The 56,138-nt window shown below is 67.9% G+C and carries 47 protein-coding genes and 1 pseudogene (1 of these 48 running past the window's edge); 29 read left to right on the plus strand and 19 right to left on the minus strand.

Features of this window, described 5'->3' with window-relative positions; genetic code table 11:
• The first annotated feature begins 614 nt into the window (after window positions 1-614).
• On the plus strand, window positions 615-1,487 hold the full coding sequence (locus BN2503_RS09065; protein ID WP_054256335.1) for a ChaN family lipoprotein: 873 nt from the start codon (window positions 615-617) through the stop codon (window positions 1,485-1,487).
• Here the strand turns inward: BN2503_RS09065 and BN2503_RS09070 are convergent.
• Window positions 1,447-4,125 carry a sensor domain-containing protein gene (locus BN2503_RS09070; RefSeq protein ID WP_054256336.1) on the minus strand — a complete coding sequence of 893 codons (2,679 nt, stop codon included), beginning with the start codon at window positions 4,123-4,125 and terminating at the stop codon, window positions 1,447-1,449. The genes BN2503_RS09065 and BN2503_RS09070 overlap by 41 nt on opposite strands.
• A 152-nt stretch (window positions 4,126-4,277) precedes the next feature.
• Between BN2503_RS09070 and purU the strand changes: the two genes are divergently transcribed.
• From purU to BN2503_RS09085, 3 genes are all read left to right on the plus strand, one after another.
• Entirely contained in the window at window positions 4,278-5,126 is an 849-nt protein-coding gene (gene purU, locus BN2503_RS09075) for a formyltetrahydrofolate deformylase (RefSeq protein ID WP_054256337.1), read from the plus strand.
• Between the two features lie 210 nt (window positions 5,127-5,336).
• Complete coding sequence (locus BN2503_RS09080; RefSeq protein WP_054256338.1) at window positions 5,337-6,230, plus strand: LysR substrate-binding domain-containing protein; 894 nt, start codon at window positions 5,337-5,339, stop codon at window positions 6,228-6,230.
• 62 nt (window positions 6,231-6,292) lie between these two features.
• On the plus strand, window positions 6,293-7,780 hold the full coding sequence (locus BN2503_RS09085) for an FAD-linked oxidase C-terminal domain-containing protein (protein ID WP_054256339.1): 1,488 nt from the start codon (window positions 6,293-6,295) through the stop codon (window positions 7,778-7,780).
• 112 nt (window positions 7,781-7,892) lie between these two features.
• Here the strand turns inward: BN2503_RS09085 and BN2503_RS09090 are convergent, their stop codons facing one another.
• Window positions 7,893-9,032: an aminotransferase class V-fold PLP-dependent enzyme gene (locus BN2503_RS09090; protein ID WP_054256340.1), complete on the minus strand. Its 1,140-nt coding sequence runs from the start codon at window positions 9,030-9,032 to the stop codon at window positions 7,893-7,895.
• Window positions 9,033-9,139: 107 nt separating this feature from the next.
• Here BN2503_RS09090 and BN2503_RS09095 point away from each other — a divergent pair, with 107 nt between their 5' ends.
• From BN2503_RS09095 to BN2503_RS09165, 15 genes are all read left to right on the plus strand, one after another.
• Window positions 9,140-11,014, plus strand: a complete 1,875-nt coding sequence (locus tag BN2503_RS09095; protein WP_054256341.1) for a type IV pili methyl-accepting chemotaxis transducer N-terminal domain-containing protein — start codon at window positions 9,140-9,142, stop codon at window positions 11,012-11,014.
• On the plus strand, window positions 11,011-11,670 hold the full coding sequence (locus BN2503_RS09100) for a response regulator (protein WP_054256342.1): 660 nt from the start codon (window positions 11,011-11,013) through the stop codon (window positions 11,668-11,670). Before BN2503_RS09095 ends, BN2503_RS09100 begins: the two co-directional genes overlap by 4 nt.
• A 200-nt stretch (window positions 11,671-11,870) precedes the next feature.
• Entirely contained in the window at window positions 11,871-13,133 is a 1,263-nt protein-coding gene (locus tag BN2503_RS09105) for an MFS transporter (protein WP_054256343.1), read from the plus strand.
• 22 nt (window positions 13,134-13,155) lie between these two features.
• On the plus strand, window positions 13,156-14,601 hold the full coding sequence (locus BN2503_RS09110) for a NarK family nitrate/nitrite MFS transporter (RefSeq protein ID WP_054256344.1): 1,446 nt from the start codon (window positions 13,156-13,158) through the stop codon (window positions 14,599-14,601).
• A gap of 40 nt (window positions 14,602-14,641) precedes the next feature.
• Window positions 14,642-18,433: a nitrate reductase subunit alpha gene (locus BN2503_RS09115; protein ID WP_054256345.1), complete on the plus strand. Its 3,792-nt coding sequence runs from the start codon at window positions 14,642-14,644 to the stop codon at window positions 18,431-18,433.
• Window positions 18,434-18,451: 18 nt separating this feature from the next.
• Window positions 18,452-19,975 (plus strand): nitrate reductase subunit beta, encoded by a 1,524-nt coding sequence (narH, locus tag BN2503_RS09120; protein ID WP_054256346.1) that lies wholly within the window; start codon window positions 18,452-18,454, stop codon window positions 19,973-19,975.
• Window positions 19,976-19,996: 21 nt separating this feature from the next.
• Window positions 19,997-20,698 carry a nitrate reductase molybdenum cofactor assembly chaperone gene (gene narJ / locus BN2503_RS09125; protein ID WP_054256347.1) on the plus strand — a complete coding sequence of 234 codons (702 nt, stop codon included), beginning with the start codon at window positions 19,997-19,999 and terminating at the stop codon, window positions 20,696-20,698.
• Window positions 20,695-21,432 (plus strand): respiratory nitrate reductase subunit gamma, encoded by a 738-nt coding sequence (narI, locus tag BN2503_RS09130; protein ID WP_054256348.1) that lies wholly within the window; start codon window positions 20,695-20,697, stop codon window positions 21,430-21,432. The genes narJ and narI overlap by 4 nt, the downstream gene beginning before the upstream one ends.
• Before the next feature lie 98 nt (window positions 21,433-21,530).
• A complete protein-coding gene (locus tag BN2503_RS09135) occupies window positions 21,531-22,310 on the plus strand; it encodes a peptidylprolyl isomerase (RefSeq protein ID WP_054256349.1) in 780 nt (259 codons plus the stop codon).
• Window positions 22,311-22,346: 36 nt separating this feature from the next.
• A complete protein-coding gene (locus BN2503_RS09140) occupies window positions 22,347-23,024 on the plus strand; it encodes a carbonic anhydrase (RefSeq protein ID WP_054256350.1) in 678 nt (225 codons plus the stop codon).
• Window positions 23,025-23,074: 50 nt separating this feature from the next.
• Entirely contained in the window at window positions 23,075-25,534 is a 2,460-nt protein-coding gene (locus BN2503_RS09145) for an adenosylcobalamin-dependent ribonucleoside-diphosphate reductase (RefSeq protein ID WP_054256385.1), read from the plus strand.
• Between the two features lie 150 nt (window positions 25,535-25,684).
• Complete coding sequence (locus BN2503_RS09150; protein WP_054256351.1) at window positions 25,685-27,001, plus strand: NnrS family protein; 1,317 nt, start codon at window positions 25,685-25,687, stop codon at window positions 26,999-27,001.
• Window positions 27,002-27,066: 65 nt separating this feature from the next.
• Complete coding sequence (locus BN2503_RS09155; RefSeq protein WP_054256352.1) at window positions 27,067-27,690, plus strand: nitroreductase family protein; 624 nt, start codon at window positions 27,067-27,069, stop codon at window positions 27,688-27,690.
• A gap of 2 nt (window positions 27,691-27,692) precedes the next feature.
• Entirely contained in the window at window positions 27,693-28,106 is a 414-nt protein-coding gene (locus BN2503_RS09160) for a hypothetical protein (RefSeq protein WP_054256353.1), read from the plus strand.
• Window positions 28,103-28,648: a hemerythrin domain-containing protein gene (locus BN2503_RS09165; protein WP_054256354.1), complete on the plus strand. Its 546-nt coding sequence runs from the start codon at window positions 28,103-28,105 to the stop codon at window positions 28,646-28,648. Before BN2503_RS09160 ends, BN2503_RS09165 begins: the two co-directional genes overlap by 4 nt.
• 3 nt (window positions 28,649-28,651) lie before the next feature.
• On the opposite strand, the gene BN2503_RS09170 is transcribed toward BN2503_RS09165, so the two are convergent.
• From BN2503_RS09170 to BN2503_RS09180, 3 genes are all read right to left on the minus strand, one after another.
• Window positions 28,652-28,942 (minus strand): BTH_I0359 family protein, encoded by a 291-nt coding sequence (locus BN2503_RS09170; RefSeq protein WP_054256355.1) that lies wholly within the window; start codon window positions 28,940-28,942, stop codon window positions 28,652-28,654.
• 97 nt (window positions 28,943-29,039) lie between these two features.
• Window positions 29,040-30,221: a DUF3108 domain-containing protein gene (locus BN2503_RS09175; RefSeq protein ID WP_054256356.1), complete on the minus strand. Its 1,182-nt coding sequence runs from the start codon at window positions 30,219-30,221 to the stop codon at window positions 29,040-29,042.
• Window positions 30,221-31,003, minus strand: a complete 783-nt coding sequence (locus BN2503_RS09180) for an IclR family transcriptional regulator (protein WP_054256386.1) — start codon at window positions 31,001-31,003, stop codon at window positions 30,221-30,223. The genes BN2503_RS09175 and BN2503_RS09180 overlap by 1 nt, the downstream gene beginning before the upstream one ends.
• 104 nt (window positions 31,004-31,107) lie before the next feature.
• Here BN2503_RS09180 and BN2503_RS09185 point away from each other — a divergent pair, with 104 nt between their 5' ends.
• Window positions 31,108-32,100 (plus strand): fumarylacetoacetate hydrolase family protein, encoded by a 993-nt coding sequence (locus BN2503_RS09185; protein WP_054256357.1) that lies wholly within the window; start codon window positions 31,108-31,110, stop codon window positions 32,098-32,100.
• Between the two features lie 111 nt (window positions 32,101-32,211).
• Window positions 32,212-33,372 (plus strand): iron-containing alcohol dehydrogenase, encoded by a 1,161-nt coding sequence (locus tag BN2503_RS09190; RefSeq protein ID WP_054256358.1) that lies wholly within the window; start codon window positions 32,212-32,214, stop codon window positions 33,370-33,372.
• A 20-nt stretch (window positions 33,373-33,392) separates the two neighbouring features.
• On the opposite strand, the gene BN2503_RS09195 is transcribed toward BN2503_RS09190, so the two are convergent.
• Together BN2503_RS09195 and BN2503_RS09200 are read right to left on the minus strand one after the other, a co-directional pair.
• Complete coding sequence (locus tag BN2503_RS09195; RefSeq protein WP_054256359.1) at window positions 33,393-34,628, minus strand: glycoside hydrolase family 3 N-terminal domain-containing protein; 1,236 nt, start codon at window positions 34,626-34,628, stop codon at window positions 33,393-33,395.
• A 40-nt stretch (window positions 34,629-34,668) separates the two neighbouring features.
• A complete protein-coding gene (locus tag BN2503_RS09200; RefSeq protein ID WP_054256360.1) occupies window positions 34,669-36,714 on the minus strand; it encodes a molybdopterin-containing oxidoreductase family protein in 2,046 nt (681 codons plus the stop codon).
• Window positions 36,715-36,802: 88 nt separating this feature from the next.
• Between BN2503_RS09200 and BN2503_RS09205 the strand changes: the two genes are divergently transcribed.
• Window positions 36,803-38,008 carry a M20 aminoacylase family protein gene (locus BN2503_RS09205; protein WP_054256361.1) on the plus strand — a complete coding sequence of 402 codons (1,206 nt, stop codon included), beginning with the start codon at window positions 36,803-36,805 and terminating at the stop codon, window positions 38,006-38,008.
• Window positions 38,009-38,085: 77 nt separating this feature from the next.
• On the opposite strand, the gene BN2503_RS09210 is transcribed toward BN2503_RS09205, so the two are convergent.
• Window positions 38,086-39,651 carry a wax ester/triacylglycerol synthase family O-acyltransferase gene (locus BN2503_RS09210; RefSeq protein WP_082366541.1) on the minus strand — a complete coding sequence of 522 codons (1,566 nt, stop codon included), beginning with the start codon at window positions 39,649-39,651 and terminating at the stop codon, window positions 38,086-38,088.
• Window positions 39,652-39,807: 156 nt separating this feature from the next.
• Here BN2503_RS09210 and BN2503_RS09215 point away from each other — a divergent pair, with 156 nt between their 5' ends.
• Complete coding sequence (locus tag BN2503_RS09215; protein ID WP_054256362.1) at window positions 39,808-40,062, plus strand: acyl-CoA-binding protein; 255 nt, start codon at window positions 39,808-39,810, stop codon at window positions 40,060-40,062.
• Window positions 40,063-40,106: 44 nt separating this feature from the next.
• Here the strand turns inward: BN2503_RS09215 and BN2503_RS09220 are convergent, their stop codons facing one another.
• Both BN2503_RS09220 and BN2503_RS09225 read right to left on the minus strand, forming a co-directional pair.
• Complete coding sequence (locus tag BN2503_RS09220) at window positions 40,107-40,430, minus strand: polyhydroxyalkanoic acid system family protein (RefSeq protein WP_054256363.1); 324 nt, start codon at window positions 40,428-40,430, stop codon at window positions 40,107-40,109.
• On the minus strand, window positions 40,387-41,568 hold the full coding sequence (locus BN2503_RS09225; protein WP_054256364.1) for an aminopeptidase: 1,182 nt from the start codon (window positions 41,566-41,568) through the stop codon (window positions 40,387-40,389). Before BN2503_RS09225 ends, BN2503_RS09220 begins: the two co-directional genes overlap by 44 nt.
• A gap of 59 nt (window positions 41,569-41,627) precedes the next feature.
• Between BN2503_RS09225 and BN2503_RS09230 the strand changes: the two genes are divergently transcribed.
• Window positions 41,628-42,251 carry a hypothetical protein gene (locus BN2503_RS09230; RefSeq protein WP_054256365.1) on the plus strand — a complete coding sequence of 208 codons (624 nt, stop codon included), beginning with the start codon at window positions 41,628-41,630 and terminating at the stop codon, window positions 42,249-42,251.
• A gap of 192 nt (window positions 42,252-42,443) precedes the next feature.
• Window positions 42,444-42,758 carry a DUF1840 domain-containing protein gene (locus BN2503_RS09235; protein ID WP_054256366.1) on the plus strand — a complete coding sequence of 105 codons (315 nt, stop codon included), beginning with the start codon at window positions 42,444-42,446 and terminating at the stop codon, window positions 42,756-42,758.
• 135 nt (window positions 42,759-42,893) lie between these two features.
• Here BN2503_RS09235 and BN2503_RS09240 read toward each other — a convergent pair whose 3' ends face one another.
• From BN2503_RS09240 to BN2503_RS09275, 8 genes are all read right to left on the minus strand, one after another.
• Entirely contained in the window at window positions 42,894-44,141 is a 1,248-nt protein-coding gene (locus tag BN2503_RS09240; RefSeq protein WP_054256367.1) for a phenylacetate--CoA ligase family protein, read from the minus strand.
• 110 nt (window positions 44,142-44,251) lie between these two features.
• Window positions 44,252-45,061, minus strand: coding sequence for an ABC transporter ATP-binding protein (locus BN2503_RS09245; RefSeq protein ID WP_054256368.1), 810 nt, complete (start codon window positions 45,059-45,061; stop codon window positions 44,252-44,254).
• A 224-nt stretch (window positions 45,062-45,285) separates the two neighbouring features.
• Window positions 45,286-46,614, minus strand: coding sequence for an ABC transporter substrate-binding protein (locus BN2503_RS09250; RefSeq protein WP_054256369.1), 1,329 nt, complete (start codon window positions 46,612-46,614; stop codon window positions 45,286-45,288).
• Window positions 46,615-46,657: 43 nt separating this feature from the next.
• Entirely contained in the window at window positions 46,658-47,734 is a 1,077-nt protein-coding gene (locus BN2503_RS09255; protein ID WP_054256370.1) for a branched-chain amino acid ABC transporter permease, read from the minus strand.
• A 35-nt stretch (window positions 47,735-47,769) separates the two neighbouring features.
• On the minus strand, window positions 47,770-48,699 hold the full coding sequence (locus BN2503_RS09260; RefSeq protein ID WP_054256371.1) for a branched-chain amino acid ABC transporter permease: 930 nt from the start codon (window positions 48,697-48,699) through the stop codon (window positions 47,770-47,772).
• Window positions 48,700-48,720: 21 nt separating this feature from the next.
• Entirely contained in the window at window positions 48,721-49,506 is a 786-nt protein-coding gene (locus BN2503_RS09265) for an ABC transporter ATP-binding protein (protein WP_054256372.1), read from the minus strand.
• A gap of 15 nt (window positions 49,507-49,521) precedes the next feature.
• Window positions 49,522-51,447 (minus strand): AMP-dependent synthetase/ligase, encoded by a 1,926-nt coding sequence (locus tag BN2503_RS09270; protein WP_054256373.1) that lies wholly within the window; start codon window positions 51,445-51,447, stop codon window positions 49,522-49,524.
• A 328-nt stretch (window positions 51,448-51,775) separates the two neighbouring features.
• A complete protein-coding gene (locus BN2503_RS09275) occupies window positions 51,776-52,930 on the minus strand; it encodes an ABC transporter substrate-binding protein (protein WP_054256374.1) in 1,155 nt (384 codons plus the stop codon).
• A 197-nt stretch (window positions 52,931-53,127) separates the two neighbouring features.
• Here BN2503_RS09275 and BN2503_RS09280 point away from each other — a divergent pair, with 197 nt between their 5' ends.
• A complete protein-coding gene (locus BN2503_RS09280; protein WP_054256375.1) occupies window positions 53,128-53,841 on the plus strand; it encodes a Crp/Fnr family transcriptional regulator in 714 nt (237 codons plus the stop codon).
• Between the two features lie 16 nt (window positions 53,842-53,857).
• On the opposite strand, the pseudogene BN2503_RS19995 reads toward BN2503_RS09280, so the two are convergent.
• Window positions 53,858-53,989: pseudogene (locus BN2503_RS19995) on the minus strand (IS110 family transposase); the annotation flags it as partial.
• A 260-nt stretch (window positions 53,990-54,249) separates the two neighbouring features.
• Here BN2503_RS19995 and BN2503_RS09285 point away from each other — a divergent pair.
• The 3 genes in view from BN2503_RS09285 to BN2503_RS09295 are tightly spaced (each overlapping or abutting the next) and all read left to right on the plus strand, a layout consistent with a single transcriptional unit that may run on beyond the window.
• Entirely contained in the window at window positions 54,250-55,143 is an 894-nt protein-coding gene (locus BN2503_RS09285) for a DUF4394 domain-containing protein (RefSeq protein WP_054256376.1), read from the plus strand.
• Entirely contained in the window at window positions 55,140-55,784 is a 645-nt protein-coding gene (locus tag BN2503_RS09290) for a methylamine utilization protein (RefSeq protein WP_054256377.1), read from the plus strand. The genes BN2503_RS09285 and BN2503_RS09290 overlap by 4 nt, the downstream gene beginning before the upstream one ends.
• On the plus strand, window positions 55,781-56,138 hold the start of the coding sequence (locus tag BN2503_RS09295; RefSeq protein WP_082366543.1) for a putative bifunctional diguanylate cyclase/phosphodiesterase. 1,979 nt of this gene lie beyond the right edge of the window; 358 of the gene's 2,337 nt are visible here — the first part of the coding sequence; its start codon is at window positions 55,781-55,783; its stop codon lies off the right edge, out of view. The genes BN2503_RS09290 and BN2503_RS09295 overlap by 4 nt, the downstream gene beginning before the upstream one ends.

The following is a 56,138-nucleotide window of genomic DNA, read 5'->3' on the forward strand; positions in this document are numbered from 1 at the left end:
TGCCGCGTAACTCACTGCGCGCTACGCGCTCCGTTCAAACAGACGCGGCAAGTCAGATCACGAAGCGCGTGTGTCCTGCGGCACACGCGCCCGCCCCACGCCCTGCGCTCCTCGGTACGGCCAGAAGGGGTTTGAAGACGACACGGGCCATCGCTGCGCTCGGCCTGGGGCGCGCGGCGCGCAGCGCCTGCGCGTTGGGGGCCGAGCGTAGCGATGGCCCGTGTCGTCCCTACCCCCTTTCAGGCTGCGCCTGGGGCGAGGCGGTGGTGGGGTGGCATGCGCGAAGTCGCGCATGCTTCGTGAACTGACTCGCTGCGGTTGTTTGAGCGAAGCGCGCAGCGCGCAGCGAGTTCCGCAGCGCACCCCGCCAGCGTCTCGCCCCAGGTGTGCCCCCACGCGCAGCGTGGGGGTCGCAGACTGCGGGGCGCGTTTCTTTGCCTCCTTTCTTGTCGCGCGACAAGAAAGGAGGTCGCCCGCCGGGGCGAGTCCCGGCCCCGGGAAGGAAACCCACCACATGCATCAAAACGGCCAAAAACCCTTACCAGTAAAGCGCATCCAGCTACACAAACAGTAGCTATTGCCAGCGAGTAAGTGATAACGGTTAGCATCGCCCCATGTCCCAGCCCTCCATCCGGCGCCTCGCCGCCTCCGTCCTCCCCCTGGCCCTGCTGTGTGCCTGCGCCGCCACCAGGCCGCTGGATCCGGCCTGGCGGGACGCGCTGAGCGCGCAGCCCCCCACGGCCTTGCTGCTGCTGGGCGAGCAGCACGACGCGCCCGAACACCAGCAGTGGGAGCAGGCCACCGTGCAGTGGCTCGCGCAGCGCGGCCAGTTGGCGGCGCTGGTGATCGAAATGGCCGAGGCGGGCGCCAGCACCGAGGGCCTGCCGCCCACGGCGAGCGAAGCCGAGGTGCGCGGCGCGCTGCGCTGGCCTGACGAAGCCTGGCCCTGGGCCGACTACGGCCCGGTGGTCATGGCCGCGGTGCGCGCGGGCGCGCCGGTGCTGGGTGGCAACCTGCCGCGCGCGCGTCTGGCCAGCGCCCGGCGCGACGCGGCGCTTGAAGCCCGTCTGCCGCCCGAGGCGCTGGCGCGCCAGCAGGCGGACGTGCGCGAGGGCCACTGCGGGCTGCTGCCCGAGGGCCAGGTCCCGGCGATGGCGCGCATCCAGCTGGCGCGCGACCAGAGCCTGGCCGAGACGGCGTTGCAGGCGCTGCGCCCGGGCCGCACCGTGGTGCTGGCGGCGGGCCACCAGCATGTGCAGCGCAGCCTGGGCGTGCCCGCCTGGTTGCCCCATGGTTTGGACTACAAAGTGGCCATAGCCCAGGCAGGGCAAGCGCGAACAGCTATCGAAAAAGAAGCGGACTACATCCAGAAAACACCCGCCTTGCCGGCCCGCGACTACTGCGCCGAACTGCGCGCGCAGTGGTCGTCCGTGCCGGCTCCGGCGGCTACGCCGGCATCTGCGCCTGCTGCTGCAGCAGCGCCGTGAATTCAGGCGCTGGCAGCGGGCGGCTGTACAGGTAGCCCTGGTAGGCGTCACAGCCGCGCTCGCGCAGAAAGGCGAGCTGCTCGGCGGTCTCCACACCCTCGGCCAGCACCTGCAGGCCCAGGCTGTGGCCCATGGCGATGATGGCGGCACTGATGGCCATGTCGTCGGCGTTGTGCGGGATGTCGCGGATGAAGCCCTGGTCGATCTTCAGCACGTCGATGGGGTAGCGCTTGAGGTACGACAGCGACGAGTAGCCCGTGCCGAAGTCGTCCACCGCCGTGCGCAGGCCGAGCTGCTGCAGGCGCAGCAGCACCTGGCGCGCTTCTTCGGGGCGCTCGGCCAGCGCGGTCTCGGTCAGCTCGAACTCCAGGCAGCGCGGCGGAAAGCCCGAGTCCGCCAGCGCCTGGGCCGCGCAGCCGGCCACGTCGGTCAGGTGGAACTGGCGCGGCGAGATGTTCACCGCCAGCGTGATTTCGGGCAGGTCGGCATCGCGCCAGCGCTGGCCCTGCTGGCAGGCCTCGCGGATCACCCATTGCCCCAACTGGCCGATGACGCCCGAGCTCTCGGCCACGGGAATGAAGCGCCCGGGCGAGATGACGCCTTCCTCGGGGTCGATCCAGCGCACCAGCGCCTCGGCACCCACCAGGCGGCCCGTGGCGATATCCACCTGCGGCTGGTAGTACAGCTGCAGGTGCCCCTGCGCCAGCGCCACGCGCAGGCGCGCCTCCAGCTCCAGGCGCTCGCGCGCGGCCTGGGTCATGTCCTCGTTGAAGAAGCACCAGGCGCCACGTCCGCGCGCCTTGGCGCCGTACACGGCGGCGTGCGCGCCCTGCAGCAGGCCCTGGGCCGAGTCGGCGTGCTCGGGGAACATGCAAATACCCACGCTCACCCCGGCCACCACCTCGATGCCGTCGGGCGATGTCCAGGGCTGGCCCACGGCGGCGATGAGGCTGCGTGCCACGGCCGCGGCGCCGTCGGAGTGGCGCAGATTGCGCGCCACCACCGCGATCTCGTCGCCCGCCATGCGCCCCACCAGGTCGCCCGGGCGCAGGGCCGAGCGCACCTGGCGCGTGATGTGCTTGAGCACCTCGTCGCCCACGGCGTGGCCGTAGCTGTCGTTCACGTCCTTGAATCGGTCCAGGTTGAGCAGCAGCACTGCCATGGTCTCGCCGCCGGCCTGCGCCTGCTCGACGCTGGCGCTCAGTTGCTGGCCAAACCACAGGCGGTTGGACAGGCCGGTGAGCGGGTCATAGTGCGCCAGGTATTCCAGGCGTTGGCGCTGCGCTTTTTCCTCGGAGATATCGGTGAACATGCACACGTAGTGCGTGATGTCGCCCTTGGGGTCGCGCACCGCCGACAGCGACATGTGCTCTGGGAACACCTCGCCGTTCTTGCGCCGGTTCCAGATTTCGCCCTGCCAGTGGCCGGTGCGTTGGATGCACTCCCACATGGCCTGGTAGAACGCCTTGTCGTGGCGGCCCGACTTGAAGACGCGCGGCGTGAGGCCGCGCAGCTCTTCCTCGGTGTAGCCCAGCAGGCGCGTGAAGGCGGCATTCACCGACAGGATGCGGCTCTGCGCATCGGTCACGACCACGCCCTCGGTGGTGTTGTCCACCACCGTGGCGGCCAGGCGCTGGCGCTCCTCGGCGGCGCGGCGGTCGGTCAGGTCGGTGAGGATGCCGGAAAAGCGTTCGGGCTCTCCCTGCGTGTTCAGGTGGCGCTGGCCGCGTGCCTGGAACCAGCAGTATTCGCCGTCAAAGCACTGCAGGCGCGCTGTCTCGTCGAAGGGCTGGCCCGTGGCCAGCGAGCGCTCGACGGCGCGGCGTACGCGCTGGCGGTCGTCGGGGTGCAGGCGGCGCAGCAGGTGCAGGCCATGCGGCAGTTCGCCGCCCTTGAAGCGCAGCAGGCGCACCAGGCCCTGCGAGTAGGCAGAGCGGCGCTGCACCAGATCCCAGTCCCACATGCCACTGCCACTGCCGTCCAGTGCCAGGCGCAGGCTGTTTTCGCTGCGCACCAGCGCCGCGCGCGTGGCGCCGATCTCGCCCATGTCGAGCAGCAGGCATACCAGGTGCGCCGGCGTGCTGCCGGAGGCGGGGACATGGCTGACGTTGCACAGCACGGGCAGCGGTGGCCGGCCGTCGGCGCGCAGGCACAGGCGCTCGCCCTGGTAGTAGTTGATGCGCCCATCGAGCAGTTGTTCAAGCTGCTGCTGCGCCCGCCCCTGGTCGTCGGGCACCACCCATTCGCGGAAGTTGGCTTGCAGCACGGCCTCGGGTGACATGGCCAGCCATTGGCACAGGCGGTCGTTGGCCCAGAGGATGCGCAGCGTGCCCAGCTCGACGCGTGCGACCCCCGCGGGCGCATGGCTGGCGATTTGGGCCAGCTCTTGCGACAGGGCCCAGCGCGCGGCCTCGGCCGTGCGCATGCGCCGCAGCAGCCACCATGCCAGCACGCCAGTGAAGAGCACGTAGAGCCAGCCCTTGATGGTCTGGCCGCGTGCCAGCCACAGCGGGTCGGTGATGAGCGCGGGCAGCAGCGCGTCGCCCAGTGCCACCCAGACCGCGCCCACCGCCAGGTAAAGCACCATGCCCCACCACGGCGCCATCCGCAGCCTGTGCTCCGGTGTGTTGATTTCCATTAATTCGCTCCGCTGGGAGCCCGAAGACGGCGCAGCCCCACTCCACCACACAATACGCCCTGGCCGCCTTCCCGCCCACGCGCGCCCCATCGCCGCCGCAGGCCCGGCGGATGCCCGGCAGCCACCGGAGGCTGCTGCGACAATCCGCAACCATGACACAAACCTACATTCTCACCCTGTCCTGCCCCGACAGGCTTGGCTTGGTGCACGCCGTTTCCGGTTTTTTGCTGGAGCACGGCTGCAATATCGAGGAAGCCGCGCAGTACAACGACCAGGCCACCGGCCTGTTCTTCATGCGCGTGCAGTTTGCCAGTGCCCAGCACGACGGCGCAGCCCTCAAGGGCCAGCTGGCACCTTTCGCCGAGGGGTTCCAGATGCGCTGGAGCCTGCACCCCTGTGCCGAGGCCATGCGCACCGTGCTCATGGTCAGCCGCGAAGGCCATTGCCTCAACGATCTGCTTTTCCGCGTCAAGAGCGGGCTGCTGCCGATCGACATCCGCGCCATCATCAGCAACCACCGCGACTTCTACCAACTGGCCGCCAGCTACAACATTCCGTTCCACCACATCCCGGTGACCAAGGACAACAAGGCACAGGCCGAAGCCCGGCAATACGAGATCATCGAGGCCGAGGGGGCCGAGCTGGTGGTGCTGGCGCGCTACATGCAAGTGCTGTCCAACGACCTGTGCACCAAGCTGGCGGGACGGGCGATCAACATCCACCACAGCTTCCTGCCCAGCTTCAAGGGCGCCAAGCCCTACTACCAGGCGCATGACCGGGGCGTGAAGCTGATTGGCGCCACCGCCCATTACGTCACCGCCGACCTCGACGAGGGGCCGATTATCGAACAAGATGTTACACGCGCCGACCATACCGACACGGTGGAGGACCTGACGTCACGCGGCCGCGACACCGAAAGCCTGGTGCTGGCCCGCGCCGTGAAGTGGCACAGCGAGCACCGCGTGCTGCTCAACGGGCACAAGACGGTGGTGTTCCGCTGAAGGCGGCGCACCGGGCAGTGCTATGAAGAACGTAGCTGCTGGCGCTTGATGGGCAAGTCTTCAAGAAGTGAACAACCTTGAAACCATCGACTGCCAGGCGCCAGAAGCTTCGCTTTTGATAGCACTCCGTCAGCCGCCGTGCCCCAGTGCGCCGCCGTGCGCTTGGCCTATGCTCGCTCGGATTCCGCCCGCCCTGTTACCCGCTTCGCCATGTCCGCGCTTCCCCACCTGACCACGGCACGCCGCATTCCGCCCATCCAGTGCCTCATCACGTTCGAGGCGCTGGCGCGGCTGCGCAGCGTGACGCAGACGGCCGATGAGCTGTGCGTGACGCCCAGCGCCGTGAGCCACCGCGTCAAGCAGCTCGAACACATCCTGGGCACGCGCCTGTTCGGCCGCAGCGACTTCTCCCTCACGGCCGACGGCAGCAGCTACCTGGCCCAGGTGCGCGAGGGCCTGGCCGCGCTGCAGCGCCTTCCTGGCGCCGCCGTGGCGCCCGGGCGCAAGCGCCTGACGCTGGCCGTGACGCCCACCTTTGCGCGCGCCATCCTGATTCCGCGCCTGCGCCAGTTCACCGAGGCCTACCCCGAGATCGACCTGGCGCTGCAGGTCTCGATCCCGCTGCTCGACGGCGTGGCCGAAGACGCCGACCTGGTGGTGCGCTTCGGCCCCGGCCACTACGCCGACATGGAGCACGTGGAGCTGGCGCGCGACGTGCTCACGCCCCTGGCCTCGCCCGGCTTCGTGCGCGAGTACGGCCCGTTCGAGCGCCCCGAGGACCTGGAGGGCCTGCCCCTGCTGCGCAGCCCCCTGGAGCCCTGGCGCACCTGGTTCGCCGCCGCCGGGCTGGACTGGGGCGAGCCGCGCGAGGGCTCGCAGTTCAACGACGTGGGCCTGATGTGCGACGCCGCGGCCGCCGGCATGGGCGTGGCGCCGGTGCGCCTCAAGCTGGGGGCGCCCTGGCTGGAACGCGGTACGCTGGTGCGTCTGTTCGACACCGTGGTCGCCAGCCCCTACGCGCACTACCTGTGCTGGAAAACCGGCACCATGGAGCGCTGGGAATGCGCCGCCTTCGCCGAGTGGCTGCGCCGCGCCATGGTGTGACACGAATTTCAATGAAAGCAGGCTCTGGCCTTTATCCAGAAAGCGTAGGAAGCTATCAAAACATGAGTAATCCGCCCAGCCCCACTGAACGCGCCGCGCGCCAGCGCGAGGTCGTCCAGGCCCTGTCGGCCTGCGTGCCATCGCACGCCCTACTGTGGCAGGCCGAGGACACCGTGCCCTACGAGTGCGATGGCCTCACCGCCTACCGCCAGCGCCCGCTGGTGGTCTGCCTGCCCGAGACCGAGGAGCAGGTGCAGGCCGTGCTGCGCACCTGCCACCGCCTGAACGTGCCCGTGGTGGCGCGCGGCGCGGGCACCGGCCTGTCGGGCGGCGCCATGCCGCACGCGCTGGGCGTCACGCTGTCGCTGGCCAAGTTCAACCGCATCCTGCGCGTGGACCCGGCCAGCCGCACGGCCACCGTGCAGTGCGGCGTGCGCAACCTCGCCATCAGCGAGGCCGCGGCCGCGCACGGCCTGTACTACGCCCCCGACCCGAGCAGCCAGATCGCCTGCACCATCGGCGGCAACGTCGCCGAGAACTCGGGCGGCGTGCACTGCCTGAAGTACGGCCTGACGGTGCACAACGTGCTGCGTGTGCGCGGCTACACCATGGCGGGCGAGCCGGTGGTGTTCGGCAGCCACGCGCTCGATACGCCGGGCCTGGACCTGCTGGCCGCCGTGATCGGCAGCGAGGGCATGCTGGCCGTGGCCACCGAGATCACGGTGCGCCTCATCCCCAAGCCGCAGCTGGCGCGCTGCATCATGGCCAGCTTCGACGACGTGCGCAAGGCGGGCGACGCGGTGGCGGCGGTGATTGCCGCAGGCATCATTCCGGCCGGCCTGGAGATGATGGACAAGCCCATGACCGCCGCCGTGGAGGACTTCGTCAAGGCCGGCTACGACCTCACGGCCGAGGCCATCCTGCTGTGCGAGAGCGACGGCACGCCCGAGGAGGTGGAAGAAGAAATCCAGCGCATGAGCGAAGTGCTGCGCGGCGCGGGCGCCACGGCCATTTCGGTCAGCCAGAGCGAGGAGGAGCGCCTGCGCTTTTGGAGCGGGCGCAAGAACGCCTTTCCAGCCAGCGGCCGCATCAGCCCCGACTACATGTGCATGGATTCGACCATCCCGCGCAAGCGCCTGGCCGACATCCTGCTGGCCATTGCCGAGATGGAGAAGAAGTACGGCCTGCGCTGCGTTAACGTGTTCCACGCCGGCGACGGCAACCTGCACCCGCTGATCCTGTTCGATGCCAACGATCCCGACCAGCTGCACCGCTGCGAGCTGTTCGGCGCCGACATCCTGGAAACCAGCGTGGCCATGGGCGGTACCGTGACCGGCGAACACGGCGTGGGCGTGGAAAAGCTCAACAGCATGTGCACCCAGTTCACCGCCGAGGAGAACGCGCAGATGGCCGCGCTCAAGCAGGCGTTCGACCCCGCCGGACTGCTCAACCCCGGCAAGGTGGTGCCGACCCTGCACCGCTGCGCCGAGTACGGCAAGATGCTCGTGCGCGGCGGCCGGATCGCGCACCCGGACTTGCCGCGGTTTTGAATAAAAAAGGGCTCTAGCGCGCGTCTGGCGTGCGCTGGCAGCTATCTCATCCATAGCATTCAAAAGCCAAAGGCCACCCGCAGGTGGCCTTGGCAGTGGGGGCAGGGGGCTGTTAGCTGTGCGGTGCCACCTGGTCCAGCGCGTTGCGCAGGTGCCCCACGGTGCGCTCCACGTTGTGCCACTTCTCCAGGCCGAACAGGCCGATGCGGAAGCTCTTGAAGTCCGGCCCTTCGTCGCACTGCAGCGGCACGCCCGAGGCCGTCTGCAGGCCCACGGCGGCGAACTTGCTGGCGTTCTGGATGCCGGGGTCCGTGGTGTAGCTCACCACCACGCCGGGCGCCTTCCAGCCCTCGGCCGCCACGCTGGGGAAGCCGCGCGATTCGAGCAGCGCGCGCACCTGGGCGCCCAGCGCAATCTGCTCCTGGCGCACTTTCTCGAAGCCGTAGGCGCGCGTTTCCTGCATCACGTCGCGCAGGCGCACCAGCGCGTCGGTGGGCATGGTGGTGTGGTATGCGTGCTGGCCTTTTTCGTAGCCTTCGGCGATCTGCATCCACTTCTTCAGGTCGCAGGCGAAGCTGCTGCTCGTCGTGCCGTCGATAGCCTGGCGCGCGCGCTCGCTCAGCATCACCATGGCGCAGCAGGGCGAGCCGCTCCAGCCCTTTTGCGGCGCGGAGATCAGCACGTCCACGCCGGTGGCCTGCATGTCCACCCACATGGCGCCGGAGGCGATGCAGTCGAGCACGAACAGCGCGCCCACCTCGTGCGCGGCGGCGCTCACGGTGCGGATGTAGTCGTCGGAGAGGATGATGCCGCTGGCCGTTTCCACATGCGGCGCGAACACCACCTTGGGCCGTTCGGCGCGGATGGTGGCCGCCACCTCCTCGGCCGGGCACGGCGCCCAGGGGGCTTGTGGGCCGTCGCCTTGCTTGCGCGCCTTGCAGACCACGGCACCGCCGCCCAGGCCGGTGTCGGCGTCAAAAATCTGGCTCCAGCGAAAGCTGAACCAGCCGTTGCGCACGATCAGCACCTTTTGCTTGTTGGCGAACTGGCGCGCCACGGCCTCCATGCCGAAGGTGCCGCTGCCCGGCACCAGCACGGCGGTGTGGGCGTGGTACACCTCCTTGAGCGTGGCCAGGATGTCCTGCATCACGCCGGTGAAGCGCTTGGACATGTGGTTGAGCGCGCGGTCGGTGTAGACCACCGAGAATTCGAGCAGGCCATCGGGATCGATATCGGGCAAGAGTCCAGGCATGGGGGGTATTTCCGTCGGTCAATGGGATCGGGGCATTGTGGCATGCGCCCCCGGGGGCAAGGCGCGCGGCCTTGAAGGGGATTCCCCCCGCCTCCTACACTCGCGCCATGCGCAAGAAGCCGTCTCTTTCCACCAAGCTGTTGGCGCTGGGCGTGGGCTTCCTGCTCATCGCCCTGGCCTCGATCGGCCTGACGCTGTGGGTGACCTGGCAGCTCGAAGGCGGCGCCGCGGCGGTGAACGAGGCCGGGCGCCTGCGCATGAACATGCTGCGCATGGTGATCGCGCAGCAAAACGAGTCGCCCGAGCGCGTGGCCGCGCTGGAGCGCCAGTTCGACGACAGCCTGGAGCTGCTGCGCACCGGCGACCCGGCGCGCCCGCTGTTCGTCCCCCGGGCCGAGGAAACGCGCGAGCGCTTCGAGCGCGTGCGCGAAGAGTGGCGCATCCTGCGCTCGCACTGGAACGAGGCCATGCCCGCGCAGGCCGTGGAGCGCGCCGACGCCTTCGTGCTCCACGTCAACGCCTTCGTCGAGTCCATCGAGACGCAGATTGCGCGCTGGACGGCGGTGCTGCACCTGTTCCAACTGCTCATGGTGGCGCTGGCGATTGCCGCCGCCGTGACGTTCATGGCGGTGAGCTACCTGCTGGTGCTGCACCCGGTGGCGCGCTTGCAGCAGGCGCTGGAGCGCGTGCGCCAGGGCGACCTGGGCACGCGCCTGGTGGTGGATACGCCCGACGAGTTTGGCCAGCTTGCGGCAGGCTTTAACCTCATGGCCCATGCGCTGCAGACCTCGCACGAGGACCTGGAGCGCAAGGTACGCGACAAGACGGCCAGCATCGAGGAGCAGAACCAGCGCCTGGCTGCGCTCTACGCCGTGAGCGCGCTGGGTGCCGAGGCCGGCAGCCTGGAGGCGCTGGCCCAGGGCTTCGTGCAGCAGATCCGCCAGGTGGCGGGCTGCGATGCCGCCGCCGTGCGCTGGTCCGACGAATCGAATGAGCGCTACGTGCTGCTGGCCGCCGACGGCTTGCCCCAGGCGCTGGCCGAACAGGAGCACTGCCTGGCGGCGGGCAGCTGCGACTGCGGCCAGGCGCAGGAGACGGCGCAGATGCGCATCATCCCCATCACGCCGGTGTCGGCCCAGCAGCTGCCGCACTGCCGCGAGGCCGGGTTCGAGACCGTGGTCAGCATTCCCGTGCGGCTGCAGCAGCGCCTGCTGGGCGAGGTGTCGCTGTTCTTTCGCACCACGCGCAGCCTGTCGCCGGACACGCGCGGGCTGCTGTCCACCATGGCGCACCACCTGGCCAGCTCCATGGAGAGCCTGCGCGCCACGGCGCTGGAGCGCGAGGCGGCAGTGGCCGAGGAGCGCAGCCTGATCGCGCGCGAGCTGCACGACTCCATCGCGCAATCGCTGGCCTTCCTGAAAATCCAGACGCAGCTGCTGCGCGACGCCATTGCCAAGGACAACGCGCAGGTGCGCGAGCGCAGCCTGGCCGAGCTGGAGGCCGGCGTGCGCGAGTGCTACGCTGACGTGCGCGAGCTGCTGGTGCATTTCCGCACGCGCACCAGCGACGAGGACATCGAAGCCGCCTTGCGCGCCACGCTCTCCAAGTTCGAGCACCAGACCGGCGTGGCCACCCACCTGAGCATGAGCGGCCAGGGCCTGCCGCTGGCGCCCGATGTACAGATCCAGGTGCTGCACATGGTGCAGGAGGCCCTGTCCAACGTGCGCAAGCACGCCCAGGCGCGGCACGTGGAGCTGCGCGTGGAGCGCCACCCCTGGCGCTTCGAGGTGTGCGACGACGGCTGCGGGTTCGACCCTGCGCGCGTGGCGCCCGACTCGCTGCACGTGGGCCTGGGCATCATGCGCGAGCGCGCCCTGCGGGTGGGCGCCGAGGTGCGCGTAGACTCGGCGCCCGGTGGCGGCGGCACGCGCGTGTGCATCGTGCTGCCGTCTGCGTCCACCGTCGTCCCCGCGCTTGCATGACCGCTCCCATCACCGTTTTTGTCGTCGATGACCACACCCTGTTCCGCCGTGGCCTGATCGCGCTCATTGGCCTGGACGAGGGCCTGTGCGTGGTGGGCGAGGCGGCCGATGCCGCCGAGGCGCTGCGCCTGGTGCCTGGCCTGCAGCCGCAGGTCATCCTGCTGGACAACCACCTGCCCGGTGTGCTCGGCGTCGATGCCATTGCCGGGCTGCGCGAGGCCGCCCCTGGCTGCCGCGTGGTCATGCTCACGGTGAGCGAGGATGGCCAGGACCTGGCTGCCGCGCTGCGCCATGGCGCGCAGGGCTACCTGCTCAAGACCATCGACGGCGACCTGCTGAGCGAAGCCATCCGCCGCGCCGCGCGCGGCGAGCCGGTGGTCAGCCCCGAGATGATGGGCAAGCTCGTGGCGGCCTTCCAGAGCCAGGGGGCGCCCGTGCCGCCGCCCGTGGCCGAAGCCGAGGCGGCTTCGCCCCTGTCCCCGCGCGAGGAGGACGTGCTGCGCGAGATTGCGCGCGGCGCGAGCAACAAGGAGATCGCGCGCACGCTCGACATCGCCGAGACCACGGTCAAGATCCACGTGCAGCACATCCTGCGCAAGCTCGGCCTGAGCTCGCGCGTGCAGGCGGCGGTGTACGCCTCGGACCGCCTGCGCTAACGAACTCTCTTTTTGATAGCTGCCAGCGCTTGATGGACGGGCGCTGAGGCCCCTTTTGGCTTGAAATCTGCAGGGGCGGCATAGTTCTTTCGGACGATGGCGCCATCGTCCTTTTGCCGTGCCGTGGGCCTTCCACAGACGGATGGGCAAGGCGCGGGCCCTGGGTTACCATGGCAAGGCATTCGCAAGAGAGGACTTCCATGCCTTCCCCGTCACCCCACGCAGCAGAAGACCCGCGGCACACCCGCCAGGCCTGGTCGGTGCTCATCGTGAGCACGCTGGCTTTCACCGTCTGTTTCATGGTCTGGATGATGTTCGGCGTCATCGGCATCCCGATCAAGAAGATGCTGAACCTGAACGCCACCGAGTTCGGCCTGCTCACCGCCATGCCCGTGCTCACCGGCTCGCTGGTGCGCGTGCCGCTGGGCATCTGGACCGACAAGTACGGCGGGCGCATCGTCATGGCCGTGCTGCTGGCCCTCACCGTGCCCGCCATCTGGGTCATGGGCTACGCCACGCAGTACTGGCACTTTCTCGTCATCGGCCTGTTCGTGGGGCTGGCCGGTGGCGCTTTCTCGGTCGGCACGCCCTACGTGGCACGCTGGTTTCCCAAGCACCGCCAGGGCACGGCCATGGGGGTGTATGGCGCGGGCAACTCGGGCGCGGCGGTGAACAAGTTCGTCGCCCCGGTGATCCTGGTGGCCTTCGGCTGGCAGGCCGTGCCGCATGTCTATGCGGCCATCATGCTGGGTACGCTGGTGCTGTTCTGGGTGTTCTCGCACAGCAACCCCGCGCACCTGGTGCCAAGCCACGTCAAGTTCACGGACCAGCTCAAGGCGCTGAAGGACCCCAGGGTGCTCAAGTACTGCCAGTACTACAGCATCGTGTTCGGCGGCTATGTGGCGCTGGCGTTGTGGATGGTGCAGTACTACGTGGGCGAGTACGGCCTGGACATCCGCGTGGCTGCGCTGCTGGCCGCGTGCTTTTCGTTGCCCGGTGGCGTGCTGCGCGCCATCGGTGGCGTGCTGTCGGACAAGTACGGCGCGCACAGCGTGACCTGGTGGGTTCTGTGGGTGAGCTGGATCTGCCTGTTCCTGCTGTCGTACCCGCAGACCGACTTCACCGTTCTCACCGTCGATGGCCCCAAGGTGTTCCACATCGGCCTGAACGTCTATGTGTTCACCGCGCTGATGGCCGTACTCGGCGTGGCCTGGGCCTTCGGCAAGGCCAGCGTGTTCAAGTACATCAGCGACGACTACCCCGGCAACATCGGCACGATCAGCGGCATCGTGGGGCTGGCCGGCGGCATGGGCGGCTTCATCCTGCCGATCATGTTCGGCGCGCTGATGGACTGGACGGGTGTCCGCTCCAGCGCCTTCATGCTCATGTACGGCGTGGTCTGGGTCTCGCTGATCTGGATGTATTTCACCGAGGTGCGCCGCACCGACGTGATGGATCACTGAAACCTTCTGAAAGGTGCCTTCCATGTCAACCCCCGCCGTATCGCACGCCGGCGCCCGCCAGGGCCGCCTGCTCACGCTCTGGACGCCTGAGGACAAACAGTTCTGGGAGCGTGAGGGCGAGGCTGTCGCCAAGCTCAACCTGTGGATCTCGGTGCCCGCGCTGTTCCTGGCCTTCGCCATCTGGCAGGTCTGGAGCGTGGTCGCCGTGAACCTGCCCGCCCTGGGCTTCAAGTACTCGACCAACCAGTTGTTCTGGCTGGCCGCGGCACCCGCGCTCTCGGGCGCCACGCTGCGCATCTTCTACTCGTTCATGGTGCCGGTGTTCGGTGGGCGGCGCTGGACGGCGCTGTCCACCGCGTCGCTGCTGATACCGGCCATCGGCATCGGCGTGGCGGTGCAGGACAACACCACCAGTTACCCCACCATGCTGATCCTGGCGCTGCTGTGCGGGCTGGGTGGCGGCAACTTCAGCTCCAGCATGGCCAACATCAGCTTCTTCTTTCCGAAGGAGCGCAAGGGCTCGGCGCTGGGCGTGAATGCGGGCCTGGGCAACCTGGGCGTGTCGGTGGTGCAGTTCCTGAGTCCGCTGGTCATCACGGCCGGCATCTTCGGCATCTTCGGCGGCGAGGCGCAGACCATCGTGAAGAACGGCGAGCACACGCAGGTGTGGGCGCAGAACGCGGCCTTCATCTGGGTGCCGTGGATCGCCATCGCGTCGATCGCTGCCTGGTTCGGCATGCACGACATCGCCGACGCCAAGGCCAGCTTCGCAGCGCAGGCCGCCATCTTCAAGCGCAAGCACAACTGGCTGATGTGCGTGCTGTACCTGGGGACCTTCGGCTCGTTCATCGGTTTCGCGGCGGGCTTTCCGCTGCTCATCAAGAGCCAGTTCCCTGACGTCAACCCACTGGCCTATGCCTGGCTCGGTCCGCTGGTGGGCGCGGTGATCCGTCCCTTCGGCGGCTGGCTGTCCGACAAGGTGGGCGGCGGCGTGGTGACGTTCTGGAACTTCATCGTCATGGCGCTGGCCGTGCTCGGCGTGCTGTATTTCCTGCCCAAGGGTGCGGGCGGCTACGCACTGCCGTTCGGCCCGCAGGAAGGCAGCTTTGGCGGCTTCTTCGTCATGTTCCTGATGCTGTTTCTTACCACCGGCATTGGCAACGGGTCGACCTTCCGCATGATTCCCGTGATTTTTCTCACGCAGAAGCTCAACGAGCTGCGCGGCAACGACGACGCCGCCAAGGCCCAGGCCATCAAGGACGGCAACACCGAGGGCGCCGCCGCCGTCGGCTTTGCCGGCGCGCTGGGGGCGTACGGCGGTTTCTTCATTCCCAAGAGCTATGGCAGCTCAATCGCGGCAACGGGCGGGCCCGAGTTCGCGCTGTGGATGTTTGCGGTTTTCTACACCCTGTGCATCGTCATCACCTGGTGGTACTACGCGCGCAAGAACGCGGAAATGCCTTGCTGATACGTCCCTGACCCCGACAACGATTTCAAGGAGCCCCACGATGAGTCATTTTCTCGACCGTCTCTCTTACTTCGCGCAGCCGCGTGAAACCTTCTCGGATGGCCACGGCCAGACCAACGGCGAAGACCGTACCTGGGAAGATGCCTACCGCGACCGCTGGGCGCACGACAAGATCGTGCGCTCCACCCACGGCGTGAACTGCACGGGCTCTTGCTCGTGGAAGATTTACGTCAAGGGCGGTATCGTCACCTGGGAAACCCAGCAGACCGATTACCCGCGCACGCGCGCTGACCTGCCCAACCACGAGCCGCGCGGCTGCGCGCGTGGTGCGTCGTACTCGTGGTACCTCTACAGCGCCAACCGCGTGAAATACCCCATGGTGCGTGGGCGCCTGCTCAAGCACTGGCGCGCGGCGCTGACCGTGGCCAAGAGTCCGGTCGATGCCTGGGCCGCCATCGTCGAGAACGACAGTGCGCGGCGCGAGTGGCAGAAGCAGCGCGGCCTGGGCGGCTTCGTGCGCAGCACCTGGGACGAAGTCAACCAGATGATCGCTGCGGCCAACGTCTACACCATCAAAAAGCATGGCCCGGATCGCATCATCGGCTTCTCGCCGATTCCGGCGATGTCGATGATTTCCTACGCCGCAGGCTCGCGCTACCTGAGCCTGATTGGCGGCGTGTGCATGAGCTTCTACGACTGGTACTGCGACTTGCCGCCGTCCAGTCCGCAGGTGTGGGGCGAGCAGACCGACGTGCCGGAGAGCGCCGACTGGTACAACTCCAACTTCATCATCGCCTGGGGCTCGAACGTACCGCAGACGCGCACGCCCGACGCCCACTTCTTCACCGAGGTGCGCTACAAGGGCGCCAAGGTCGTGGCCGTCACACCCGACTACTCCGAGGTGGCCAAGCTGGCCGACCTGTGGATGCACCCCAAGCAGGGCACCGATGCCGCCGTGGCCATGGCCATGGGGCATGTGATCCTCAAGGAGTTTTACTTCGACAAGCGCTCGGCGTACTTTGACGACTACGCGCGCCGCTACACCGATCTGCCGCTGCTCGTGGTGCTGGAGCAAAAGACGCTGCCCGACGGGCGCACGGTCATGGTGCCGGGCCGCTACGTGCGCGCCAGCGACTTCGAGGGCCACCTGGGCCAGACCAACCACCCCGACTGGAAGACCGTGGCCTACGGCACCGACGGCCAGGTGGCGCTGCCTAACGGCTCGATCGGCTTCCGCTGGGGCAAGGACGGTCGTGACGACCAGGGGCTGTGGAACCTCGAATCGAAAGAGGCGCGCACGGGCAATGACGTGCAGCTCAAGCTCTCGGTGCTCGAAGACGGCGCGCAGGCGCATGACGTGGCCGACGTGGCCTTCCCGTACTTCGGCGGCATCGCCACGCCCAACTTCAGCGCCAACGACCAGGGTGGCGACGTGGTGGTGCGCCGCGTGCCCGTCACCCACCTCGACCTGAGCGGCGAGGGCGTGCAGGGCCGCGTGGCCGTGGCCACGGTGTTCGACCTGCAGGCGGCGCAGTACGGCATCCACCGCGGCCTGCCCGGCGAGGGCGCCTACGAGGGCTATGACGCCAACGCGCCCTATACCCCGGCATGGCAGGAGCGCATTACCGGCGTGCCGCGCGACCAGGTGATCGCCATCGCGCGCCAGTTCGCCGACAACGCCGACAAGACGCATGGCAAGTCCATGGTCATCATCGGCGCGGCCATGAACCACTGGTACCACTGCGACATGAACTACCGCGGCATCATCAACATGCTGATGATGTGTGGCTGCATCGGCCAGAGCGGTGGTGGCTGGTCGCACTACGTGGGCCAGGAAAAGCTGCGTCCGCAAACCGGCTGGACGGCGCTGGCCTTTGCGCTGGACTGGATCCGCCCGCCGCGCCAGCAGAACTCCACCAGCTTCTTCTATGCCCACACCGACCAGTGGCGCTACGAAAAACTGGGCGTGGAAGAAGTTCTCTCGCCCCTGGCCGACCGCCAGGCCTACCAGGGCGCGATGATCGACTTCAACGTGCGCTCCGAACGCATGGGCTGGCTGCCCAGTGCGCCGCAGCTGCAGACCAACCCGCTGCAGGTGGTCAAGGACGCGCAAAAGCGCGGCATGGACCCCAAGGACTACGTGGTGCAGTCGCTCGAAGACGGCTCGCTCACCATGAGCTGTGAGGACCCCGACCACCCTGCCAACTGGCCGCGCAACATGTTCGTGTGGCGCTCCAACATCCTGGGCAGTTCGGGCAAGGGGCACGAGTACTTCCTCAAGCACCTGCTGGGCACCACCCACGGCGTGCAGGGCAAGGACCTGGGCCCGCAGGATGCCAAGCCCGAAGAAGTGCAGTGGCACGCCCAGGCGCCTGAAGGCAAGCTGGACCTGCTGGTCACGCTCGATTTCCGCATGAGCACCACCTGCCTGTATTCGGACATCGTGTTGCCCACGGCCACCTGGTACGAGAAGAACGACCTCAACACCAGCGACATGCACCCGTTCATCCACCCGCTGTCGGCGGCCGTGGACCCGGCCTGGCAGGCCAAGAGCGACTGGGAGATCTACAAGGGCTTCGCCAAGGCCTTCAGCGAAGTCTGCACGGGCCACCTGGGCGTGGAGAAGGAAGTCGTGCTCACGCCCATCATGCACGACACCCCGGCCGAGCTGGCGCAGCCCTACGGTGTGAAAGACTGGAAGAGCGGCGAGGTCGATCTGATCCCCGGCGTGACGGCGCCGCAGATCTCCGTGGTGGAGCGTGACTACCCCAACACCTACAAGCGCTTCACGGCCCTGGGCCCGTTGATGGACCGCATCGGCAACGGCGGCAAGGGCATCGCCTGGAACACCCAGACCGAGGTGGAGCAACTGGGCGACCTCAACGGCCGCGTGCGCGAGGAGGGCGTGACGCAGGGGCGGCCGAAGATCGTCAGCGACATCGACGCCACCGAGGTGGTGATGATGCTCGCGCCCGAGACCAACGGCCACGTGGCCTGCAAGGCCTGGGAGGCCCTGGGTAAGCAGACCGGGCGCGAACACGTGCACCTGGCACTGCACCGCGAAGATGAAAAGATCCGCTTCCGCGACATCCAGGCGCAGCCGCGCAAGATCATCAGCTCGCCCACCTGGAGCGGGCTGGAGAGCGAGAAAGTCAGCTACAACGCTGGCTACACCAACGTGCACGAGCTGATTCCATGGCGCACCCTCACGGGCCGCCAGCAGTTCTACCAGGACCACCCCTGGATGCGCGACTTCGGCGAGGGCTTCTGCGCCTACCGCCCGCCGGTGCACCTGAAGGCGCTGCACGAGGTCGAGGGCAAGATGCCCAACGGCAATCCCGAGATCGCGCTGAACTTCATCACGCCGCACCAGAAATGGGGCATCCACAGCACGTACAGCGACAACCTGCACATGCTCACGCTCAACCGCGGCGGCCCGGTGATCTGGCTGAGTGAAGACGACGCCAAGCGCGGCGGCATCGTCGACAACGACTGGGTCGAGCTGTTCAACGCCAACGGCGCCATCGCGGCCCGCGCGGTGGTGAGCCAGCGCGTGAACCCCGGCATGGTGCTGATGTACCACGCGCAGGAAAAAATCGTGAACACCCCGGGCTCGGAAATCACCGGCACGCGCGGCGGCATCCACAACTCCGTCACGCGCGTGGTGCTGAAGCCGACCCACATGATCGGCGGCTACGCGCAGTACAGCTACGGCTTCAACTACTACGGAACCATCGGCACCAACCGCGACGAATTCGTGCTGGTGCGCAAGATGCGCCGCATCGACTGGATGGACGAAGAAGCTTCGGCCCCGTCCGCCGCACATGCCTGAGCGACAAGGAGAAACACGATGAGAGTACGCGCACAAATCGGCATGGTGCTGAACCTGGACAAGTGCATTGGCTGCCACACCTGCTCGGTCACCTGCAAGAACGTCTGGACCAGCCGCCCCGGCGTGGAATACGCCTGGTTCAACAACGTCGAGACCAAGCCCGGCATCGGCTACCCCAAGGAGTGGGAGAACCAGGACAAGTGGAACGGCGGCTGGACGCGCCTGGCTGACGGGTCGATCGTCCCGCGCCAGGGCGGCAAGTGGAAGCTGCTCATGCGCATCTTCGCCAACCCGAACCTGCCGCAGATCGACGACTACTACGAGCCCTTCACCTTCGACTACGACCACCTGCAGTCGGCGCCCGAGATGAAGGCCGCGCCCACCGCGCGCCCGCGCAGCCTGATCACGGGCCAGCGCATGGAGAAGATCGAGTGGGGCCCGAACTGGGAGGAAATCCTCGGCGGCGAGTTCGCCAAGCGCAGCATCGACGTGAACTTCGAACAGGTGCAGAAGGACATGTACGGCCAGTTCGAGAACACCTTCATGATGTACCTGCCGCGCTTGTGCGAGCACTGCCTGAACCCGGCGTGCGTGGCCTCGTGCCCCTCGGGCTCGATCTACAAGCGCGAGGAAGACGGCATCGTGCTGATCGACCAGGACAAGTGCCGCGGCTGGCGCATGTGCGTCTCGGGCTGCCCGTACAAGAAGATCTACTACAACTGGCAGACCGGCAAGGCCGAGAAGTGCATCTTCTGCTACCCGCGCATCGAGGCCGGCCAGCCTACGGTGTGCTCTGAAACCTGCGTGGGCCGCATCCGCTACCTTGGCGTGCTGCTGTACGACGCCGACCGCATCGAGGAAGCCGCCAGCGTGGAGCGCGACCGCGACCTGTACGAGGCGCAGCTCGGCATCTTCCTCGACCCGAACGACCCCGACGTCATCCGTCAGGCGCGTGCCGACGGCATCCCCGACGCCTGGCTCGAAGCCGCGAAGAACAGCCCGGTCTACAAGATGGCCGTGGACTGGAAGATCGCACTGCCGCTGCACCCCGAGTACCGCACACTGCCCATGGTGTGGTACGTGCCGCCGCTGTCGCCCATCACCTCGGCGGCCAACGCCGGCCACCTGGGCGTGAACGGCGAGATTCCCGATGTGTCGCAGCTGCGCATCCCCGTGCAGTACCTGGCCAACCTGCTCACCGCCGGCGACACCGGCCCCGTGGTGCGGGCGCTGGAGCGCATGCTGGCCATGCGCGCCTACCAGCGCGGCATGCATGTGGACCGGGTGGAGAACCTGGCCGTGCTGCAGCAGGTGGGCCTGACGGCGCACGACGTGCAGGACATGTACCAGGTGATGGCCATTGCCAACTACGAGGACCGCTTCGTCATCCCCTCGGCGCACCGCGAGTACGCCGAGAACGCCTTCGACCTGCGCGGCGGCTGCGGCTTCTCGTTCGGCAACGGCTGCTCCGACGGATCGACCGACGTGAGCATGTTCGGCGGCAAGAAGCGCCGCACCATCCCCATCAAGGCCACGGTGTAAGCCGCCAGGGAGAACCAAGCCATGTTCAAGAAAACCCCGGAATCGCTGCGCCTGACGCTGCGCGCCCTGGCCCGCCTGGTGGGCTATCCCAACGCGGAGCTGCGTGCGCAGATGCCTGCGCTGCTTGACGCGCTGCGCCTGGAGCAGTCGCTTCCGCCCGAGCGCATGCAGGAGATCGAGGCCCTGTGCCGCCAGCTCTGCGCCATGGAGCCCATGGAGGCGGAGGCGCGCTACGTCGATACCTTCGACCGCGGCCGCCAGACTTCGCTGCACCTGTTCGAGCATGTGCATGGCGATTCGCGTGAGCGCGGCCCTGCGCTCATCGACCTGCTGCAGACCTACGAGCAGGCTGGCCTGCATTTCGAGGCGCCTGAGCTGCCCGACCACCTGGGCGTGGTGCTGGAGTTTGCCTCCACCCAGCCGCCCGCGGTGGCGCGCGAGTTCCTCGGCGAGGTGGCCCACATCCTCAATGCGCTGTTTACCGCGCTGGCCAACCGGGGCAACCCGTACGCCTGCGTGATCGCCGCTGTGCTCGAAGTGACGGGCCAGCGTGTGCAGGCCGTGGCCATCACGCCCGAGCCCGGACTGGACGACACCTGGGCCGAGCCCGAGGCCTTCGACGGCTGCGCCACCCAGGGGCAAAACCGCCCGGGCCAGGCCCAGCCGCTGCATTTCGTGCGCAACCCGCGCGCTTCCTCTTCTTCCCAAGGAGTCTCGCCATGACCGCCTGGATCGATACTTTCCTGTTCGGCCTGTACCCCTACATCTGCCTGGCCGTTTTCTTCATTGGCAGCTGGGCGCGCTTTGACCGTGACCAGTACACCTGGAAAAGCGACTCCTCGCAGCTGTTGCGCCGCGGCAGCCTGCGCTGGGGCAGCAACCTGTTCCATGTCGGTGTGCTGTTCCTGTTCTTTGGCCACAGCGTGGGCATGCTCACGCCGCACTTCGTCTACGAGCACTTCATGAGCGCGGGCGCCAAGCAGCTCATGGCCATGGTCTCGGGTGGCATCGCCGGGCTGCTCGCCTTCATCGGCGTCACGCTGCTGCTGCACCGCCGCCTGTCGGACGTGCGCATCCGCGCCACCAGCAAGACCAGCGACATCGTGCTGCTGTGGCTGCTGTGGGTCCAGCTCGCGCTCGGCCTGGCCACCATCCCGCTGTCGGCCCAGCACTTGGACGGCTCGGTCATGATGCTGCTGGCCGAATGGGCGCAGCGCATCGTCACCTTCCGCACCGGTGCGGTGGAGCTGCTGGCCAACGTGGGCTGGGTGTTCAAGCTGCATATGGCGCTGGGCATGACCGTGTTCCTGGTCTTCCCCTTCACCCGCCTGGTGCACGTGTGGAGCGGCTTCGGCACGCTGGCCTACATTGCGCGGCCATACCAGCTGGTGCGCGCCCGGCGCCTGAACCTGCCCGCTGGCCACAACCAGCCCGGCAACCGTGGTGCTATGAACTAAAGAGCTGTCAGCGCTTGCCACGCAATGATTTAGGCATTGAATTAATTTGAAATCTTTGCAAGGCAAGCGCAAGCAGCTATCAAAGCAGGAGAAACCCCATGACCGCCACCGCCCAGATTTCCGTGGCCCGCATCAATGGCGTGGCCTTGCACCCGCCAGGCGTGCTGCTGCCGCCCGAGGCGCTGCGCCAGCGCGCCTGTACCGAGCTGCTGCGCCAGCAGGCGCAGCGCGAAGGGCTGCTGGCCGCCACCGACACACCGGACCTTGATGGCGCCACGAGCGCTGCGGCGAGCGACGCCATCGAGCGCCTGCTGGAGCGGGCGCTGCAGGTGCCCGAGCCGTCCGAGGACGCCTGCCGGCGCTACCACGCCGCGCACCCCACGCTGGGCGGGCAGGGCGAGCGTGTGCGCTTGCGCCACGTGCTGTTCGCCGTCACCCCCGGAGTCGACGTCAAGCAGCTGCGCCAGCGCGCCGAGGCCCTGTTGCTGGAGTTGCGTTGCGCCGACGACGGCGGCGCGCGCTTTGCCCAGGCGGCGCGCCAGTGGTCCAACTGCCCCAGCGGCCAGGACGGCGGCGAGTTGGGCTGGCTCGCCACCGAGGACTGCGCACCCGAATTCGCGCGCGAGATTTTCGGCACGCAAGAGGTGGGCGTGCTCTCGCGCCTGGTGCACAGCCGCTTCGGCCTGCACGTGGTGGAGGTGTGCGAGCGCCAGCCCGGCCAGGCGCTGCCCTTCGAGCAGGTACACACCAGCGTGGCCCTGCTGCTGCGCCAGCAAGCCTGGGTGAACGCACTGCGCCAGTACCTGCAACTGCTGGCCGGCGCCGCCGAGATCGAAGGCGTGCAGCTCGACGCGGCCGACACGCCGCTGGTGCAGTAGCGGCCACGTCGCCAGGACGCCGCCAGAAAGTGCCCCATGCCTGACGACGAACTGCTGCAGCGGCTGCGCCGCTTCCATCTCGACGAATACCCGCAGTACCGCGAGCGCTTCCAGGCGCTGGTGGACGACGGCCAGCACCCGACGACGCTTTTCATCGGCTGCTCCGACTCGCGCCTGGTGCCCTACCTGCTCACCGGCGCGCAGCCGGGCGAGCTTTTCCTGGTGCGCAATGTGGGCGCATTCGTCCCGCCCTACGATGGCTCCCACGGCCACCACGGCACCGCCGCGGCCATAGAATTCGCGGTCCTCAGTCTGAATGTCAGCCGCATCGTGGTGTGCGGCCACAGCCACTGTGGGGCCATCAAGGCGCTGTACGGCGAAGTCTCCCCCGAGGCGCAGAATCTGCGCCGTTGGCTCGATCTGGGCCGCGAAGCCATGCTGCCGGTGCAGCCCGGCCCCGAGGCCCTGCGGCGCACCGAACAGCGCGCCGTGGTGCTGCAGCTCGAGCGCCTGATGAACTACCCCATGGTGCGCGCGCGCGTCGAGGCGGGCACCATCACCCTGCATGGCTGGCACTATGTGATCGAGGAAGGGGAAGTTCACGTGTTCGACGTGCGTACCGGCGGCTTCGTTGCGGCCTCGCAGGCGTCGAACAGTGGCACGGGCCCCTATCCCCCCTATGTAGAACACGATGGGCAGGTGCTGGTTGACTAAAAATGGACAATCGGCTGCCCGCCCCGCGCAGTGAAAAGGAAAGCCGATCCATGAAACGCAAACAAGCCGCCCCCGCGCCCCAGTCCGCCATACAGCCCATCAGCCTGGATGTGCTGCGCGAAAAATACCTCAAGGCGGGCGAGACCCGCGTCGAGGAGCTCTACGCGCGCGTGGCGCGCGCCCTGGCCTCGGTCGAGGCCGAAGACCGCCGCGCTGAGTGGGAGGCCAAATTCCTCGCCAACCTGCAGGCCGGTGCCATCGGCGCCGGCCGCATCATGAGCGCCGCAGGCACCGACATCCAGGCAACGCTCATCAACTGCTTCGTTCAGCCCGTGGGCGATTGCATCCAGGGTGTAGACGATGCGGGCTACCCCGGCATCTACGAAGCCCTGCGCGAGGCGGCTGAAACCATGCGCCGCGGCGGCGGCGTGGGCTACGACTTCTCGCGCATCCGCCCGCGCGGCGCGCGCGTGCGCGCCACGGGCTCGCTGGCCTCGGGGCCGTGCAGCTACATCAACGTGTTCGACCAGTCCTGCGCCACCGTGGAGAGCGCCGGTGCGCGCCGTGGTGCGCAGATGGGCGTGCTGCGCATCGACCATCCCGACGTGCTCGACTTCATCACCGCAAAGCGCACCCCGGGACGCTGGAACAATTTCAACGTGTCGGTGGGCGTGACCGACGAATTCATGCAGGCCGTGGTGCAGGACACCGCCTGGGAGCTGGTGCACCGCGCCGAGCCCGGCGGCGAGCTGCGCCAGCAGCCGGGCGTGCGCCAGCGCGCCGACGGGCTGTGGGTCTACGAGACGCTGCGCGCGCGCGAGCTGTGGGACACCATCATGCGCTCGGCCTACGACTTCGCCGAGCCCGGCATCCTGTTCCTGGGCCGCATCAACGAAGACAACAACCTGCAGTACTGCGAGCAGATCGCCGCCACCAACCCCTGCGGCGAGCAGCCCCTGCCGCCCTATGGCTGCTGCGACCTGGGCCCCATCATCCTCACGCGCTTCGTGCGCAACCCGTTCGGCGTGGACGGGGCGCCCGCGTTCGACTTCGACGCCTTCGAGCAGGTGGTGGCCACCCAGGTGCGCGCACTGGACAACGTGCTGGACGTGACCTACTGGCCGCTGCAGCAGCAGCGCGACGAGTCGGCCGCCAAGCGCCGCATTGGCGTGGGCTTCACCGGCATGGGCAACGCCCTGGCCATGCTGTGCCTGCGCTATGACGCGGCCGATGGCCGCGCCATGGCTGCGCGCATTGCCGAGCGCATGCGCGACGCCGCCTACGCCGCCTCCATCGCCCTGGCGCAGGAAAAGGGCGCGTTTCCCAAGTTCGATGCCGATGGCTACCTGGCGCCCGGCACCTTCGCCAGCCGCCTGCCGGCCGCGTTGCAGGACGCCATCCGCCAGCACGGCATTCGCAACAGCCACCTGCTGTCGGTGGCGCCCACCGGCACGGTGAGCCTGGCTTTTGCGGACAACGCGTCCAATGGCATCGAGCCACCGTTCTCCTGGACCTACACGCGCCGCAAGCGCGAGGCCGATGGCAGCCGCAGCGAGTACCAGGTGGAAGACCATGCCTGGCGCCTGTACCGTGACCTGGGCGGCGACGTGAAGAACCTGCCCCCGTACTTCGTCTCGGCGCTGGAGATGTCGGCGTCCGACCACGTGGCGATGATGGAGGCGGTGCAGCCCTTTGTGGATACCTCGATCTCCAAGACCGTCAACGTGCCGGCTGACTACCCGTACGAAGACTTCAAGCACCTGTACCTGCAGGCCTGGCAGGCGCGCCTGAAGGGCCTGGCCACCTACCGGCCCAACGCCATCCTGGGTGCCGTGCTCGAAGCCACACCGGCGCCTGCCGCGGCCCCGGCGCCCGCAGCACCAGCCCCTGCACGCGAGGAGGAGCGCCAGCCCATCGACCCGATGCGCACCGTGATCGAGAGCCGCCCCAAAGGCGCCCTCTCGGCCGTGGCCGAGAAGATCGAGTACTGGACGCAGGACGGCCACCAGCGCCTGTACCTCATCGTCTCCTTCCTGCCCGTGCCCACCGGCGTGGGCAAGGGCACGGTGGACCGCGCCATCGAGTTCTTCATGCCCGTGGGGCAGAACAGCGAGTCGCAGCAGTGGATCACCTCCAGCATGCGCCTGCTGTCGCTGGCCGCGCGCGGCGGTTTCCTGGAGCGCGCGCTGTCCGACATGCGCAAAGTGGCCTGGGACCGCGGCCCGGTGCGCCTGGGCACCTACGAGAAGGCCGACGGCACGCGCGTGCCGCTGTGGCACGACTCCGAAGTGGCCGCTGTGGCCTATGCCATCCAGAACATCCTGGCGCGCCGCGTGCAAGACCCGGTGCAGCAAAGTCTGCCGCTGGACGACCCCGAACAGGACGGTGCCAGCGACACGCCACCGCCCATGGCCGGCAAGAAATGCCCCGAGTGCGGCGCGCACGCCATGATTCGCAAGGACGGCTGCGACTACTGCACCCAGTGCGGGCACATGGGTTCTTGCGGCTAGCCTTGGCACACCCCCCTGGGCTGCTGCGCGGCTTCCCCCCGCTCTCGCGCTGCGCGCGGGCAGAGGGACGACGCCAGCGCGGCGGGGCGGCCCTTGCGCGGCGTTTGCTGGCCGGGACCGCGCCCGTGGTGTGGGCCATGGGGGGCTGACATGGAGCGACCGCGGCGGCCTGTGATACCGGTGCAGCCGGTGGCCGGGCGGCCGTCGGCCGAGGCGCTGGCGCGCATTGACTGGCGCTGGCACTGGGCCACGCTGGGCTGGGCGCCGCACCGGCTGGGTTTCTTCCTGGCCCTGGTGGTGCTGGGCGCGGCCAGCCTGTGGTGGGCCAGCGTGCAGGCTGCGCCGCTGGCATGGTGGCGGGTGCCGCCGGCCGCATTGCCACCTGCCGTGGTGCATGCGGCGGTGATGGTGTTCGGCTTCATGCCGCTGTTTTTTGCCGGTTTCGGCTTCACGGCGCTGCCCAAGTGGCTGGAGGTGCAGCCCTGGCCGGTGCGCGTGCTGTGCGCGCCGCTGGTGCTGCAGGCCCTGGGCTGGCTGGCCTGGCTGGGGGGCGCCATGGCGACCCCGGCGCTGGCCTGGGTGGGCCTGGGCGCGGCTTGGCTGGGCTTGGGCTGGACCGGCGCCCTGCTGGCGTGGCTGGTCTGGTGCAGCCCGCTGGCCGACCGCCTGCACGCGCGCCTGATCGTGGTCGCCTGGGGGGGGGGCTGGCTGTGCCTGGCGGCGCTGGGCTTGGCCGTGTGGCGTGGCGATTTCGCTCTGGCGCAAACCCTGGCGCGGGCCGGCTTGTGGGGCTTCGTGCTGGTGGTCTTTGCGGCAGCGCTGCACCGCATGATTCCCTTCTTCACCTCCAGCGCCATGCCCGGCATCGCGGCGCGGCGGCCGTTCTGGGTGCTGGCGCTCATGGTCGGGGCGGCCTGGGGCGAGGCGGGCGCCGCGCTGGTGGGGGCGTGGTGGCCCCAGTCCGCGCCAGCGCTGCTGCTGCGCGGCATGCTGGAGCTGGGCGTGGGCGCCGTGCTGCTGTGGCTGGCGGGCGTGTGGTGGCGTGTGCTCGGGCTGAAGAACCGCCTGCTCGCCATGCTGCACGTGGGCTTCGTCTGGCTGGGCCTGGCCTGGGTGCTGGGCGGCGCGGCGCATGCCTGGCACGGTTGGCAGGGCACAGCGGTGTGGCCGCTGGCCATGCTGCACGCGCTGGCGCTGGGCTGCATGGGCGCGATGATGCTGGCCATGGTCTCGCGCGTGTCCTGCGGCCATGGTGGGCGCCGGCTGGTGGCCGATGGTTTGTTGTGGAGCCTGTTCTGGCTGCTGCAGGGCGCGCTGCTGCTGCGCCTGGCCGCCGCGCTGTGGCCCGCGTGGGGCGCGGCCCTGCTGCCGTGGGCCGCGCTGCTGTGGGCCGTGGTGGTGCTGGCCTGGGGGCTGCGCATGGGCCGCTGGTACGGCCGCCCACGCGCTGATGGCCGCCCAGGGTGAGGAACTTGATTTATGCAAAAAACGGCTCAAACCCTTACCCATCAAGCGCTGGAAGCTATTGAAAAATGAGTGATTCCTTCTCTGTCAATGCCCTGGCCGCGCTGCTGCAGGCGCGCCAGACCGTACTGCCCAAGCGCCTGGGCGCTCCGGGGCCGGATGCGGCGCAGCTGGCGGCCATCCTTGGCGCGGCGGCGCACGCGCCGGACCATGGCGGCCTGCTGCCCTGGCGCTTCGTGCGCATTCCGCTGGCCGCGCGCCCGGCCCTGGCCGAGGCGTTTGCCCAGGCCCTGGCCGAGCGCAACCCCAAGGCGGCGCCGGACCAGCTGGTGCAGGCACGCGAAAAGGCCTTTCGTGCCCCGGAACTGCTGGTGCTGGTGGTTGACGGTGCCTGTGGCGACCCGGCCATCGGGTGGGACGAGCGCCTGGTGTCGGCGGGCTGTGCGGTGCAGAACGTGCTGCTTATGGCCACGGCACTGGGCTTCGGCTCGGCCCTGACCAGTGGCCAGGCCCTGCAGTCGGTGGCGCTGCGCGGCCTGCTCGGCCTGCCTGCACCGTCGCGGGCGTTGTGCTTCATCAGCATCGGTACGGTGCTGGCACGCAAGCCCGCGCGCACGCGCCCAGGGCCCTCGGCCTATGTGGGAACCCTGGTTCCGGGTGAGGGCATCGTGCCGGGGTGGGAGAATTCTTAGCCATGCAAATCCAGCACTTTGACGACCTGCTGCGCGCCGCGCGCGCCCAGCCCGAGCCGCAGCGCTTGTTGATGGTATTCGTCGGCACCGAACTGCCCGAAGGCGCCAGCTCCGAACAGCGTGCGCGCTTCGCGCAGGGCGAGGGCGGCGCCCTGGTGCCCTTGATGTGCGTGGACAAAACGCCCGAGGAGCTGGACTCCTTTGCCACGCTGGCGCGCGAGGCTCAGCAGTTCGAGGCGCCGCACCAGCCGTGGCGCCTGGTGTTCGCCGCCGCGCTGGCGGGCCGTGGCGGCCAGGCGCCCAGCAGCGCGGATGCCGAGCAACCGCTGCAGCACATGGTGGAGTCGATCAAGGCGGGCCAGTTCGGTCCGCTGCTGCCATTCGACCGGCAGGGCGAACCCGTCCACTTCAAATGACGGCATCCGCCTCCCTGCCCGGCCTGCATTCGCCCGGCGTCGGCTTCGAGCAGCCCTTCGAGATGCTGCAGGCCTGCCATGAGCGCGTGCAGCGCATGCTCAGCCTGCTGCAGCGCCTGCAGGACTACCTGCACGACACGCCGTGCGACGACATGGCACGCCAGGCGGCGCGCGATGTGCTGCGCTATTTCGACATCGCCGCCCCGCTGCACCACGAGGACGAGGAGTTGCACGTGTTTCCGCCGCTGCTCGCGCAGGGCAGCCCGGTGGTCGTGGCGCTGGTGCAGCAGCTGCAGGCCGACCACGCCGCCATGGCGGCGGACTGGGCCCAGGCGCGCGTGCCGCTGCAGGCGCTGGCAGAAGGGCAGTTGATGGCGTTCAGCGCGGAGCACGAAGCGCTGCTGGCGCGCTTCGCCGCGCGCTATGGCGCGCACATCCGCCACGAGGAGGACAGCGCCTACCCTGCCGCGCAGGCATTGCTGCCCGAGGCGACGCAGCAGGCCATGGGCGTGGAGATGGCGCGCCGGCGCGGCGCGCGTTGAGCGTCAGTGGACGATGACCGGGTTCTGCGCCAGCCCGGTGTAACGATCCAGCGCGGCCTCGACTTCTTCCTGCGTGGGGGTGTCGCGTTGCCAGGCCAGAATTTGCTGCTGGAACATTTCGGCCCACGAGCCGTCGAGGTAGACCTCCTTGCCCGAGCGCTTGTCCACGATTTCAAAGCCGTGGCGTGGCAACTGGGGCACCTGCGGCTGCTGCGCATCGCCGCCGGGGGGCTCAAAGGCTTCGGGCAGGATGTGAACCACCACGAAAGAGTCCGAGTCATAGAGCATTTGCATGGCGTTCCTCCTTTCCGATTGCCTGTCAGATGACGGCCAGCACCCGGAAGTTCAAGGCCCGGCTGCTGCTTTGCAGTATTTCACGAAAGCGCAGGCCCTACGGCGTGCTGGTCTCTTTCAGCCGTAAATCGACAAAATCGCCGCTGCTCTGGGTGATGCGCAGGCGCACCGGCAGGTAATGCACGCTGGGCGCCAGCCACAGGTCGGCGCGTTGGTCGTGTTCGTCCTCGGGCACGCGTTGCAGCTTCAGCGCCGTGATGGTGCCTGCGGGCAGCTCCAGCGGCTCGGTCTGCGCCACGCGGAATACCCAGCGGCTGGCAGAGCGTGCGCTGGCCGTGGTCAGCGCGATCTCGGTGCCTTCGGGGTAGCGCTCGGGAGCAGCGGCGATCAGCGACGCCAGCTCGATGAACACGCTCAACCGGTCCTGTGCGCCCGGCGCAATCGGTGCCGAGGGCGTGTTGGCGCTGAAGGTGATGCGTCCCTGGTCGAAGTCGAAATGCGCGGCCTGCTCGCTGCGCACGCGGTCGCCAAAGCGGCGGGGCTGCAGCCCGTGCGCGGTGAGCTGGCCGACGCTGGTCTGCGCGCGCGAGCCGATCAGGAAGGCGCGGATTTCCTGGCGCGCCTCGTAGTGCGTGCCGTCGTGCTTCCAGAGCATTTCGGCGCTGGCGCTGTAGTGGAAGCGCTTGACTTCGCCGCTCACCTCGAACGCCAGGCGTGTGGGGGGGGGCACACGCACGGGCGGCGGCACGGCGCCGCCGGCCTGGGCGCTGGCGCCACCGGGCAGCGTGATGGCCAGGCCAGGATCCCGGGGCTCCGGCGGTTCGGTCGGCGCGCTGGTGCTTTCTTGCGGCGCACTGGCCGGCGCATCGGGGGCAGAGGCGGCAGCCAGCGCCTCGCTCGCGGCAGGCGCGGGTGCCACAGGCAGCTGCGCAGGGGCCTCGAGGCGTTCGGGCGGCTGCTCGATCGGCACGGCGATGTCGCCCGCCGTGGCGGCGGCCAGCGAGGCAGCATCGGTGGGGAAGGCATCGGCAGGCAGCGCGGGCAGGGCATCTTGGGCGACCGGGGCCGGCTGTGGCTTGGGTTTGGGTTTCGGCGGTGGCGTGGGGCGCGGCGGCGCGGTGGGGGCGGGCTGGGGCGGTGGCAGGGCGATGCTGCGGGTGCTGAAGGCAGCCACCTCGGGGCTGTGCAGGCGTGTCGCCAGGTCGGGCAGGCCCAGCAGCACCAGGGCGTGCAGGGCCAGCACCAGGGCCGTGAGCAGCAGCAGGGCGCGGCGCGGCATCAGGGCGCGCTCCAGCCCAGGTCGGCAGACAGTTGCCGTGCCGCAGCGCGCAGGGGCGTGGCGACGGCGCCGTCCCAGTTCGGGTCGAAGGTGGCGGCGGGCCCCAGCGTGGTGATGCCCAGCACCAGGTGGCCGTCGGCGTCGAACACCGGGGCGCAGAAGGCCACGATGCCGGGCAGCAGCGTATCGACCACCCGCGCCAGCCCGCGCGCGCGTACTTCGTGCCACAGCGTCTGGGCCGCTGCGGCGCTATGGGGCAGGTCTGCACGCTGCTGGCGCCGGGCCAGTGCCGTCTCGCGCGCCAGCAGCGCGGCTGTGGTCTCGGTGGGCAGGTAGGTGCCGAAGCAGCGCCCGGTGGCCGAAGACAGCAGCGGCATCACGTCGCCCAGGCGCAGGTTGACCGTGACGGCCTGCGGCGCTTCCTCCCAGTGCACGATGGTGGGGCCATGGTTGCCCCAGACGGCCAGCGCCAGGGTGTGGCCGAGTTGTTCGCGCAGCGCCGGCATGCGTTCACGCGCCAAGCGCACCGGATCGAGCCGCGAGAGCGCGGCCAAACCGAGCTGAAGCGCCGTCGGGCCGAGGTCGTAGCGGGCGCTGCGCATGTCTTGCGCTACCAGGGCCAGGCGCTGGAAGCTGACCAGGTAGCGGTGTGCCTTGGCTGCACTCATGCCGGCGCTGGCCGCGAGGTCCTTGAGCATGAGCGGCCCGCTGGCGCGCGCCAGGGTGTCGAGCAACGCGAAGCCCACTTCCACCGACTGTATGCCCAGGCGTTCCTTGTTCATCTGCACTGCGAGCGTGTTCACGCTCTAAAATGAATTTTCGATTAGTTGAATGAGTTTACTCAATCGTAATTCGGGGCGGCCCTTGCCGTTCCAGGAGACCCGCCATGAAACTTGCCACCTACAAGGATGGTTCGCGCGACGGCCAACTGGTCGTGGTATCGCGTGACCTGGGGTCGGCCCATTATGCGACCGGCATTGCCAGCCATCTGCAACAGGTGCTGGACGACTGGAACTTCCTCGCGCCGCAGTTGCAGGACCTGTACGACCTGCTCAACGCCGGCAAGGCGCGCCATGCATTTCCGTTCGATCCGCGCCAGTGCATGGCGCCGCTGCCGCGCGCCTACCAGTGGGCCGACGGCTCGGCCTACATCAACCACGTGGAGCTGGTGCGCAAGGCGCGCGGTGCCGAGGTGCCGGCCAGCTTCTATACCGATCCGCTGATGTACCAGGGCGCGAGCGACGATTTCCTCGGGCCTTGCGATGACGTGGTGGTGCCCAGCGAGGCCATGGGCATCGACTTCGAGGCCGAGATCGCCGTCGTCACCGGCGATGTGCGCATGGGCGCTTCGCCCGAGCAGGCGCTGGAGGGCGTGCGCCTGGTGATGCTGGCCAACGACGTGTCGTTGCGCAACCTCATTCCGGGGGAGTTGGCCAAGGGCTTTGGCTTCTTCCAGTCCAAGCCGGCGACGGCGTTCAGTCCTGTGGCCCTCACGCCCGACGAGCTGGGCGCAGCCTGGCAGGGCGGGCGCGTGCACCTGGCGCTGCATTCCACCTGGAATGGTCGCAAGGTTGGCATGTGCGATGCCGGGCCCGAGATGACCTTTCACTTTGGTCAGCTCATTGCCCATATCGCCAAGACGCGCAACGTGCGTGCCGGCTCCATCGTCGGCAGCGGAACGGTGAGCAACAAGGATTGGGCCAAGGGCTACAGCTGCATCGCCGAGAAGCGGTGTATCGAAACCATCGAGCACGGCGAGCCGTCCACCGGGTTCATGCAGTTCGGTGACACCATCCGTATCGAGATGCGTGGCGCCGACGGGCAAAGCCTGTTCGGCGCCATCGACCAGCAGATCGCCGCGCTGCACGAATCTGAATAAAAAGTCGCTCCAGCGCTTATGCAGAAAGCGCTGGCAGCTGCAAAAACAGGAGCGACTGCAGGGTTGGGCAAAGCGCGCTACGCTGGATGTTTTGACCCAGTGGAACGCCCTATGCTGAATTTCGACTTTCACAACCCTACCCACATTGCCTTTGGCGAGGGCCGCGTGGCCGATCTGGATCGCCTGGTGCCCGCGCAGGCGCGTGTGCTGATCCTGGTGGGCGGCGCCAGCGCCGAGAAGAACGGCACGCTGGCCGAGGTGCGCCAGGCCTTGGGCGCGCGGACCCACGCGACGTTCTCCGGCATCGAGCCCAATCCGAGCTATGAAACGGCGCTGCGCGCCGTGCAGCAGGTCCGTGAGGGCAGCTTCGATTTCCTGCTCGCCGTGGGCGGCGGCTCGGTGATCGACGCCGTCAAGTTCATCGCGGCGGCGGTGCACATCGAGGGCGACCCCTGGAGCATCCTGGAAAAGCGCGGGCGCAACATCGCGCGTGCCATGCCATTCGGCGCCGTGCTGACGCTGCCGGCCACCGGCTCGGAGATGAACAACGGCTCTGTCATCACGCACCGCGCCAAGGGCGCCAAGCTGCCCTTCAGCAGCGCGCACTGCTTTCCGCGCTTTGCGGTGCTGGACCCGACCAAGACCTACACGCTGCCGCCGCAGCAGTTGGCCAACGGCGTGGTTGATGCCTTCGTGCACACCACGGAGCAGTACCTGACCTACCCCGTCAACGCGCTGGTGCAAGACCGCTTCGCCGAGGGCATTCTGCAGACGCTGGTTGAAGTGGGGCCGCGTATCCTGGCTGCGCCGGAGCCGGTGTACGCCGACCGCGCCAACATGATGTGGACGGCCACGCTGGCGCTCAACGGCCTGATTGGTGCCGGTGTGCCGCAGGACTGGGCCACGCACATGATCGGCCACGAGCTCACCGCGCTGCACGGCATTGACCATGCCCGCACGCTGGCCATCGTGCTGCCCGCGTTGCTCAACGACCGGCGGGAGTCGAAGCGCGCCAAGCTGCTGCAGTATGCCGAGCGTGTGTGGGGCCTGCGCGAGGGGGACGAAGAGGCGCGTATCAGCGCCGCCATCGAGCGCACGCGCGCATTCTTTGAAAGCCTGGGCGTGCCTACGCGCCTGGGCGCTTACGGCCTGGGGGCTGAGCACGTGGATGCGGTGGTGGCCCAGTTGGAGGCGCACGGCATGGTCAAGCTGGGCGAGCAGCGCGACATTACGCCCGAGGTGGCGCGCCGCATCCTGCTGGCGGCGCTGTAGTCGGCGGTGCTGGCGGTGCTTTAACGCACCGCCAGGCGCTCGCGCAGCCGCGCCAGGCGGCGCCAGGCGGTGTCGATGTCGGCCTCGGTCAGCTCGCCGTTGGCAATCGCCTCGCGCACCAGGCTGGCCACATGGCGGCCCATGTCATAGCGTGGCTGAAAGCCGGGCACCCGCGTGGCAGCGCCCGGGTTGTTCGATAACACCAGCAGGTCGTTGCCCGCCCGGATGGCGCGCACCACCGCTTCGCGGGGCGTGTGCTGCAGCTGAATGGCCCCCATGTGCAGGTCGTCGGTGACGACCACGCCGTCGAAGCCGTCGCGCGCGCGCAGCAGCGGCTGGATGAAGCGCTGCGAGAGCGTGACTGGCCAGTCCGGATCGACGCTGCGGTTGACCAGGTGTGCGGTCATCACGGCGTCGGCGTTGCCGCTGCGGATCAGCTGCTGGAACGGCCACTGCTCGATGGGCTGTGCCGTTTGCGTCACGTCCACCAGTCCCAGGTGGGTGTCGCCGGTGGCCAGCCCGTGGCCGGGCCAATGCTTGAGTGCGGTGAGCACGCCGGCCTCGTGGTGCGCCTGGATGAATGTCTCGGCGTAGCGCACCACCGTGGCCGGGTCGTTGGAGTAGGCGCGCTTGAGCTTGCCGATGACGGGCGAAACCGCCTGCTGCAACGGGTCGGCGGGGTCGCCGCGCAGATCGACCACCGGGCCGAAGTTGAAGTTGAACCCAGCGTCGGCCACCATGCGCGCCATCTGGCCGTAGGTGGCGCGGGCCTGTGCGGGTGTTTGTTGTGCCGCGACGTCCTCGGCCGAGGGCGTGTCGGCAAACCCGTTCGAGGCGCGCAGCCGCTGCACCAGACCGCCTTCCTGGTCCAGCGCGATCAGCAGCGGGTAGGGCAGCGGGTTGGCCTGCTGCAGTGCCTGGTTCAGCGCCCGCACCTGCGCGGGGCCGGTGATGTTGTAGCGGTACAGGATGATGCCGCCCAACTGCCCGGCACGGATTTGCTGTAGCGCTTCTTGCACGCCCGGGGCATCGGGGGTGCTGCCATCAATGCCCATCATCACCATCTGGCCGACCTTCTGCTCCAGGGTCAGCGGTACCGGCGTGCTGCTACCGCCGCCGCAAGAGGCCAGCAGTGCGCTGGCGCTGGCCGCCGCCAAGGCGAGGAGGCGTCTGGCGGCGCGCCGGGCGGGGCGTGCCGCAGGCGCAGTGCCGGGGGTGGTTTGCGGTGGCGTGCGGAGCGTCGTGGAGGAGTGCATGGGTCAAGGCGCGGGCGCGCGTAATCCAACCTGCGTATTGTTACCGTGACGCCAGGGCCTCGACTTGCACCGCGCAGTCGTAGAACGTCGGGCCTTCGCCAAGGTCGGTCAGCGCCTGGCTGGTGAGCTGGTTGACGTTGGTGCCGTCCAGTCCCAGCTTGCGCCACCAGATGCCGAGCCCGTTCACCACGCCCGGGCGCGCGCGCTCGCAGACCACCGCGTGGCAGGCATGGCTGCCGCGGTCGTTGAACACACGCACCACGCTGCCGTCGGCAATGCCGCGTGCCGCGGCGTCCTGCGGGTGGATCTCCAGCAAGGGGCGCCCTTCGATGTCGCGCAGGCTTTGCACGTTGACGAAGCTGGAGTTGAGGAAGTTGCGCGCGGGCGGCGAGATCATCGCCAGCGGGTACTGTGGCGATTGGCCCGGGGCCTCGTGGTTGGGCACGTAGTCGGGCAGCGGATCGAGCCCGCGCGCGGCCAGGCGCGGGCTATGGAACTCGCAGCGGCCCGATGGCGTGGGAAAGCCGCCCTGGGCGAAGGGCGCCTCCGGGCCGGGCAGTGTGACGAAGCCTTGCGCCAACAGGTGCTCGAAGTCCACGGCCTCGCCGTAGGCCTGGCGGCAGAGCTGCTCGTCCGTGTCATCGAAGCACGGCTCCGTGAAGCCCATGTGCCGTGCCAGGTCGCGAAAGATCTGCGCATTGCTGCGCGCCTGGCCCTGCGGCGCAATCGCCGGGCGGTTGAGCAGCACGTCGGTGTGGCCGTAGGCCAGGTGCACGTCCCAGTGTTCGAGCTGCGTGGTCGCCGGCAGGATGTAGTCGGCCCAGTCGGCCGTATCGGTCTGGAAATGCTCCAGCACCACGGTGAACAGGTCCTCGCGCGCGAAGCCTTGCACCACCTTCGCCGAATCGGGCGCCACGGCGACCGGGTTGCTGTTGTAGACCACCAGGGCTTCGATCTTCGGGCCAAAGGTGGGCGAGGCCGGGCGCAGCAGATCGTCACCAATGGTCACCATGTTGATGGTGCGCGACGTGCGCCCGGCCAGCAGGTCGGGGCGCTGCAGCGCAGCCCGCTGCACCGGGAAGGCGCCCGAGCTGGACAGCAGCAGCCCGCCCGCGCGCTGGCGCCACGCACCGGTGAGCGCGGGCAGGCAGGCCACGGCGCGCACGGCGTTGGCGCCGCCGTGCGCACGCTGCACGCCGTAGTTCAGGCGGATGGCGGCGGGCTGGGTGGTGCCCCAGTCCTGCGCCAGCTGGCGGATTTGCGCCACGGGCAGGCCGCAGACCGCAGCGGCCCGCTCGGGCGGCCATTGCAGGGCGCGCGCGCGCAGGGCCTCCCAGCCCAGGGTGTAGCGCGCGATGTAGTCGTGATCCAGCCAATCGTGCACGATCAGCTCGTGCATCAGCGCCAGCGCCAGCGCCGCATCGGTGCCGGGCAGCAGCTGCAGGTGCTCATGGCATTTGTCCGCAGTCTCGGTGCGGCGCGGGTCGATGCACACCAGGCGTGCCCCCGCGCGCTTGGCCTGCTGGGCATAACGCCAGAAATGCAGGTTGCTGCCAATCGAATTGCTCCCCCAGATCACGATGAGGCGCGACTCGGCGAAGAACTCCACGCGCATGCCCACCTTACCGCCCAGCGTGTGCACCAGGCCCTCGCCGCCCGCCGTGGCGCAAATGGTGCGCGCCAGCTGCGAGGCGCCGAGGCGGTGGAAAAAGCGCCGGTCCATGCTCTCGCCCTGCACCAGCCCCATGGTGCCAGCGTAGCTGTAGGGCAGGATGGCCTGCGGGTCGCGCGCGGCAATCTCGCCCAGGCGCGCGGCGATGCCGGCCAGTGCTTCGTCCCATGAGACGGACGTGAACTGCCTGCTGCCCTTGGGGCCGGTGCGCATGAGCGGTGTCAGGATGCGCTCCGGGTGGTGCGTACGCTCGGCGTATTTCGAGACCTTGGCGCACAGCACGCCATCGGTGTGGCGGTGCGCGGGGTTGCCCTGCACGCGCACGGCGCGGCCGTTCTCCACGGTGGTCAAGAGGGCACAGGTGTCGGGGCAGTCGTGCGGGCAGGCGCCGCGCACGGGGTTGGAAGAAAGCATGGCGAACAGGAGAGTGGGGGCAGGCGCAGCAGTATTCCACTTTCACCAAAGTGCTGTACTAGACTGTGCCAATCGAAGGAAAACTGCCATGAAGACCATTGACGCCATCGCCGCCCAGGCGCCTGCCATCGCAGCCTTGCGCCGCGACATCCACGCCCACCCCGAGCTGTGTTTCGAAGAAGTGCGCACCGCCGACCTCGTGGCCGCAAAGCTCACGCAGTGGGGCATTCCCCTTCATCGCGGCATGGGCAAGACCGGCGTGGTGGGCATCGTGCACGGGCGCGACGGCGGTGCCTGCGGGCGCGCTGTGGGCCTGCGCGCCGACATGGATGCGCTGCCGATGCAGGAATTCAATACCTTCGCGCATGCCAGCCAGGCGCCGGGCAAGATGCACGCCTGCGGCCACGACGGCCATACCGCCATGCTGCTGGCGGCGGCGCAGTACCTGGCCAGCCACCGCGACTTCGACGGCACGGTGTACCTGATCTTCCAGCCGGCCGAGGAGGGCGGCGGCGGCGCGCGCGTGATGATGGACGATGGCCTGTTCACCCGCTTCCCCATGGAGGCCGTGTTCGGCATGCACAACTGGCCCGGCATGCCTGCGGGCACCATGGCCGTGAGCGCCGGGCCGGTGATGGCCTCGACCAGCGAGTTCAAGATCACCATCCGAGGCAAGGGCAGCCACGCCGCCATGCCGCACATGGGCATTGACCCGGTGCCCATCGCCTGCCAGGTGGTGCAGGGGTTCCAGAGCATTGTCAGCCGCAACAAGAAGCCGCTGGACGCTGGTGTGATCTCGGTCACCATGATCCATGCCGGGGAGGCCTCCAACGTGGTGCCCGATGCCTGCGAGCTGCAGGGCACGGTGCGCACCTTCACCACCGAATTGCTCGACCTGATCGAGCGCCGCATGCGCCAGGTGGCCGAGCACACCTGCGCCGCGCACGAGGCGCGCTGCGAATTCGAGCTCGTGCGCAACTACCCGCCCACGGTGAACAGCCCGGCCGAGGCCGCGTTCGCGCGCCAGGTGATGGTGGACATCCTCGGCAAGGACAAGGTGCTGGCGCAGGAGCCCACGCTCGGTGGCGAGGACTTCGCCTACATGCTGCAAGCTAAGCCGGGCGCGTACTGCTTCATCGCCAACGGCGACGGCGGCCACCGCGACATGGGCCATGGCGCAGGCCCGTGCACGCTGCACAACCCGAGCTACGACTTCAACGACGCGCTGATTCCGCTGGGCGCGACCTACTGGGTGCGGCTGGCGCAGGCGTGGCTGAACCGTGCGCCCGGTTAATCTTTAAAAAAAATGGCGCTAGCCCTTACAGGGCAAGCGCTGGCAGCTATTGATTATGTAGCGAGTCGTGGGGCCCATCACTCCTCGCCCCAGGGCAGCATCAGGGTCAGCAGTGACAGCCGCGCGAATTCGGGCGTGAAGGCGTCGATGATCTGCTGCGGCTCGGGGCACAGCGTGGTGTCGGTCATGACGCCAAACTGCACGCCGCCGCCGTAGCTGAGGATGGAGACGCCCAGCCCGATGTCGCCCGACTGCGGCACCCAGAACATGCATTGCGTCACGCGCGCGCCGCAAAGGGTCAGCGCGTCGCGCGGGCCGGGCACGTTGGTCATCACGGCGGTGGTCTTGCGCGCGAAAAGGTTTAGCAGCGCGTCCTGCGCGGGCTTGACCAGCATGCCCGCCATCGACAGCATGGCGAAGGCCAGCAGCGGCTGTGTGCTGCCCTTGAGCGCGTTCATGCGTTGGCGCACCTCGTATACGCGTTCAATCGGGTTCTCGATGCCGATGGGCAGCACCAGCGGCACCAGGCCGAAGTGGTTGCCCAGCTTCCAGGCCTGCTCCATGGGGCGCAGGTTCACCGGGATCATGGCGCGGATCTCCTGGCCCGCCGGGTCGTCGCCCTGGGCGCGCAGGTAACCGCCGATGGCACCGGCCACGCACGACAGCAGCACGTCATTGACCGAGCAGTTCAGCGCCTTGCCGATGGCCTTGACCTCGTCCAGCGGGAGCGGCGGGCACCAGGCGACGCGCTTGGCGTGGCCCGGCTTGCCCTTCAGGCGCGTGGCCGAGTCGTCGGGCATGAGCGCCAGCGCGGCGGCGTCGCTCACCAGCTGGTAGGCCATGCGCGCGGCCTCCACCGAGCCCGCCAGGCCCTGCTCCAGCATTTTCTCGGGCTCGCGCAGCAGGTGCAGTGAATGCGCGGCGCTTTCGCCCGCCATGTCGATGGCCTTCACGGCCATGTCGGTGAACGGGCGGATCAGCGTGTCAGCCAGCCACTCCTCGGGGCTGCCCGCCGCGTGCGCTGCCTTGGCGTGGCGCTGCGGCGGCTCGCTGCCGCCATCGACCAGCGACAGCGTGACCGAGATCAGCGCAATGCCGTCGGCGATGCAGTGGTGGATGCGCACGATGAGCGCGCTGCCCTTCTCGCCGTCGTCGCCCGTGAAGTCCTCGACCAGATGGATCTGCCACAGCGGCCGGCGCCCGTCCAGCGGTTGCATGGCCAGCTCGCCCACGCGCTGCTGCAGCGCCTGTTGCATGCTCTGGCCCTTGCGGTGCGGCAGCGGCTCGCGCACCACGTGCGCGGCGATGTCGAAGCGGTCGTCATCGACCCAGGTGGCACCGGCCGCGTCTTGCACCACGCGCTGGCGAAAGCGCGGGTACTGCAGCAAGCGCTGCTGCACGCGCTCGCACAGCGCCTGCCAGCGGATGCCGGGCGAAAGCGTCCACACGCCATTGATCATCATGCGGTTGTGGTCGTTGTCCATGCGCAGCCAGGCCGTATCGACCTTGCTCATGCGCTCGCCAGACAAGCCCAGCATGCCCGAGGCCGCGCGCTGCACGTTCTTGCCGACGATGCGCGCGGCACGCGCCGCCGGTGCGGGCATGGCCAGAAGAGGAGCGGCGGAGGCGATGCGGGTGACCATGGCGGGCGTGTCCTGTGCGTGGGGTGGTGGAAGGGTGCGCGGATTTTGGGGGACGGCCTCTAGGGAATGCACCCTAGCGGCAGGGGCCGGGCCGTAAGATACACCGGCGCATGTACTTGCCGACACCCGTTTTTTCCCACCTTGCGAGGAGACTCCATGTCCGATCTGAACGCCACCTTCGAAGCTGCAGTGGCCAATTCCAAAACGCTCAGCGAGCGCCCCGACAACGCGACGCTGCTGAAGATTTACGCGCTGTACAAGCAGGCCACCGAAGGTGACAACGAGGCCAAGAAGCCCAGCTTCACCGACATGGTGGGGCGCGCCAAGTGGGACGCCTGGGAGAAGCTCAAGGGCACGGCCGCCGACGAGGCCAAGCAGCAGTACATCGACCTGATCGAATCGCTGCGCTGAGGCGGCGCGGCATCACGCCAGAGCGGCCCACGGGCCGCTTTTTTTCAGCCCGCTTTTTTCTTGGCGGGCTTGGCCTTGGCGGGGGCCAGCAGCTTGTCGAACTGCGTGTTCAGCTCCGCTTCGATGTGGTGCTTGAACGCACTGACGAGAAAGCCCAGCCGCGCGTCCAGCTCGAACAGGTCGGGGTAAACCTGCAGCGTGCCGTTGACACCCGCCCGCGTGAAGTGCACCGTGTCCTGGTCGTCGCCTTCCTCGTAGGTGCACTCCATGTCCAGCTTCTCCTCGGCCTTTTCGGCCCAGGCAAAGGCGATCTTGCGTGCGGCTTCAAGGCCCAGCTGGTGGGGGCGACGGATTTGGATGTGGGACACAGGCGAACTCCTTGGGCGCGGCCGGCTGCAGCGCGCACAGAGCCTGCAGGCGCTGTGCGGCGGGCAGGGCCGCCATTTTTCGTACGGCATCATAAAACCGTGGCCAGTCGTTTCCCTCGCGCCGCAGCAGCGCCTCGAACGCATCGGCCCAGCCGTCGTAGGCCGCCTGCGCGGCGAAGGCGGCGTTGTTCGCCTGGGCCACCCAGCGGTCGTAGCCCGCCAGCGTGGGCGCGGCCTGTGGTGCTGCGGCCAGCCACTGCGCACGCAGTGCCGCGTAGCGCGTGCGGAAGTCCTGCATTGCTTCTGATTTCATAGCTTCCAGCGCTTGACTGGTAAGGGCTGAGGCCGATTTTTGTGCATAAATCTCCGCCAGCCGCGCGCGCGTCGCGCGGGTGAGCTGGCGGAACTGTGTGCGCCGCGCCTGGCTGGCGCGGTCCGCCGCCTGTACTGCAGCGCTGGCATGGTGCGACAGCCACAGGGCCCCGCCCACGCGCTCTACCGCGGTGGCGAAGGATTCGTTGAACGGCGTGTCGCCCTCGGCGTAGACCACCTGGTGTGCCAGCTCATGGAACATCAGGCGCACGAAGTCCCCCTCGGGCCAGTGCACGAAGGTGGACAGCAGCGGGTCGCCGCCGAGCCAGTTCAGGTAGCCCAGCGTCGAGTACGCGGGCACGCCATACACCGACACCTCCAGCCCCTGCGCGGCCAGCGCGCGCGCCTGGGCCTGCGCGCCGGCCTCGGTGAAATAGCCGCGGTAGCCGATGCAGCCCGTGAGTGGAAAGCACCAGCGGTGCAGCGTCAGTGCATCGGGCGGCGCGGCCACCACGTTCCACACGGCGGCGGGGCGGCCCAGGTCGGCGTAGCGGCGGTAGCTGGCGTTGTCGGGCAGGTGCAGCGTGTTCACGGCGAAGGTGCGGGCGCGCTGCGCCAGCTCCAGCCGCTCGCGCAGCGCCGCCGGGGTGGCGTCGTCGGCGATCCACGCCGGCAGCGGGCGGGCCGCTTGCATCAGCGCCAGGTGCCCGCGCAGGCCCTGCCAGTAGTAGCCCAGCTGGCTGTCCTGCGCGCAACCAGCCAGCAGCCAGGGCAGCGCGAGCCAGGCCAGGCGCCACCGTGCAAGGGAATTCGGCCATCGAAGCATGCCCTGACTGTGCCACGGCCCGCCTACACTTGCGGTATTCACCCCTTCGGACGGCTTTGATGGAAATCTTCTCGCTGGCGCTGCTGCTGCTTTTCGGCCTGCACCTGCTCAAGTCGCGCGAGCGCGCCGCGCGTGTAGCGCTGCTGGGCAGCTTTCTGGCGCGTTACCAGATCGAGAAGCTCATGGAGTCGCTGACCGATGGCTACCTGCGCGCACTGGGCGAGCAGGACGCGCAGCGGCGCGCGCAGATCTGGGATCTGCTGGCCACGACCGAGAAAAATCTGGCACTGCAGCTGCAGTCCTTCGCCGACGACTTTGGTCGCGTGCCGGCCGACGAGGCGCGCGTCAGCACCCTGGCCATCGCGCTGCCGTACGCCAGCCGCTGGTTCCCTGCCGCCACCTTTGACATGCGCGAAATGCTGCAGCTGCATGCGCGCGGCATTGCCGCCGTGGTCGCCCAGGCGCCCGGTGGCGAGGAGGGCATGGCACAGGAGCGCAAGCGCCAGGCCTACACCGTGACCGCCGAGCTGTACCTGCTGCAGCACAGCTGCCACTGGTTCTGCCGCTCGGCCACGGTGGCGTCGGTGCGCCTCATCGCGCTGCACCAGACGTCGTACGAACAGGTGCTGGAGGGCGTCTCTCCCGCCACGCGCGCCGCGTACCGGCAGCTTGCCGGGGTGTGAAATGCAACGACAACCCCCCCCGAGCCGCTTCGCGGCTTCCCCCGCTCTCGCCACGTGGCGCGTTGCGGGCAGGGGAACTCATGCTTAGTTCAGCGCGGCGGCCCGTGCGCGGCGTCTGCTGGGCAGGGCCGCGCCGGTCTCATGGGCTGGTGGTGCGTTGCACCATGAAAAGCTAATTTCCGAGGTTTCGCCATGCTTTACAAGTTCAAGTCCCGTGCCACGGCCGACGTCATCATGCTCGAACCCAATGGCCGCCAGTTGGTGCAGATCATGGGCAAGGAGCCCGGGGTGGGCGGCATCGTCACGGTGGCGCAGATCCCCGCGGCCATCGCGGCCATCGAGGCGGCCATCGCTGCCGAGGACCAGGCACGCGCCCAGGCAGCCCAGGAGCACGAGGGCGATGGCACCGAGGAGCGGCCCGATGTCGTTCACCTGCGCCAGCGCGCCGCGCCGCTGCTCGACATGCTGCGCCGCAGCGCCGCCGCCGAGCGCGAAGTGACCTGGTGAGGGTTGACGTCTTATAAAGAAAAAAAGCCTCCCGGGCTTGCCTGGCAAGCGCGGGAAGCTATCAAAAGAGGAGTCCGGAGCGCTTCGGTCTGGCGCGCTCCAAGCCAGCGGACGCGTGAGCGCCCCAGGGGGAAGTCACTCGTAACTGCGTGCGTCCTCGATGACCTTGCCATCGTTGGGCAGGCTGCCCGGGGCCACCATCTGCACTTCGCCGCGCAGCTTGGTGACTTCGCGCACCGCGTCTTGCAGTTGCAGGGCCAGGCCTTCGGCGGTTTCGGTGGTTTCCACCTGCAGCACCATCTGGTCGTTGGCCATGGCGCCCGTGACCACCAGGCGCGCGCGTTGCACCTGCGGGAAGCGCTTGGTGATGGCCGCCACCTGGCCAGGGTGCACGAACATGCCGCGCACCTTGGTGGTCTGGTCGGCGCGGCCCATCCATCCCTTGATGCGCGTGTTGGTGCGCCCCGTCGGGCAGTCGCCGGGCAGCACGGCCGAGAGGTCGCCGGTGCCGAAACGGATCAGCGGGTAGTCGGTGTTCAGCGTGGTCACCACCAGTTCGCCAACCTCGCCTTCGGGCACCGGGTCGCCGGTGCCGGGGCGCACGATCTCGACGATCACGCCTTCGTCCAGCACCAGGCCTTCGCGTGCGCTGGTCTCATAGGCGATCAGGCCCAGATCGGCGGTGGCGTAGCACTGGTAGCCGGCCACGCCGTGCTGCGCCAGCCAGTCGCGCAGCGAGGGCGGAAAGGCTTCACCCGAGACCAGGGCCTTGGTCAGGCTGGGCAGCGCCACGCCCATGGCCTGGGCTTTTTCCAGGATCAGCTTGAGGAAGCTCGGCGTGCCGATGTAGCCGGCCGGGCGCAGCTCGGCCATGGCCTGCACCTGCTGCTCGGTCTGGCCCGTGCCGCCGGGGAACACGGTGCAGCCCAGCGCGTGGGCGCCGGTTTCCATCATCGAGCCGGCGGGCACGAAGTGGTAGGAGAAGCAGTTATGGATCAGCTCGCCCGTGCGGAAGCCCGCGGCGTGGATGGCGCGCGCCATGCGCCAGTAGTCGCGCCGCGTGCCCTCGGGTTCGTAGATGGTGCCGGGGCTGGCGAACACGCGCGGCATCTGCGGGCCAAACCCGTGCGTGGCGAAGCCGCCGAAGGCGCTTTGGGCGCGCTGCTCCTGCTGGCGCTGCAGCAGTTCGTACTTGCGCGTGACGGGCAGGCCAGCCAGCGCCGCGCGGCTGGTGATGGTGGCCGGGTCGATGTCCGCCAGGATGCTGGCGAACGCGGGCGAGGCCGTGCGGGCATGCTGGATCTGCCGGGGCAGCGCAGCCAGCAGGGCGGCCTCGCGTTCGGCGTGGGGGCGGGTTTCCAGGGCGTCGTAGAACTTGCTCATGCCGTGGTCTCCTGTGTGCTTCAGGTTGAGGGCAAAAAAGGCTGCTAGCGCTTACCAGATAAGCGCTGGCAGCTACGAAATCAGGAGTAAATAATCGGGCGGCAAAGGACTCAGGCGAGCCAGCGCTTGCGGCGCTTGTAGCTCTTGACGTCCTTGAAGCTCTTGCGCTCGCCGCCGCCGACGCCCAGGTAGAACTCCTTCACGTCCTCGTTGCTGGCCAGGTCGCTGGCGGTGCCGTCCATGACGATGCGGCCGCTTTCCATGATGTAGCCGTAGTCGGAGTACTTCAGCGCCATGTTGGTGTTCTGCTCGGCCAGCACGAAGGTCACTTTTTCCTTCTTGTTCAGGTCCTGGACGATGTTGAACACCTCTTCCACGATCTGCGGCGCCAAGCCCATGGAGGGCTCGTCAAGCAGCACCAGGCTGGGGTTGGCCATGATGGCGCGGCCAATGGCGCACATCTGCTGCTCGCCGCCCGAGGTGTAGGCGGCCTGCGAGGTGCGGCGCGTTTTCAGGCGCGGGAAGTAGTTGTAGACCTTCTCCAGGTTCGCGGCGATTTCGCCCTTGCTCTTGCGCGTGTACGAGCCGGTCATGAGGTTTTCCTCGATGGTCAGGTGGGCGAAGCAGTGGCGCCCTTCCATGACCTGCACCACGCCGCGCTTGACCAGGTCAGAGGGCGAGAGGTTGTCGATGCGCTCGCCGCGCAGGTCGATCGAGCCCTTGGTGACCTCGCCGCGCTCGGCCTTGAGCAGGTTGGAGATGGCGCGCAGCGTGGTGGTCTTGCCCGCGCCGTTGCCGCCCAGGATGGCGACGATGCTGCCTTCGGGCACCGACAGCGATACCCCCTTGAGCACAAGGATCACGTGGTTGTAGATCACCTCGATGCCGTTGACGTTCAGAACGATGTTTTTGGAGTCCATGGTGTTGCCTTCGCTGTGCCAATCGGGAGGGCTGCGGGTGCAGCCCTTTCGATTGGCGGCTGCCCGGGGGCAACCGCTGTGTCGCTGGCCATTGAGACTGGCGCTGCCGAGGCCGGCAGACGCCGCGCAAGGGCCGCCCCGCAGCGCTGGCGTCGTCCCCCTTCACCAATCGCGTAGCGATTCGAGAGAAGGGGGAAGGCGCGCAGCGCCTCAGGGGGATGTCCTCAAGACTGGCAGTCCGCAGCGTCGCGGCGTGTCATCTTCTTGTCGGCCAGGTACTTCTCCGAGCCGGCCTTGACCAGCGGCTTGAGGATCTGCTCATCGGCCTGGTACCAGTCAGAGGTGAACTTCCACTGCTTGCCATCCCAGGTGTGCACGCGCGCCCAGGTCGAGCCCATGTGGTCGGTGCAGCTGGTGGACAGCGGGCGCATCAGGTCGGTAAAGCCCAGTGCGTCGAGCTTCTTCTGGTCGAGTGCCAGGTTTTCCATGCCCCAGCGCACTTGCTCGCCCGTCATGACCTTGCCCTTGCCGAAGCGCTCCTGCGCACGGCGCACGGCTTCCACGCCGAGCATCTGGATGATGACGCCGCGGGTGTAGAGCACCGAGCCCACTTCGTCCTTCGGACCCGTGCCCTGGCCCTTGTCGTGCACGTGCTTCAGGATGTCCTGGATGACCTTGGACTGGGTGCCGTAGCCGTTGAGTGCCAGGGCGTGGTAGCCCTTGGCGCCTTCGCCCACGTCGCGCACGTCAGGCTCGGCACCGGCCCACCACACGCCGTACATCTTGTCGCGCGGGAAGCCGGTGGCTTGCGCTTCCTTCAGGGCGGTGGAGTTCATCACGCCCCAGCCCCACAGCAGCACGTAGTCGGGGCGGCTCTGGCGCACTTGCAGCCAGGTGGCCTTCTGCTCCACGCCGGGGGCGGTCACGGGCAGCATTTGCAGCTCAAAGCCATGCATCTTGGCGCGCTCTTGCACCAGTGGGATGGGCTCTTTGCCGAACGGGCTGTCGTGGTACACCAGGGCGATCTTCTTGCCCTTGAGCTTGTCCATGCCACCGGCGTTCTTGCCGATGTGCTGGATCAGGATGTCAGCACCGGTCCAGTAGCTGCCCATGTAGGGGAAGTTCCACTTGAACGCCATGCCGTCCTGCGCGACGGACAGGCCGTAGCCCAGCGTCATCAGCGGGATCTTGTCCACGGGGGCCTTCTCGGTCAGCGCGAAGGTGATGCCGGTGGCCTGCGGGTCGAACAGGGCCACGCCGGGCTTGCTCTTGAGGCGTTCGTAGCATTCCACGCCGCGGTCGGTGGCGTAGCCGGTTTCGCATTCCTCGAACGTGATCTTCACGCCGTTGATGCCACCGTCGCGTGCGTTGATGAGCTTGAGGTAGTCCTGTTTGCCGTTGGCCCAGGGCGTGCCGTTGGGGGCGTAGGGGCCCGTGCGGTAGGACAGCAGCGGGAAGAACTGCTCCTTGGCCTGCGCGAATGCGCTCGTGGCCACGCCAGAGGCGCCTGCGGCAACGACGGCGGCAGCGATCACGATTTTCGAAAGCTTCATGGTTGTCTCCTAGTCAGAGGTGGGCGAAACGCAGGAACGGGAATCAATGGGGGAAGGGCCACACGCGCAGCTTCTGCTTGGCGGTGGACCACAGCTTGGCCAGGCCGTGGGGCTCGACGATCAGGAACCAGACGATCAGCGCGCCGAAGATCATCAGCTCGGCGTGCGACAGGCCGGCGGTCGAGATCTCCATGCCGAACAAGCCAAGGAAGGCGGGCAGGAACTGGTTCAGGAAGATGGGCAGCACCACGATGAAGGCGGCGCCGAAGAACGCACCCATGATGGAGCCCAGGCCGCCGATGATGACCATGAACAGCAGGCGGAACGACACTTCCACCGAGAACGCGGCCGGCTCCCACGAGCCCAGGTGCACGAAAGCCCACAGCGCGCCGGCCATGCCGACGATGAAGGAGCTGACGGCGAAGGCCGACAGTTTGGCGTACATGGGGCGGATGCCGATCACGCTGGCGGCCACGTCCATGTCGCGGATGGCCATCCACTCGCGACCGATGGCGCCGCGCACCAGGTTCTTGGCCAGCAGGGCCACGACCACCAGCAGTGCCAGGCAGAATAGGTACTTGCTCATGGCGCTTTCAATGGGAAAGCCCAGCAGCTGCAGGTTGTTCACCGACACCGAACCCGAGTCGGAGTTGTTGGTGAACCACTTGATGCGCAGGAACATCCAGTCGCTGAAGAACTGTGCGGCCAGCGTCGCCACGGCCAGGTAAAGGCCCTTGACGCGCAGGCTGGGCAGGCCGAACAGGATGCCGAAGAAGGTGGCGCACAGGCCGCCCAGGATCAGCGCCGGAATCAGCGGCATGCCGGGGAAGCGCACGAAGAAGTTGAACGCGCCGTAGGCCCCTACGGCCATGAAGGCGCCCGAGCCCAGCGAGATCTGGCCGCAGTAGCCGACCAGGATGTTCACGCCCAGGGCTGCCATCGACATGATGACCAGCGGGATCAGGATGGCGCGGTAGATGTAGTCGCTGGCCAGCATGGGCACAAGCACAAAGGCCACGGCCAGGAAGGCCAGGATGACCATGCGGTCCTGCGCGATCGGGAAGATCTGCTGGTCGGCACGGTAGCTCGTCTTGAACTGGCCGTTTTCGCGGTAGAACATGTCTTGCTCCTAATTGTTCTGATGGATGCGGCGGTTCAGACGCGGTCGATGATCTTCTCGCCGAACAGGCCCTGGGGCCGGAACAGCAGGAACATGAGGGCCAGCACGTAGGCGAACCAGATCTCGATGCCGCCGCCCACGAAGGGGCCCAGGTAGACCTCGGAGAGCTTCTCGCCCACGCCGATGATCAGGCCACCGATGATGGCGCCGGGTACCGAGGTCAGGCCGCCCAAGATCACCACCGGCAGTGCGCGCAGCGCCACGGTGGTCAGCGAGAACTGCACGCCCAGCTTGGAGCCCCAGATCATCCCGGCCACCAGGGCCACCACGCCGGCCACACACCAGACGATGACCCAGATGCGGTTGAGCGGAATGCCGATGGACTGTGCGGCCTGGTGGTCGTCGGCCACGGCGCGCAGCGCGCGGCCCGTGCCGGTCTTCTGGAAGAACAGGCTGAGCAGCACCACCAGCGCGGCGGCGATGGCGGCGGCGATCACGTCTTCCTTGTTCACCAGTACGCCGCCCTGGAACATCGACTCGAACAGGAACACCGGCTCCTTGGGCATGCCCACGTCGATCTTGTAGATGTCGCTGCCGAACAGTGTCTGGCCCAGGCCTTCCATGAAGTAGGTGATGCCCAGGGTCGCCATCAGCAGCGTGGCGCCTTCCTGGTTCACCAGATGGCGCAGCACCAGCCGCTCGATCACCCAGGCGCAGACGAACATGATGGCGCCCGCGATGATGAAGGCCGCCAGGTTGGCCACCAGCATGTTGTCGATGCCGGTCCACTTGGGGATCCATTCTGCGAAGCGCGCCATGGCCAGGGCTGCGAACAGCACCATGGCGCCTTGCGCGAAGTTGAATACGCCCGAGGCCTTGAAGATCAGCACGAAGCCGAGCGCGACCAGCGAGTACAGCATGCCCGCCATCAGGCCGCCGATCAGGGTTTCCAAAAAGAATGCCATGGTTGCTCTCCTGCCTTGCCCTCAGTGCCCGGCGCCCAGGTAGGCGCGGATCACGTCTTCGTTGTTGCGCACTTCGTCAGGTGCGCCGTCGCCGATCTTCTTGCCGTAGTCCAGCACCACGACGCGGTCAGAGATGTCCATCACCACGCCCATGTCGTGCTCGATCAGCACGATGGTGGTGCCGAACTCGTCGTTCACGTCGAGGATGAAGCGGCACATGTCCTGCTTCTCTTCCACGTTCATGCCGGCCATGGGCTCGTCCAGCAGCAGCACCTGCGGCTCCATGGCCAGGGCGCGGCCCAGGTCCACGCGCTTTTGCAGACCGTAGGGCAACTGGCCCACGGGGGTCTTGCGGTAGGCCTGAATTTCCAGGAAGTCGATGATGTGCTCGACAAACTCGCGGTGCGCGATCTCTTCCTTCTCTGCCGGGCCGATGCGCAGCGCCTGCAGCAGGAGGTTGCTTTTGATCTTCAGGTTGCGCCCCGACATGATGTTGTCGATCACGCTCATGCCCTTGAACAGCGCCAGGTTCTGGAACGTGCGCGCCACGCCCATCTCGGCCACTTGGCGGCTGTTCATGTGGTCGAACGTCTTGCCGCGGAAGGTGATCGAGCCCTCGGTCGGTGTGTACACGCCGTTGATGCAGTTGAGCATCGACGACTTGCCGGCGCCGTTGGGGCCGATGATGGAACGGATCTCGTGCTCTTTCACGTTGAACGAGATGTCCGTCAGCGCCTTCACGCCGCCAAAGCGCAGGCTGATGTTCTTGATGTCGAGAATGACATCACCGATCTTTTTCTGTGTCATGGCTGTGCGTCCCAATCAGGCTTTGGCGGGGTGGGTTTTGGCATCCACGATGGTCAGGGTCGCGCTTACGCTGCCGGTGCGGCCGTCCTCGAACTTGACCTGCGTCTCGATGAACTGCTCCTTCTTGTCGGAGTACAGGGCATCGACCAGCACGCCGTACTTTTGCGCGATGAAGCCGCGGCGTACCTTGCGCGTGCGGGTCAGCTCGTCGTCGTCCGGGTCCAGTTCCTTGTGCAGCACCAGGAAGCGCGCCACCTGCGTGCCAGCCATGCCGGGCTCGCTTGCCAGGTCGGCGTTGACCTGGGACACGCAGTCGGCGATCAGCTCCAACACCTTGGCCTTGGAGGCCAGGTCCACATAGCCGGCGTAAGGCAGGTTCTGGCGCTCGGCCCAGTTGCCCACGGCCTCGAAGTCGATGTTGATGAAGGCGCACACCTTGTCGCGCTCGTGGCCGAAGCACACGGCTTCCTTCACGTGCGAGAAGAACTTGAGCTTGTTCTCGATGTAGTTGGGCGCGAACATGGCGCCGGAATTGGTCCGGCCCACATCCTTGGCGCGGTCGATGATGCGCAGTTGGCCTTCGGCGTCGATCACGCCGGCATCGCCGGTGTGGAACCAGCCGTCGGCGTCGATGACCTCGGCCGTGGCGTCCGGGCGCTTGTAGTACTCCTTGAGCACCGACACGCCCTTGAGCAGCACTTCGCCGTTGTCGGCGATCTTCAGCTCGATGCCGGGCGCGGCCTGGCCCACGGTGTTCAGGTTGACCTGGCGGTCACGCTGCAGGCACACGTAGGCGCAGGTCTCGGTCTGGCCGTAGAACTGCTTGAGGTTGATGCCGATGGAACGGAAGAAGCGGAACAGGTCTGGCCCGATGGCCGCGCCCGCCGTGTAGGCCACGTGGATGCGCGACAGCCCCATGGCGTTGCGCAGCGGGCCGTAGATCATCAGGTCACCGAGCTTGTACTTGATGCGGTCGAGCAGGCCCACCGGCTTGCCGTCCAGGATGTCGGAGCCGACGCGGCGCGCGAGCTGCATGCATTTCTCGTACAGCCAGCGCTTGGACGGCGCGGCATCCTCCATGCGGATGGAGATCGATGTCAGCATGCCCTCGAACACGCGCGGCGGCGCGAAGTAGTACGTCGGGCCGATCTCGCGCATGTCGATGCTCACCGTGGCTGCCGATTCCGGGCAGTTGATGGTGTAGCCCGCCACCAGCCACTGGGCCAGCGAGAACAGGTGGTCACCCACCCAGGCAGGCGGCAGGTAGGAAATGATGCTGTCGTTCCGGCCCAGCTTGTCCACCTCGGTGGCGCCGCGCGCCGCACCGATGAAGCTGGAATGCGTCTGGCACACGCCCTTGGGCTTGCCGGTGGTGCCCGAGGTGTAAAGGATGACGGAGACGTCTGCGGGCTTGACGGCGGCCACCATGGCGTCCCAGGCCTGCGGATGGGCCTTGTCCCAGGCAGCGCCTTGCTCCAGAAGCTGCTCCACGCTGATCAGCCCCGGCTGGTTGTAGTTGCGCAGGCCGCGCGGGTCGTCGTAGATGATGGTGCGGATGCTGGGCACGGTCTCGCGCACTTCCAGCAGTTTGTCCACCTGTTCCTGGTTCTCGGCGAAGGCCACGGTGATCTCCGCGTCCTGCATCACGAACGTCATCTCGGTGGCCACGGCGTCCTGGTACAGCGGCACCGGCACGGCGCCCAGCGCCTGGGCGGCGACGAAGCCCATGTAAAGGTGTGGTCGGTTGTCGCTGATCAGGGCCAGGTTCTGGCCACGCTGCAGGCCCAGCGAGGCCAAGCCGCAGGCCATGTGGCGCACGGTGCGGGCCGTGTCAGACCAGCTCCAGGTTTGCCAGATGCCATATTCTTTTTCGCGCAGCGCCGGGGCATCGGGACGCTCGGCGGCATGCTTTAGCAGCAGATGCGGAAACGTGGTGCTCATGGACGGTTGTTCCTGTGGTTCACCAAAGAGGGCGGGTTCGGCACGCTCATGCCTTACCTATGAAGTTGCAAGCAATGGTAGGGAGGACTTTGACGTCAATATGTCTTGCCAATGACAATTTACGGGAAACTCCCCATCGGGTTAACCTTACTGGCGCCTGGGTTTGTCGCTTTTGGTATTGCGCGGACGCGCAAGGCAGCGCAGGGCCCGGGAGCCGGGGCCCTTGTAAGCGCTACGGGGACAGGGGAAAGGGGAAAGGGGAAAGAAAGGGGCGCGGGCCGAGGATGCCCGCGCTCAGAACGTGAACACGTTCTCGGTGCGCAGTTGCTTAGCGCACGTACTTGCCGTCGCGGCCGACCAGTGTCAGCTCGACGAAGCGCGAGGCGTTGCGCCCCGGCTCGGTGGCGTGCACCTCGAAGCCGCCCAGGTCGAGCTTGCGCAGGCTCCAGGTGGCGTCGATGAAGCTGGCGCGCGTGGGGTTCTTGCCCGCGCGCTGCAGCGCTTCGCAGAACACCCGTGCGTTGATGTAGCCCTCCAGCGCCAGGTGCGAGGGCTCGGCTTTGGCGCCGATGGCCTTCCAGGCCTGCATGAACTCGCGGGACACCGGCACCACCGGGTTGGTGGGCAACGGCATCACCTGGGTCAGTGCCATGCCCACGCCGTCGGCGCCCAGCGCGGCGATGTTGGCCGACGTGCCCAGCACCGACAGCCCGTACAGCGAAGTGCCACGGCGCAGTGCGCGGAAGGACTTGACGAACTCCATGGCGGGCTTGCCCGCCAGGCCGATCAGCACGGCTTCGGGCTGGGCCTGGGCGATCTTGGCGGCGGCGGTGGCGGCGTCGCTGGCGTTGTTCTCCACCGTGGCCGAAGGGCCCTCGGGCAGGCCCAGCTTGGCCATGGAGCGCTGCGTGGCGTTGAACACCTCCTTGCCGAAGCTGTTGGCCTGGTAGGCGATGGCGATGCGCTTGATGCCCAGCGTGTGCAGGTGCTGCACCAGCTTTTCAGCCTCTTCGGCGTAGCTGGCGCGGATGTTGAACACGTTGCGCTGCGGCACGCGGCTGAGCTGCGCGCCGGTGAAGGGTGCGAAGAACGGGATGCCCGACTCCAGCACCATGGGCAGCATGGCCTCGACGTTGGCGGTGCCCATGCAATTGAACAGCGCGAAGGTGTTGGGGTCGGCCATCAGTTGCTTGACGTTGGCCAGGCCTTTTTGCACATCGTACTGGTCGTCCAGCGTGTTGAGCACGATGCTACGGCCCTGGATGCCGCCGCGCGCGTTCACGGCAGCGAAGGCGGCCTGGGCGCCCTGGTGCATGGCCGATCCCAGCTCGCCCAGCGGGCCCGTCAGGTCGGTGCTCTGGCCGAGCACGATCTGGCTTTCCTGCGCGTTGGCCGGACCCGCCTGCAGCCAAGGCAAGGCCACGGCGGCGGTGCCGGCGAGCAGCGTGCGGCGGGACAGTCGGGTCTGGAGGGCGTGGGGCATATTGGAATTCCTCAGGCTGCAGTAAAACGGCGAATCTTGCGGTTCCGGAACATAAAAATCTGTCCGCGCAATGACAATCGGACATGTGGTATTCCAGTAGATTATGACCATGCCAGGAATATGGGCGCCACCTCTTGCTGCGGTCGCACGCCCGTTGCGCCCTGCCGCGCCGCCCGTCCCATTGCCGTAGCACTGCCATGAGCCAAGACCTTTCCCTGCACCAGCGCCGTCGCCCGCCCTCACGCGGCGAGCTCGACGGCATTCCCTGGCTGGGCCTGCTCGAAGCCGAAGCGCGTGAGCGCGCGGTGGCCACGCTGGTGGTGGGCGACGCCAAGGCGGGCGACTACGTGTGCCGCGTCGGCCGCCCCGTGACCTACTGGTTCGGCCTGGTGGACGGCCTGCTCAAAATGAGCGCGGACAACGCCCAGGGCGGCACCATGACCTTCACCGGCGTGCCCCCGGGTGGCTGGTTCGGCGAGGGCACGGCGGTCAAGCGCGAGCCCTACCGCTACAACATCCAGGCGCTGCGCAAGAGTGTCGTGGCGGGGCTGCCGATCGACACCTTTCACTGGCTGCTCGACCACTCGATTCCGTTCAACCGCTTCGTCATGAACCAGCTCAACGAGCGCCTGGGCCAGTTCATCGCGGCGCGCGAGATCGACCGCCTGGGCAGCCCCGATGTGCGCGTGGCGCGCAGCCTGGCAGCGCTGTTCAACCCGGTGCTGTACCCCGGCGTGGGCCAGGTGCTGCGCATCACGCAGCAGGAGCTCGCATACCTCGTGGGCCTGTCGCGCCAGCGCGTGAACGAGGCGCTGGCGGCGCTGCAGGCGCAAGGCGCCATTCGTGTGGAGTACGGTGGCCTGCGCGTGCTGGACCTGGCTGCGCTTCGGTCCAGTGTGACGGCCCACTGAGCAACCGTCTTGGAAGTCAAGCGCAATGGTGATTTGGATTCCAAGTGGAGCCGTGTTTGGCGATAGCGTTCAGCATCGTCAGCAGCTTGCGCATGCAAGCCACCAAGGCGACCTTCTTGCGCTTGCGTGCGGCCAGCAAATGCGCGTAGTCTCAGATAAACCCGTTCGCCCTGAGCTTGTCGAAGGGCTGCTCGCAAGGAGCGCCCTGGCTTTGACAGGCTCAGCCCGAACGATTGAGGAAGACGTGTCTGAGAAATGTACCTAGTCAGGTAAGAATGCTAGAGGCGCAAGTAAATATTGCCTTTTGCGCTATCAAAAACATAGTGAATGGAGGCTTGGGGTTTGCCCTTGTCCCCGCCGCGGGTGCAGCCGATCAGGTATAAGCCTGTAACACTTGCGAGGCGTCCCATGCATTCATTTTTTCCCTCCTTTACGCTGCGTGCGGCCGTTGCCGCAGCGGCATTGGCCGTGCTGGCCGGCTGTGCAGCGCCCCGGCCCGACACCGGTTTGCGCGAAACCCTGGTGGCGGTGACGGCCTCGCAGGAACTCATCACCTTCCAGGCAGCGCAGCCTGACCGCATCCTGGAGCGGCGCCCGGTAACGGGCCTGGCGCCCGGCGAGCGGCTGGTGGGCATCGACTTCCGCGTGGCCAAGGGCGTGCTCTATGCGCTGTCGCAAGCGGGCCGCCTGTACACGCTCGACATTCCCACCGGTGCGCTGCGCCCTGTCGGCCCCGCGCCTGCCGCGCTGGCACTGCAGGGTGCGGTGTTCGGCTTTGACTTCAACCCGGCGGCCGATCGCATCCGGGTGGTGTCCAACATGGGGCAGAACCTGCGCCTGCACCCCGACACCGGGGCGGTGGTCGATGGCGATGCCACCGTAGAAGGTGTGCAGCCTGATCCCAACCTGCGCTACGCCTGGGGCGATGTAAACGCCCGCCGACAGCCCGACATTGCCGGTGCCGCCTACACCTACAACCCCAACGACAGCAAGATCACCACCAACTACGCGATCGACCGCGCGCTGGGTGTGCTGGTGATGCAGGGCTCACGCGAGGGCACCCAGCCGGTGGTTTCGCCCAACGCCGGGCAGCTGCGCACCGTGGGCCCGCTGGGGCTGGGGCCGCTCACGGATGTGAGCTTTGACATTGCCGACGTGGGCAACACCGCCCTCATTGCCGTGCGCACGGCTGCCGACACCCAGACCCGCCTGCACCAGGTGGACCTGGCCACTGGCGCCACCCGCCCTCTGGGCGTGGTGGGCGATGGCGCGCCCCTGGTGGGCCTGGCGATCGAACCATGAGGCTGGCTGGCCCGCTGACGCTGCGACCCGCCACGCTGGCCTGGTTGGCAGCGCTCGCTGCGCTGGTACTGCTGGCTGGCGGCGCGCAGGCGGGCACGGTGCAGGTCGATGTGTCCGACGCTGCGGGCAAGCCGCTGGCCGATGCTGTGGTGTTTCTGGACTCGGCCGAGGCCCGCAAGCAGGTCAAGCCGCTCGTTGGCGTGGAGATGGCGCAGGAGAAGCGGCAGTTCGTGCCCGGTGTGCTGGTGGTGCCCGTGGGCACCGAGGTGCTGTTCCCCAACCGCGACTCGGTGCGACACCACGTGTACTCCTTCTCGCCCGCCAAGAAGTTCGAGCTCAAGCTCTACAGCGGCACGCCGTCCAACCCGGTGTTGTTTGACAAGTCTGGTGTGGTCGCCCTGGGCTGCAACATCCACGACCAGATGGTGGGCTGGGTGCTGGTGGTGGACACGCCGTACTACGCCCGCACCCCTGCGGCCACAGGCAAAGTGCAGCTCGACAACGTGCCGCCTGGCACCTACACGCTACGCACCTGGCACGCCCGCCTGCCTGTGGGCGCACCGGCCCTGGAGCAGGCGCTGACCGTGCCAGCCACGGGAACGGCCACGGCGGCGGTGCGCATGACGGGGTTGCAGCCTTGAAGCGGCTGCGCCTGGCCCGGCGCAGCCTGATCCTGCGGCTGGTGGGGTTGTCGTTGCTGCTGCTGCTCATCGTGCAGGCGGCGGGGTTTGCCGTGGTGCGGGCCTCCATCGACCGCAATGCACGCGCCCAGATCGCGCGCGCCCTCGACCTGGACGAAAACATCTGGCGCCGCCTGCTGGACCAGAACGCGGAGCAACTGCGCCAGGGCTCGGCCCTGCTGGCGGCGGACTACGGGTTTCGGTCGGCGGTCAACTCGGGCGACGAAGAAACCATCCAGTCGGTGCTGGAAAACCACGGCAGCCGCATCGGCGCGGCCGTGACTGCGCTGCTGGGCACCGACCTCACGCTGCGTG

It is taken from the genome of Paenacidovorax caeni (assembly GCF_001298675.1).
Classification (GTDB): domain Bacteria; phylum Pseudomonadota; class Gammaproteobacteria; order Burkholderiales; family Burkholderiaceae_C; genus Paenacidovorax; species Paenacidovorax caeni.

What these genes read in the sequence shown, in the direction of transcription:
- BN2503_RS09090 (WP_054256340.1), bottom strand. Translation starts at nt 9,032, where the DNA reads ATGCCTGGACTCTTGCCCGATATCGATCCCGATGGCCTGCTCGAATTC.
- BN2503_RS09280 (WP_054256375.1), top strand. Translation starts at nt 53,128, where the DNA reads ATGAGCCAAGACCTTTCCCTGCACCAGCGCCGTCGCCCGCCCTCACGC.
- BN2503_RS09215 (WP_054256362.1), top strand. Translation starts at nt 39,808, where the DNA reads ATGTCCGATCTGAACGCCACCTTCGAAGCTGCAGTGGCCAATTCCAAA.
- BN2503_RS09245 (WP_054256368.1), bottom strand. Translation starts at nt 45,061, where the DNA reads ATGGACTCCAAAAACATCGTTCTGAACGTCAACGGCATCGAGGTGATC.
- BN2503_RS09240 (WP_054256367.1), bottom strand. Translation starts at nt 44,141, where the DNA reads ATGAGCAAGTTCTACGACGCCCTGGAAACCCGCCCCCACGCCGAACGC.
- BN2503_RS09065 (WP_054256335.1), top strand. Translation starts at nt 615, where the DNA reads ATGTCCCAGCCCTCCATCCGGCGCCTCGCCGCCTCCGTCCTCCCCCTG.
- BN2503_RS09135 (WP_054256349.1), top strand. Translation starts at nt 21,531, where the DNA reads ATGACCGCCACCGCCCAGATTTCCGTGGCCCGCATCAATGGCGTGGCC.
- BN2503_RS09185 (WP_054256357.1), top strand. Translation starts at nt 31,108, where the DNA reads ATGAAACTTGCCACCTACAAGGATGGTTCGCGCGACGGCCAACTGGTC.
- narI (WP_054256348.1), top strand. Translation starts at nt 20,695, where the DNA reads ATGACCGCCTGGATCGATACTTTCCTGTTCGGCCTGTACCCCTACATC.
- purU (WP_054256337.1), top strand. Translation starts at nt 4,278, where the DNA reads ATGACACAAACCTACATTCTCACCCTGTCCTGCCCCGACAGGCTTGGC.
- BN2503_RS09290 (WP_054256377.1), top strand. Translation starts at nt 55,140, where the DNA reads ATGAGGCTGGCTGGCCCGCTGACGCTGCGACCCGCCACGCTGGCCTGG.
- BN2503_RS09170 (WP_054256355.1), bottom strand. Translation starts at nt 28,942, where the DNA reads ATGCAAATGCTCTATGACTCGGACTCTTTCGTGGTGGTTCACATCCTG.
- BN2503_RS09285 (WP_054256376.1), top strand. Translation starts at nt 54,250, where the DNA reads ATGCATTCATTTTTTCCCTCCTTTACGCTGCGTGCGGCCGTTGCCGCA.
- BN2503_RS09210 (WP_082366541.1), bottom strand. Translation starts at nt 39,651, where the DNA reads ATGGTCACCCGCATCGCCTCCGCCGCTCCTCTTCTGGCCATGCCCGCA.
- BN2503_RS09105 (WP_054256343.1), top strand. Translation starts at nt 11,871, where the DNA reads ATGCCTTCCCCGTCACCCCACGCAGCAGAAGACCCGCGGCACACCCGC.
- BN2503_RS09145 (WP_054256385.1), top strand. Translation starts at nt 23,075, where the DNA reads ATGAAACGCAAACAAGCCGCCCCCGCGCCCCAGTCCGCCATACAGCCC.
- BN2503_RS09265 (WP_054256372.1), bottom strand. Translation starts at nt 49,506, where the DNA reads ATGACACAGAAAAAGATCGGTGATGTCATTCTCGACATCAAGAACATC.
- BN2503_RS09275 (WP_054256374.1), bottom strand. Translation starts at nt 52,930, where the DNA reads ATGCCCCACGCCCTCCAGACCCGACTGTCCCGCCGCACGCTGCTCGCC.
- BN2503_RS09165 (WP_054256354.1), top strand. Translation starts at nt 28,103, where the DNA reads ATGACGGCATCCGCCTCCCTGCCCGGCCTGCATTCGCCCGGCGTCGGC.
- BN2503_RS09155 (WP_054256352.1), top strand. Translation starts at nt 27,067, where the DNA reads ATGAGTGATTCCTTCTCTGTCAATGCCCTGGCCGCGCTGCTGCAGGCG.
- BN2503_RS09250 (WP_054256369.1), bottom strand. Translation starts at nt 46,614, where the DNA reads ATGAAGCTTTCGAAAATCGTGATCGCTGCCGCCGTCGTTGCCGCAGGC.
- BN2503_RS09200 (WP_054256360.1), bottom strand. Translation starts at nt 36,714, where the DNA reads ATGCTTTCTTCCAACCCCGTGCGCGGCGCCTGCCCGCACGACTGCCCC.
- BN2503_RS09080 (WP_054256338.1), top strand. Translation starts at nt 5,337, where the DNA reads ATGTCCGCGCTTCCCCACCTGACCACGGCACGCCGCATTCCGCCCATC.
- BN2503_RS09085 (WP_054256339.1), top strand. Translation starts at nt 6,293, where the DNA reads ATGAGTAATCCGCCCAGCCCCACTGAACGCGCCGCGCGCCAGCGCGAG.
- narH (WP_054256346.1), top strand. Translation starts at nt 18,452, where the DNA reads ATGAGAGTACGCGCACAAATCGGCATGGTGCTGAACCTGGACAAGTGC.
- BN2503_RS09100 (WP_054256342.1), top strand. Translation starts at nt 11,011, where the DNA reads ATGACCGCTCCCATCACCGTTTTTGTCGTCGATGACCACACCCTGTTC.
- BN2503_RS09140 (WP_054256350.1), top strand. Translation starts at nt 22,347, where the DNA reads ATGCCTGACGACGAACTGCTGCAGCGGCTGCGCCGCTTCCATCTCGAC.
- BN2503_RS09230 (WP_054256365.1), top strand. Translation starts at nt 41,628, where the DNA reads ATGGAAATCTTCTCGCTGGCGCTGCTGCTGCTTTTCGGCCTGCACCTG.
- BN2503_RS09270 (WP_054256373.1), bottom strand. Translation starts at nt 51,447, where the DNA reads ATGAGCACCACGTTTCCGCATCTGCTGCTAAAGCATGCCGCCGAGCGT.
- BN2503_RS09070 (WP_054256336.1), bottom strand. Translation starts at nt 4,125, where the DNA reads ATGGAAATCAACACACCGGAGCACAGGCTGCGGATGGCGCCGTGGTGG.
- BN2503_RS09115 (WP_054256345.1), top strand. Translation starts at nt 14,642, where the DNA reads ATGAGTCATTTTCTCGACCGTCTCTCTTACTTCGCGCAGCCGCGTGAA.
- BN2503_RS09110 (WP_054256344.1), top strand. Translation starts at nt 13,156, where the DNA reads ATGTCAACCCCCGCCGTATCGCACGCCGGCGCCCGCCAGGGCCGCCTG.
- BN2503_RS09195 (WP_054256359.1), bottom strand. Translation starts at nt 34,628, where the DNA reads ATGCACTCCTCCACGACGCTCCGCACGCCACCGCAAACCACCCCCGGC.
- BN2503_RS09235 (WP_054256366.1), top strand. Translation starts at nt 42,444, where the DNA reads ATGCTTTACAAGTTCAAGTCCCGTGCCACGGCCGACGTCATCATGCTC.
- BN2503_RS09260 (WP_054256371.1), bottom strand. Translation starts at nt 48,699, where the DNA reads ATGGCATTCTTTTTGGAAACCCTGATCGGCGGCCTGATGGCGGGCATG.
- BN2503_RS09225 (WP_054256364.1), bottom strand. Translation starts at nt 41,568, where the DNA reads ATGCTTCGATGGCCGAATTCCCTTGCACGGTGGCGCCTGGCCTGGCTC.
- BN2503_RS09180 (WP_054256386.1), bottom strand. Translation starts at nt 31,003, where the DNA reads ATGAACAAGGAACGCCTGGGCATACAGTCGGTGGAAGTGGGCTTCGCG.
- BN2503_RS09175 (WP_054256356.1), bottom strand. Translation starts at nt 30,221, where the DNA reads ATGCCGCGCCGCGCCCTGCTGCTGCTCACGGCCCTGGTGCTGGCCCTG.
- BN2503_RS09160 (WP_054256353.1), top strand. Translation starts at nt 27,693, where the DNA reads ATGCAAATCCAGCACTTTGACGACCTGCTGCGCGCCGCGCGCGCCCAG.
- narJ (WP_054256347.1), top strand. Translation starts at nt 19,997, where the DNA reads ATGTTCAAGAAAACCCCGGAATCGCTGCGCCTGACGCTGCGCGCCCTG.
- BN2503_RS09190 (WP_054256358.1), top strand. Translation starts at nt 32,212, where the DNA reads ATGCTGAATTTCGACTTTCACAACCCTACCCACATTGCCTTTGGCGAG.
- BN2503_RS09095 (WP_054256341.1), top strand. Translation starts at nt 9,140, where the DNA reads ATGCGCAAGAAGCCGTCTCTTTCCACCAAGCTGTTGGCGCTGGGCGTG.
- BN2503_RS09150 (WP_054256351.1), top strand. Translation starts at nt 25,685, where the DNA reads ATGGAGCGACCGCGGCGGCCTGTGATACCGGTGCAGCCGGTGGCCGGG.
- BN2503_RS09255 (WP_054256370.1), bottom strand. Translation starts at nt 47,734, where the DNA reads ATGTTCTACCGCGAAAACGGCCAGTTCAAGACGAGCTACCGTGCCGAC.
- BN2503_RS09205 (WP_054256361.1), top strand. Translation starts at nt 36,803, where the DNA reads ATGAAGACCATTGACGCCATCGCCGCCCAGGCGCCTGCCATCGCAGCC.